52 protein-coding genes (1 of these 52 cut by a window edge) are annotated in these 57,671 nt (G+C 58.6%); 22 read left to right on the top strand and 30 right to left on the bottom strand.

The genetic code is table 11. The annotated features are described in order from the left end of the window. The first annotated feature begins 36 nt into the window (after positions 1-36). Positions 37-1,044 (top strand): PAC2 family protein, encoded by a 1,008-nt coding sequence (locus tag QWU44_RS01965; RefSeq protein WP_370914023.1) that lies wholly within the window; start codon positions 37-39, stop codon positions 1,042-1,044. 46 nt (positions 1,045-1,090) lie between these two features. Further along, positions 1,091-3,631: a DEAD/DEAH box helicase gene (locus QWU44_RS01960; RefSeq protein WP_370914295.1), complete on the top strand. Its 2,541-nt coding sequence runs from the start codon at positions 1,091-1,093 to the stop codon at positions 3,629-3,631. Here QWU44_RS01960 and QWU44_RS01955 read toward each other — a convergent pair. The 4 genes from QWU44_RS01955 to QWU44_RS01940 all read right to left on the bottom strand — a co-directional run bounded on the left by QWU44_RS01955 (position 3,628) and on the right by QWU44_RS01940 (position 8,030). Continuing rightward, a complete protein-coding gene (locus QWU44_RS01955; protein ID WP_370914022.1) occupies positions 3,628-6,039 on the bottom strand; it encodes an ATP-binding protein in 2,412 nt (803 codons plus the stop codon). The genes QWU44_RS01960 and QWU44_RS01955 overlap by 4 nt on opposite strands. A gap of 8 nt (positions 6,040-6,047) precedes the next feature. Then, positions 6,048-6,704: a response regulator gene (locus QWU44_RS01950; RefSeq protein ID WP_370914021.1), complete on the bottom strand. Its 657-nt coding sequence runs from the start codon at positions 6,702-6,704 to the stop codon at positions 6,048-6,050. Positions 6,705-6,908: 204 nt separating this feature from the next. After that, positions 6,909-7,433, bottom strand: a complete 525-nt coding sequence (locus QWU44_RS01945) for a carboxymuconolactone decarboxylase family protein (RefSeq protein WP_370914020.1) — start codon at positions 7,431-7,433, stop codon at positions 6,909-6,911. After that, positions 7,434-8,030 carry a peroxiredoxin gene (locus QWU44_RS01940; protein ID WP_370914019.1) on the bottom strand — a complete coding sequence of 199 codons (597 nt, stop codon included), beginning with the start codon at positions 8,028-8,030 and terminating at the stop codon, positions 7,434-7,436. A gap of 170 nt (positions 8,031-8,200) precedes the next feature. Here QWU44_RS01940 and QWU44_RS01935 point away from each other — a divergent pair, with 170 nt between their 5' ends. Further along, complete coding sequence (locus tag QWU44_RS01935) at positions 8,201-9,175, top strand: hydrogen peroxide-inducible genes activator (protein ID WP_370914018.1); 975 nt, start codon at positions 8,201-8,203, stop codon at positions 9,173-9,175. Positions 9,176-9,262: 87 nt separating this feature from the next. Beyond that, positions 9,263-13,183: an ATP-dependent RNA helicase HrpA gene (gene hrpA, locus QWU44_RS01930; RefSeq protein ID WP_370914017.1), complete on the top strand. Its 3,921-nt coding sequence runs from the start codon at positions 9,263-9,265 to the stop codon at positions 13,181-13,183. 27 nt (positions 13,184-13,210) lie between these two features. Here the strand turns inward: hrpA and nrdR are convergent, their stop codons facing one another. Continuing rightward, positions 13,211-13,666, bottom strand: coding sequence for a transcriptional regulator NrdR (gene nrdR / locus QWU44_RS01925; protein ID WP_370914016.1), 456 nt, complete (start codon positions 13,664-13,666; stop codon positions 13,211-13,213). A gap of 92 nt (positions 13,667-13,758) precedes the next feature. Beyond that, positions 13,759-13,968 carry a hypothetical protein gene (locus QWU44_RS01920; protein ID WP_370914015.1) on the bottom strand — a complete coding sequence of 70 codons (210 nt, stop codon included), beginning with the start codon at positions 13,966-13,968 and terminating at the stop codon, positions 13,759-13,761. A 546-nt stretch (positions 13,969-14,514) separates the two neighbouring features. On the opposite strand from QWU44_RS01920, the gene lexA reads away from it, so the two are divergent. The 3 genes from lexA to QWU44_RS01905 all read left to right on the top strand — a co-directional run bounded on the left by lexA (position 14,515) and on the right by QWU44_RS01905 (position 17,370). Beyond that, a complete protein-coding gene (gene lexA, locus QWU44_RS01915) occupies positions 14,515-15,186 on the top strand; it encodes a transcriptional repressor LexA (protein ID WP_370914014.1) in 672 nt (223 codons plus the stop codon). Between the two features lie 436 nt (positions 15,187-15,622). After that, on the top strand, positions 15,623-16,402 hold the full coding sequence (locus QWU44_RS01910; RefSeq protein ID WP_370914013.1) for a DeoR/GlpR family DNA-binding transcription regulator: 780 nt from the start codon (positions 15,623-15,625) through the stop codon (positions 16,400-16,402). Then, complete coding sequence (locus QWU44_RS01905) at positions 16,399-17,370, top strand: 1-phosphofructokinase family hexose kinase (RefSeq protein WP_370914012.1); 972 nt, start codon at positions 16,399-16,401, stop codon at positions 17,368-17,370. The genes QWU44_RS01910 and QWU44_RS01905 overlap by 4 nt, the downstream gene beginning before the upstream one ends. Positions 17,371-17,480: 110 nt before the next feature. Here the strand turns inward: QWU44_RS01905 and ptsP are convergent, their stop codons facing one another. Continuing rightward, a complete protein-coding gene (gene ptsP / locus QWU44_RS01900) occupies positions 17,481-19,190 on the bottom strand; it encodes a phosphoenolpyruvate--protein phosphotransferase (protein ID WP_370914011.1) in 1,710 nt (569 codons plus the stop codon). Between the two features lie 470 nt (positions 19,191-19,660). On the opposite strand from ptsP, the gene QWU44_RS01895 reads away from it, so the two are divergent. After that, positions 19,661-20,632, top strand: a complete 972-nt coding sequence (locus QWU44_RS01895) for a 1-phosphofructokinase family hexose kinase (protein ID WP_370914010.1) — start codon at positions 19,661-19,663, stop codon at positions 20,630-20,632. Between the two features lie 299 nt (positions 20,633-20,931). Continuing rightward, complete coding sequence (locus tag QWU44_RS01890) at positions 20,932-21,198, top strand: HPr family phosphocarrier protein (protein ID WP_370914009.1); 267 nt, start codon at positions 20,932-20,934, stop codon at positions 21,196-21,198. Between the two features lie 98 nt (positions 21,199-21,296). Here the strand turns inward: QWU44_RS01890 and QWU44_RS01885 are convergent, their stop codons facing one another. From QWU44_RS01885 to hflX, 3 genes are all read right to left on the bottom strand, one after another. Next, positions 21,297-22,574, bottom strand: coding sequence for a uracil-xanthine permease family protein (locus QWU44_RS01885; protein WP_370914008.1), 1,278 nt, complete (start codon positions 22,572-22,574; stop codon positions 21,297-21,299). 101 nt (positions 22,575-22,675) lie between these two features. Continuing rightward, on the bottom strand, positions 22,676-24,241 hold the full coding sequence (locus QWU44_RS01880; protein WP_370914007.1) for an amidase family protein: 1,566 nt from the start codon (positions 24,239-24,241) through the stop codon (positions 22,676-22,678). 153 nt (positions 24,242-24,394) lie between these two features. Further along, entirely contained in the window at positions 24,395-26,002 is a 1,608-nt protein-coding gene (gene hflX / locus QWU44_RS01875; RefSeq protein ID WP_370914294.1) for a GTPase HflX, read from the bottom strand. A gap of 136 nt (positions 26,003-26,138) precedes the next feature. Between hflX and QWU44_RS01870 the strand changes: the two genes are divergently transcribed. The 3 genes from QWU44_RS01870 (at position 26,139) to QWU44_RS01860 (ending at position 27,937) form a co-directional block, all read left to right on the top strand. Further along, positions 26,139-26,885: a hypothetical protein gene (locus QWU44_RS01870; RefSeq protein WP_370914006.1), complete on the top strand. Its 747-nt coding sequence runs from the start codon at positions 26,139-26,141 to the stop codon at positions 26,883-26,885. A gap of 80 nt (positions 26,886-26,965) precedes the next feature. Next, positions 26,966-27,511, top strand: a complete 546-nt coding sequence (locus tag QWU44_RS01865) for a hypothetical protein (protein ID WP_370914005.1) — start codon at positions 26,966-26,968, stop codon at positions 27,509-27,511. Between the two features lie 21 nt (positions 27,512-27,532). Then, positions 27,533-27,937: a hypothetical protein gene (locus QWU44_RS01860; protein WP_370914004.1), complete on the top strand. Its 405-nt coding sequence runs from the start codon at positions 27,533-27,535 to the stop codon at positions 27,935-27,937. A gap of 81 nt (positions 27,938-28,018) precedes the next feature. Here the strand turns inward: QWU44_RS01860 and dapF are convergent, their stop codons facing one another. Genes dapF through QWU44_RS01845 form a run of 3 tightly spaced genes read right to left on the bottom strand, consistent with a single transcriptional unit; the run spans position 28,019 to position 30,465 of the window. Continuing rightward, the gene (gene dapF, locus QWU44_RS01855; protein ID WP_370914003.1) at positions 28,019-28,915 is read right to left on the bottom strand and encodes a diaminopimelate epimerase; all 897 of its coding nucleotides are present in this window, start codon (positions 28,913-28,915) and stop codon (positions 28,019-28,021) included. A 3-nt stretch (positions 28,916-28,918) separates the two neighbouring features. Beyond that, positions 28,919-29,833 carry a tRNA (adenosine(37)-N6)-dimethylallyltransferase MiaA gene (gene miaA, locus QWU44_RS01850; protein ID WP_370914002.1) on the bottom strand — a complete coding sequence of 305 codons (915 nt, stop codon included), beginning with the start codon at positions 29,831-29,833 and terminating at the stop codon, positions 28,919-28,921. After that, entirely contained in the window at positions 29,830-30,465 is a 636-nt protein-coding gene (locus QWU44_RS01845) for a hypothetical protein (RefSeq protein ID WP_370914001.1), read from the bottom strand. Before QWU44_RS01845 ends, miaA begins: the two co-directional genes overlap by 4 nt. Positions 30,466-30,627: 162 nt before the next feature. Here QWU44_RS01845 and QWU44_RS01840 point away from each other — a divergent pair, with 162 nt between their 5' ends. Both QWU44_RS01840 and QWU44_RS01835 read left to right on the top strand, forming a co-directional pair. Further along, entirely contained in the window at positions 30,628-31,950 is a 1,323-nt protein-coding gene (locus tag QWU44_RS01840) for a DUF349 domain-containing protein (RefSeq protein ID WP_370914000.1), read from the top strand. A gap of 49 nt (positions 31,951-31,999) precedes the next feature. Next, entirely contained in the window at positions 32,000-33,142 is a 1,143-nt protein-coding gene (locus tag QWU44_RS01835; protein ID WP_370913999.1) for a GNAT family N-acetyltransferase, read from the top strand. A 3-nt stretch (positions 33,143-33,145) separates the two neighbouring features. On the opposite strand, the gene QWU44_RS01830 is transcribed toward QWU44_RS01835, so the two are convergent. Together QWU44_RS01830 and miaB are read right to left on the bottom strand one after the other, a co-directional pair. Then, positions 33,146-33,925, bottom strand: a complete 780-nt coding sequence (locus QWU44_RS01830) for a hypothetical protein (RefSeq protein ID WP_370913998.1) — start codon at positions 33,923-33,925, stop codon at positions 33,146-33,148. Positions 33,926-34,009: 84 nt separating this feature from the next. Further along, positions 34,010-35,557, bottom strand: a complete 1,548-nt coding sequence (gene miaB / locus QWU44_RS01825) for a tRNA (N6-isopentenyl adenosine(37)-C2)-methylthiotransferase MiaB (RefSeq protein ID WP_370913997.1) — start codon at positions 35,555-35,557, stop codon at positions 34,010-34,012. Positions 35,558-35,798: 241 nt separating this feature from the next. On the opposite strand from miaB, the gene gluA reads away from it, so the two are divergent. The 4 genes from gluA (at position 35,799) to QWU44_RS01805 (ending at position 39,181) form a co-directional block, all read left to right on the top strand. Then, a complete protein-coding gene (gluA, locus tag QWU44_RS01820; RefSeq protein ID WP_370914293.1) occupies positions 35,799-36,527 on the top strand; it encodes a glutamate ABC transporter ATP-binding protein GluA in 729 nt (242 codons plus the stop codon). A 78-nt stretch (positions 36,528-36,605) separates the two neighbouring features. Next, positions 36,606-37,493 carry a glutamate ABC transporter substrate-binding protein gene (locus QWU44_RS01815; RefSeq protein ID WP_370913996.1) on the top strand — a complete coding sequence of 296 codons (888 nt, stop codon included), beginning with the start codon at positions 36,606-36,608 and terminating at the stop codon, positions 37,491-37,493. Positions 37,494-37,552: 59 nt separating this feature from the next. Continuing rightward, positions 37,553-38,236 carry an amino acid ABC transporter permease gene (locus tag QWU44_RS01810; protein ID WP_370913995.1) on the top strand — a complete coding sequence of 228 codons (684 nt, stop codon included), beginning with the start codon at positions 37,553-37,555 and terminating at the stop codon, positions 38,234-38,236. Continuing rightward, positions 38,237-39,181, top strand: a complete 945-nt coding sequence (locus QWU44_RS01805) for an amino acid ABC transporter permease (protein ID WP_370913994.1) — start codon at positions 38,237-38,239, stop codon at positions 39,179-39,181. Between the two features lie 90 nt (positions 39,182-39,271). Here the strand turns inward: QWU44_RS01805 and QWU44_RS01800 are convergent, their stop codons facing one another. From QWU44_RS01800 to QWU44_RS01790, 3 genes are all read right to left on the bottom strand, one after another. Then, positions 39,272-39,862: a regulatory protein RecX gene (locus QWU44_RS01800; RefSeq protein ID WP_370914292.1), complete on the bottom strand. Its 591-nt coding sequence runs from the start codon at positions 39,860-39,862 to the stop codon at positions 39,272-39,274. A 105-nt stretch (positions 39,863-39,967) separates the two neighbouring features. Beyond that, positions 39,968-41,071, bottom strand: a complete 1,104-nt coding sequence (recA, locus tag QWU44_RS01795) for a recombinase RecA (protein WP_370913993.1) — start codon at positions 41,069-41,071, stop codon at positions 39,968-39,970. Positions 41,072-41,433: 362 nt separating this feature from the next. Further along, the gene (locus QWU44_RS01790) at positions 41,434-41,640 is read right to left on the bottom strand and encodes a DUF3046 domain-containing protein (protein WP_370913992.1); all 207 of its coding nucleotides are present in this window, start codon (positions 41,638-41,640) and stop codon (positions 41,434-41,436) included. Positions 41,641-41,746: 106 nt separating this feature from the next. On the opposite strand from QWU44_RS01790, the gene QWU44_RS01785 reads away from it, so the two are divergent. The 3 genes from QWU44_RS01785 to QWU44_RS01775 all read left to right on the top strand — a co-directional run bounded on the left by QWU44_RS01785 (position 41,747) and on the right by QWU44_RS01775 (position 43,843). After that, positions 41,747-42,343 (top strand): biotin transporter BioY, encoded by a 597-nt coding sequence (locus QWU44_RS01785; RefSeq protein ID WP_370913991.1) that lies wholly within the window; start codon positions 41,747-41,749, stop codon positions 42,341-42,343. A gap of 181 nt (positions 42,344-42,524) precedes the next feature. After that, positions 42,525-43,217, top strand: coding sequence for an energy-coupling factor ABC transporter ATP-binding protein (locus QWU44_RS01780; protein WP_370913990.1), 693 nt, complete (start codon positions 42,525-42,527; stop codon positions 43,215-43,217). Further along, a complete protein-coding gene (locus QWU44_RS01775; RefSeq protein ID WP_370913989.1) occupies positions 43,217-43,843 on the top strand; it encodes an energy-coupling factor transporter transmembrane protein EcfT in 627 nt (208 codons plus the stop codon). The genes QWU44_RS01780 and QWU44_RS01775 overlap by 1 nt, the downstream gene beginning before the upstream one ends. A 123-nt stretch (positions 43,844-43,966) precedes the next feature. On the opposite strand, the gene QWU44_RS01770 is transcribed toward QWU44_RS01775, so the two are convergent. The 4 genes from QWU44_RS01770 to pgsA form a co-directional block, all read right to left on the bottom strand. Further along, entirely contained in the window at positions 43,967-44,818 is an 852-nt protein-coding gene (locus tag QWU44_RS01770; RefSeq protein WP_370913988.1) for a PspA/IM30 family protein, read from the bottom strand. Positions 44,819-44,974: 156 nt separating this feature from the next. Further along, positions 44,975-45,301 carry a helix-turn-helix domain-containing protein gene (locus tag QWU44_RS01765; protein WP_370913987.1) on the bottom strand — a complete coding sequence of 109 codons (327 nt, stop codon included), beginning with the start codon at positions 45,299-45,301 and terminating at the stop codon, positions 44,975-44,977. A 102-nt stretch (positions 45,302-45,403) separates the two neighbouring features. Continuing rightward, positions 45,404-45,937 carry a CinA family protein gene (locus tag QWU44_RS01760; RefSeq protein WP_370913986.1) on the bottom strand — a complete coding sequence of 178 codons (534 nt, stop codon included), beginning with the start codon at positions 45,935-45,937 and terminating at the stop codon, positions 45,404-45,406. A 4-nt stretch (positions 45,938-45,941) separates the two neighbouring features. Further along, positions 45,942-46,508, bottom strand: coding sequence for a CDP-diacylglycerol--glycerol-3-phosphate 3-phosphatidyltransferase (gene pgsA, locus QWU44_RS01755; RefSeq protein ID WP_370913985.1), 567 nt, complete (start codon positions 46,506-46,508; stop codon positions 45,942-45,944). A gap of 80 nt (positions 46,509-46,588) precedes the next feature. On the opposite strand from pgsA, the gene QWU44_RS01750 reads away from it, so the two are divergent. Continuing rightward, entirely contained in the window at positions 46,589-46,882 is a 294-nt protein-coding gene (locus QWU44_RS01750) for a YciI family protein (RefSeq protein WP_370913984.1), read from the top strand. Positions 46,883-46,975: 93 nt separating this feature from the next. Here the strand turns inward: QWU44_RS01750 and QWU44_RS01745 are convergent, their stop codons facing one another. The 8 genes from QWU44_RS01745 to QWU44_RS01710 all read right to left on the bottom strand — a co-directional run. Continuing rightward, positions 46,976-48,037, bottom strand: a complete 1,062-nt coding sequence (locus QWU44_RS01745) for a TerC family protein (protein WP_370913983.1) — start codon at positions 48,035-48,037, stop codon at positions 46,976-46,978. A gap of 228 nt (positions 48,038-48,265) precedes the next feature. Then, positions 48,266-51,460 carry a DNA translocase FtsK gene (locus QWU44_RS01740; protein ID WP_370913982.1) on the bottom strand — a complete coding sequence of 1,065 codons (3,195 nt, stop codon included), beginning with the start codon at positions 51,458-51,460 and terminating at the stop codon, positions 48,266-48,268. A 96-nt stretch (positions 51,461-51,556) separates the two neighbouring features. Further along, positions 51,557-52,180 (bottom strand): TIGR03085 family metal-binding protein, encoded by a 624-nt coding sequence (locus QWU44_RS01735; RefSeq protein WP_370913981.1) that lies wholly within the window; start codon positions 52,178-52,180, stop codon positions 51,557-51,559. Between the two features lie 76 nt (positions 52,181-52,256). Continuing rightward, on the bottom strand, positions 52,257-54,383 hold the full coding sequence (locus QWU44_RS01730) for a ribonuclease J (protein WP_370913980.1): 2,127 nt from the start codon (positions 54,381-54,383) through the stop codon (positions 52,257-52,259). A gap of 2 nt (positions 54,384-54,385) precedes the next feature. Then, positions 54,386-55,291, bottom strand: coding sequence for a 4-hydroxy-tetrahydrodipicolinate synthase (gene dapA, locus QWU44_RS01725; RefSeq protein WP_370913979.1), 906 nt, complete (start codon positions 55,289-55,291; stop codon positions 54,386-54,388). Positions 55,292-55,382: 91 nt separating this feature from the next. Beyond that, positions 55,383-56,135: an FAD-dependent thymidylate synthase gene (gene thyX, locus QWU44_RS01720; RefSeq protein WP_370913978.1), complete on the bottom strand. Its 753-nt coding sequence runs from the start codon at positions 56,133-56,135 to the stop codon at positions 55,383-55,385. A gap of 45 nt (positions 56,136-56,180) precedes the next feature. Beyond that, the gene (gene dapB, locus QWU44_RS01715; RefSeq protein ID WP_370913977.1) at positions 56,181-56,945 is read right to left on the bottom strand and encodes a 4-hydroxy-tetrahydrodipicolinate reductase; all 765 of its coding nucleotides are present in this window, start codon (positions 56,943-56,945) and stop codon (positions 56,181-56,183) included. A gap of 282 nt (positions 56,946-57,227) precedes the next feature. Beyond that, positions 57,228-57,671: the final stretch of a polyribonucleotide nucleotidyltransferase gene (locus QWU44_RS01710; RefSeq protein ID WP_370913976.1), read on the bottom strand. Its footprint extends 1,797 nt past the window's final position; only the last 444 of its 2,241 coding nucleotides appear in the window; its start codon lies off the right edge, out of view; its stop codon occupies positions 57,228-57,230.

Genomic DNA, 57,671 nt, shown 5'->3' with positions numbered 1-57,671 from the left:
AGAATGAGCACACCGATGCACGAAGGAGGAACGCACATGCAGGACAGCAGTCGTCGCATGTATGAACTGGAGTATCCAGCACCCGAGATGAAACCCCATGACGGCACGACCCTGGTAGTCGCTCTTCAGGGCTACGCAGACGCAGGCCAAGCTGTGGACTCCTCCGCACATCATCTTCTGAGTTCCCTGGAGAACAGCCCCGTGGCCGCGTTCAACAATGACGAGTTGATCGACTATCGCTCACGTCGCCCGGCTGTGCGGATCTCCAATCATGAGGTAGTCGGGATGGACGAGCTCAGACTCGGGTTGTATGCAATGCGGGATTCATCGGGGCATCCGTTTCTGCTGTTGGCAGGACCGGAGCCGGACATGCGTTGGAATGCATTCACCGATGCCGTCATCGATCTCTCTGAACGTTTCAACGTCAGCAGGACACTCTGCCTCTATTCGGCGCCAATGGCGGTGCCGCACACCCGGCCATTGCTGGTGACCGCACACGGAAATTCGGAGGACATCACGCGGCGCCACTTCCGGGTCAACAGCAAGATGACGCTACCTGGTTCAGCATCCCTCCAACTCGAGTACGTCCTCGGGTCGAAGGGGCGATCAGTGGCCGGTTTCACAGCTCATGTCCCGCACTACATCGCGGCCTCAAATTATCCGGAGGCCACACTGAAACTCCTGCGTGCCGTAGAAGCGGCGGGATCACTTTCACTGCCGCTGGGAAGCCTCGAGCAGGATTCCGCGAGGATGATCACCCTGCTCCGGGACCAGGTTGATGATTCCGGAGAGATCGCAGGTATGGTCCAATCCCTGGAGCAGAGCTACGACGAGGAGCTGGAGACATACCGCGAAGATAATCCCGGTGTTCTACTTCCGGGGGAGACCGAAGCCGCAGACGCTGATGCACTAGCCGAGGAATTCGAGAGATATCTGGCGTCTGTCCACGACCCGGACGCTGCATCCGGCGAACATCCGGGGGATTCTCCTGTGGATCCCGGTAGTGACGGACCCCCGGAACAACCGGAGGACGGGTCCCGCTGATGCCGCGCGTGGCGCCACACACGGGCAGACCGTTACGCTGGTGGATGTGACCCTGACCCAGATTCTCCCCGACCTGTCCGATGTTCCTGAGTCCCTGGTTGATGACTGCATCTGGGATTCCTTCATCGGGTGGACCCGAGAGAAAGGCATCACCCCATATCCGGCGCAGGAGGAAGCCGCGCTGGGTGTTCTCGCCGAGAACAACGTCATCCTTGCCACCCCGACTGGATCGGGAAAGTCCCTCGTCGCCACCGCCGCGCACTTCATCGCTCTCGCCCGGGGACAGAGAACGTTCTACACCGCGCCGATCAAGGCATTGGTGAGTGAGAAGTTCTTCGCTCTGTGCGACATCTTCGGTCCCGAGTCCGTCGGAATGATGACGGGGGACGCAACCGTGAACGGCGGCGCACCGATCATCTGTGCGACGGCTGAAATCGTCGCGAATATCGCGCTCCGTGACGGAGCACAGGCTGACATTGATCAGGTGGTGATGGATGAGTTCCACTATTACTCGGAACCCGACCGCGGATGGGCCTGGCAGGTACCACTGCTTGAACTGCCGAATGCACAGTTTCTCCTGATGTCTGCGACGCTCGGCGACACGTCGTGGCTGCAGGAGGACCTCAGCCGACGCACGGGGCGGGACACCGAGCTTGTCTCGGGCAGTGAACGCCCTGTACCGCTGGATTTTTCTTACGTTTATTCACCAGTCCATGAGACCATCGAGACGCTCCTCAAGGAAAACAAGGCACCAGTGTACGTGGTGCACTTCACTCAGCGCGATGCCATCGAGAGAGCACAGGCACTCACCTCGATGTCTATCATCGACAAGGACACCAAGGAGCGGATCGTCACAGAGATCGGTGCCTTCCGGTTCACCACAACCTTCGGAAGGACGCTGTCAAAGCTCCTTCGCCGGGGTATTGGTGTACATCACGCCGGAATGTTGCCTAAGTACCGTCGGTTGGTGGAAAAACTCTCCCAGACCGGACTGCTCAAGGTGATCTGTGGTACCGACACCCTCGGGGTCGGCATCAACGTACCGATCCGCACCGTACTCATGACAGGTCTGTCGAAGTTCGACGGAACAAGCCAGCGGATCATCAAGTCACGGGAATTCCATCAGATCGCCGGACGCGCGGGGCGCGCCGGATACGACTCAGTCGGTCATGTGGTGGTTCAGGCACCGGAGCACGAGGTCGAGAACTACCGGCTCCGCCAGCGCGCCGGAACAGATCCCAAAAAGCTCAAGAAACTCCGAAAGAAGGCGGCTCGTCCCGGTGAAGTTAGCTGGACCGAGAAAACCTACGAACGACTCACTACCGCCGAGCCGGAATCCCTGAGTAGCCAATTCAGGGTATCAACTTCGATGATCCTCAACGTGATCGCCCGCCCCGGTGACGGCTTCGCACACATGCGACATCTCCTCCGCGACAACCATGACACCCGCAGAAAACAGAACAAAGACATCCTCACCGCCATCGAGTTGTTCCGGGGTCTCGTCTCTGCGGGCATTGTCGACCGTATCCCCGGCGGACCGGACTCCACGGGACGTCGATGGCATCTGACTCATGACCTGCAACGGGATTTTGCTCTCAATCAGCCCCTCGCCCCTTTCGCGTTGGCGGCACTCGACCTGCTGGATCCGGACTCAGACACCCATGTCCTTGACGTGATCAGCGTGTTTGAGTCCATTCTCGATGACCCCCGACAACTACTCATCGCCCAACAACGGGCCGCACGTGGCGAGGAGATCGCGGCGTTGAAGTCCGAGGGCGTCGATTACAGCGAGCGGATGTCCATCATCGAGGACATCACTTGGCCCAAACCGCTCGATGAGCTGTTGGAAAAGGGCTACGGTTCTTACGCAGAGGGGCATCCCTGGGTCCGGGAGTTCGAGCTCCGACCCAAATCGGTCGTGCGAGACATGATCGAACACGGAATGACCTTCTCAGATCTCATCGCCACCTACGGCCTCGCTCGTAGCGAGGGGGTGGTGCTCAGGTACCTGACCGACGCTTGGCGAACCCTGCGCCAGTCAGTACCTCCCGAGCACACGACGGAAGAACTTGAGGACATCATTGTCTGGTTAGGTGAGATGATCCGACAGGTCGATTCCTCTCTCGTCGATGAATGGGCACAGATGGCCGATCCGGATTCCCCGGTATCCCGGGAAACCCTGGAGCGCGAGCTGGCCTACGGTGTCGAAGACCCGACAGCGCTCACCGCCAACCGTCGGGCTTTCACGATCATGGTACGCAACGCCATGTTTCGGCTGGTGGAGCTCTTCGCATTCGAGAAAGAGGATCAGCTCATGGAATTTACGGAGTACCTCGACGCCCCTCCGGACTTCGGAGCTGGTATGGACGCGTACTTCGAGGAATACGCGGACATGGACACCGGCCCCGCAGCCCGGGGACCCGAATTCTTCCGGTTGGCCCAGGAGGGCCGACTGTGGAAGGTCCGACAGATACTCAAGGACCCCGAGGGAGACAACGCCTTCGCCTTTGTCGCATCCATTGACCTGGATGCCTCAGATGCCGCCGGCGAGGTCCGCTTCGCAGAGCTTGCTCTGGAGTATAATTAATCATCCGCCTGAATGTGGCGCGTGGTGGACTGGCCGTCGTGATCGAACGTAACGTAGTCAACCTCCCCGCGGATCTCCGAGACGATCGTCGCGAGGTTCTTCCGTCCCTCCGGCAGTAGCCGGACGGTGACCTGTCCATCGACTGCTGCATCGATGATCTCAGCAGCGGCCAAACGAACCCCGACAAGCGCGGCGGGTTCCGCATCCAGGGAATCTCCGGATACCCCCTGGACAGGAGATGCCCCAGATCTCTCATCGAGAAGCATAACCCGTACCCCCCTCAATCTGGCCTCCCAGACGGCCCGGTTCACCTGCGAACGATCAAGCAAGGGCGATCTGATCGCATCCCGGAGCCGTAGTTCTAGAAGATTCGCATCTCTCCGTCTGTCGGCCTCCGGGCGTGAGTCTTCCAGGACAATACGGACGAGATCCCGGACCCACCCGCAGCTCTCTCCGAGGTAGCTCGACCGGGTGGTATGAAGGGAGAGTCCCGCACTCCGTATCCGCGTCGCCTCGACCACGACCGGGAATCCTGCAGTAGCCCGTCGGACGAGCAACGGAACCAACGCCCCGGTGACGGTTGTCGCCGTGAATATGAGAATGCCCGTGTCTGCACCCTGGACCTCGGTACCGGCTAGTGCCAGGAGTCGGACGAGACCAGCGCAGACGAACGTCGTCGCCACAGCAACAACGGCTCGGCATCTGATCGCCAACAGCGGCAGCGAAACCTGTGTTGCGTAGACCCACCATCCGGCAGGCCACGCGTAAGTGGAGGTGGTGCCCGTGAACGCCCCCGCTACGACCATTATTATGACGGATAGAGCAACAATCACGGTGGCCTGCTCCCCCAGTTTCTCGGTGCTTCCGGAGGTCACCGCGAATACCGATGCGATCAGTGCGGCGATCCCGATCGCCCACGGGATGCCATGGGTGCATCTCTCATCAACGAGGGAAATACCGGTGAGTACCGTGATCGCGACCAAGGCAAACCACAGACTGTGGGTGATGTACATGCCGGTCAGTCGATACAGCGGAGGCAGAGCAGTCTCTTTCTGGTCGACGGCGTCCACTGGGACACAGCCTTGAGCATGCCTCCAACTGAGCGTGACCCGAGTACCCGAGCCACGCCTGGAGTGGACGTCAACGGTGCACCCGGGGGTGTCCGCGACACGCCTAATAATGGATACTCGGACACCTGCACGGTTCTCCGGAACGGAAGCAGGATCGAAACCGATACCGTCATCGATGAATTCGACCCGGAACCCGCTGAGTTCACCTTTTATTGTGTCAAAACTAATTATGCAGCGCCGGTCGTCGGTCTGCGCATGACGGATCGAATTCAATGCTGCTTCACCGACCGCACCACAGATGGCCGTGACCGCCCGACCGGGCAGTCCCCCACCTGAGGGGTATGAACTCTCAGTCACGATGATCTTACTGCCTGGAGCAGCTTCCATCACGACCTCACGCACCATCCGGACAGCATCGGCTACGGATATTCCGTTATCCGTCGCCGGAACCTCCGCTGGAGCGAGATGGGACAAGATGAGGTCCTTGTCCGGGGGGAGGCCTCCGGATGCCACCGCGCGCAGGAGTGTGAGAACCGTGTCGTGGACGTGGGCGAGAAATTGGGCTTCAGTCACGCGTAGTTCCCGCGACCGGAGCTCAGACAGGATCTCCCGGTGTGCACGACTGATCCGGGCATCCAGTCGCCGAGCAGCGCTGATCCCCATGGTGCAAGCGACGAAGAACGGCAGGGGCACGATCCAACCGTGTCCCACTGACAAGACCTGGAGGACCGGCGTGCTGACCTGGTTGTTGGCAATTGCTGCAACCGCAGTCATGACGAGTGCGAGCATGAGGCCCCAGGGCAGACCGAGGGCAGCCGCCACCATGATCGCCGGAATCCCGCAGTAGTCCCCCAGGTGCACCGGCTCAAGCCGTGAATAACCCTGAGAGAAAAACAGGGTTACATCAACCGTCAGCATCAGCAGATAGGCACCCCCACCGACCGCCATGGCGAGCCTATAGATGAAAGCCCGCGCAGAGAAACAGGCCACCAATTGGAGGAAGGCACAGCCCACCAGGATCACGTACGCCGCTGCAACGACGGGATCACCACCGATACCCCCACTGCCCATCGTGCTGCGCGACGTATATGAGGCCAACAGATGCAACAGCAGAGAAACACCGGTCACCAGAGCAGTTATTCGCAGTACCGACACCTCTGCATCCCAGTGTCGGGCGAGACTGGCGAGGAATTCCTCGGGAATCCAACTCCCACGGCGTGCGGGAGCGGATACGAAGAGTTCTTCCGGCAGCTCGGGAGAATCACCCTCCGAATGCGACGCTGACGGGGCGGTACTCCGAGGGGTCCACCTAGTACCGCCGGAAGATAAGGGTCGCATGGTTCACGTCAGTGGTCCAAGGGACCACGAATGTAGCCGTCCTGCTGAGCACGGTATAAAAGTTCGACCTTACTGCCCGCACGACGCCCTGCATCCACGTACTTCCGACGTATCCGGTTCAGGTGATCCTGGACCGTCGGGGGCTTGAGACCGATCGCGCGGGCCACGGAATCGGCTGTCATACCGCTGGCGTAGAGAACGAGGATTTCCCGCTGTCGATCAGTGAGGTCAATTGCCTCTGCGAGTGGATCGGATTCGATCAGCGACGCCCAGTCACTGGTGGCATAGGTGTCTCCGGCTGCGGCAGTTCTGATGGCCTCAACGAGCTCCACCGTGTCAACCGACTTCTGCACCATCCCGTTGACGTCGGCCAACAGTGCCCGACGCATATAGAAAGGACTCTCCATAGCAGAAAACACGAGGACCTTGAGTCCGCGTTCACGAAGCCGTACCACGTTCTTGTATGGGTCAGAGGAGTCTCCGAGCCGGAGATCCAGCAGGACAATATCAACAGACGGCGCCTCCGGTTGATCGAGGCACTCCAGGAGGGCATCAACATTCGGAAACCCCCCTATCAGGTTGCACTCCCCCGAGTCCATCAGAACTGTCCGGATTCCGACTAAGGCGACTTCGTGGTCATCAACTGCAGCGACATTGATCAACATAAATGACAGAGTAGTAGTTTTAATACAGAAATACTCCAGTGTTCCCGTCAAAACACCCCCGCACGGGTTCGCCCGATAATCGCATCGCACCGTCATCCAGAGAACACCCTCACCAGACACGGAAAATCCCCGCCTCCACCAGGAAAATCGGGTGAAATCGGGGATCTTCAACTACTGGGCGGCGGAAACCGTGAACCGGGTTCCCTAGCGAGCCGCCTCAATCTGCACAGCCTGGGCAACACCAGAAACGGTCGCGGCAATCTTGACCGCCTCAAATACCTGTTCCTTAGTCAGCCCCTCACCGCGAACGGTCCTGTCATGCGCCATGGTGCAGTCGGGGCAACCATTGATCGTCGAGACAGCGAGCGACCACAGCTCGAAATCAACCTTATCTACCCCGGGCTTGGCGATGATGTTCATACGCAGCCCCATCTTCACCTGTGTGTAATCATCACCAAGGAATTCCTTGGCACGGTAGGCCACATTATTCATCGCCATAATCGACGCGGCACCGAGAGCCGCTCCCACTGCCTCATCGGAAAGATGATTCGATGCTTCCTCGGAGATCTCGGAGAAGACGGTGTCGTTCCGTGTTGCCGCAGCGCAAGCTAGGAACGTACCCCAGAGCTGCTGCTCACTGAGCTCAGTGCTACGAGCCAGACTACTGAGATTGAGTTTGAGATCTTTCGCGTATTCGGGCAGACCGGATTTCAGGTTATCGATCGACATTTACTTCAGTTCCTCCTTCAGGACATCCATCTTGTCGATGGTCTTCGTGGGATCATTCTTCTGCCAGTTACAGGCGCAGACTTCTTCGGACTGCAGAGCATCGAGCACGCGGAGGATCTCATCGACGTTACGACCAACAGCATCCGGAGTTGCCGAGACAAACTGGATGATGCCGTCCGGGTCGACGATGAAAGTGGCGCGGTCCGCCACCCCCTCAGCATTCTCGACCCCGAGGGCACGCATGAGGTCGTGACGAATGTCGGCGAACATAGGGAATGGAACAGTCTTCAGCTCGGGATGCGTAGCACGCCAGTTGAAGTGGGAAAACTCATTGTCACCGGAACCGCCCAGAATCTGAGTGTCCCGATCCTGGAACTCCTCATCAAGTTTGCCAAAAGCCGCGATCTCTGTCGGGCAGACAAACGTAAAGTCCTTCGGATAGAAGAAGACGACCTTCCACTTACCCTCGAAAGACTCATGGGTGATGGTCTCAAAATAGTCTTCCGGCTGGTTGGCCTTCACATCGTGAAGATCACCACCTTTGAGCGCAGTGAGCGAAAACTCCGGGAATTTGTCGCCGATGGTTAGTAGTGCCATGTAAAGCCTCCTGGTGATGGTTCATTTGAAGATAGACGGGTATGTGACACGCCTTTCGTCCGCTCGACGGCCCCATCCTTCGGTACCACGACCGGATACCTTCGAGTATGCCCCTGTCGCACACGGACGTCAAAAGGTTTAACTAAAAATCCTGATATATAGTGATAGGTGTGAGCAATAAAGAGTACCGCCCAACGTTGGCCCAGTTACGCACATTCGTCACCATCGCCGAAAACCGCCACTTCGGCACGGCGGCGGCGAAATTATCCATCTCGCAGCCGAGCTTATCCCAGGCACTCGTCGCGCTCGAGACCGGACTCGGAGTGCAGTTGATCGAGCGTTCCACACGCAAGGTCATCGTCACACCGACAGGCGAGAAGCTACTGCCTTCTGCGAAAGAAACCCTGGACGCGGCCGAAACCTTCCTCGCCATGGCGCGGGGTGCCTGCGGAAGCCTCGCCGGGCCGCTGACACTCGGGATGATTCCCACCGTAGCCCCCTACATTCTCCCGAATCTTCTCCACCACGTCGCATCGGAACTACCTGACCTCCAACCGTGCATCATCGAGGACCAGACGAGACACCTGCTCGAGCAGCTACGGGACGGACAGATCGACTGCGCCGTTGTCGCGCTCCCCGTCACTGCGAGCGGACTCACCGCGACGCCTCTCTACGACGAGGAATTCGCGATCGTCGTCCCGTCCTCATCCCCGATGGCGGGGCGAGCTGACATAACTCTCTCTGAGTTAAAGAAACTCGATCTGCTCCTTCTCGATGACGGTCACTGTCTCCGAGATCAGATCATCAACCTCTGCCGGAATCGTGACCTCTCCCCCACTCCCACCGGCCCCGGCGCCGCTACCACACGAGCAGCAAGTCTGTCGACGGTGATGCAGTGCGTCGCCGGGGGACTCGGAAGCACACTTGTCCCAGTTAGCTCAGTTCCCTTCGAATGCAACCGCCCAGGCCTGTCGGTCGCCCGCTTCGGACCAGGGGTGGACGCCCACCGAACAATCGGTCTCGCTTACCGTTCCTCTTCCGCCAGACGAGACGAGTTCCATCAGCTCGGAGATATAGTCCGCTCGGCATACCGGGAAACCATCTCGGAATCTCCCTTCCCTTCTATGGTCCCTTCTGCGCTCTGAATTACGGACTCCAAAAGCGTCGACAGTCGCGCATTCGTAACCAACCACACTCCCACCGCATGCCCCGGTTAAGATGAACGGCTAGTGATGACAACGACTGATTCCAACTCCCACGCCACCCCTCCATCAAAAAAGGAGCTCCTCAGGCGCCTCGATGAGGTGACGATAGCCGACGAGCGTACGTTCCGCCGACGCCTTCATAAGGCCCGTTCCGTCAAAGCCCTCCTGGCCATCGCACGAGACATCGATACGGCACGCATCAGACTAGCGACCCGACGGGCCGTGATCCCGAAGATCACCTACCCCGAGCAACTACCCGTCACCGCACGCCGCGATGACATCGCCGCCGCGATCCGCGACAACCAGGTGGTGATCATCGCTGGCGAGACGGGTTCGGGAAAAACTACCCAGATCCCGAAAATCTGTCTGGATCTCGGGCGCGGCCGTCGCGGACTTATCGGACACACCCAACCACGTCGCTTGGCCGCACGAACCGTCGCCGAACGCATCGCCGACGAACTCGGTCAAACAGTAGGCGAGGCGATCGGCTATGCGATCCGTTTCGATGACAGAGTCTCAGCATCCACGTCAGTGAAACTCATGACCGACGGTATTCTCCTGGCGGAGATGCAACGCGATCGGTACCTCAACGCCTACGACACCATCATCATCGACGAGGCTCATGAGCGGAGCCTCAACATCGACTTCTTGATGGGATATCTCAAACAGCTTCTTCCCAAACGACCGGATCTCAAGATTATAGTGACCTCGGCGACCATCGCTCCAGAGGCCTTCGCCAAGCATTTCTGCGATGCCAAGGGCAATCCCGCCCCGATCATCGAGGTCTCCGGAAGGACGTTCCCCGTTGAGATCCGCTACCGCCCCCTTGAGTTCGAAGTCGAGGGGAAAGTCATCGATCAGGATCCCCTGGACGGTCTGGTGGAAGCCCTCGAAGAACTCATGGCCATCGGCCCAGGGGACATTCTCTGTTTCTTCGCTGGCGAAAGCGACATCCGCGATGCGATGGAAACTATCGAGGGACGGCGCTGGCGGGGGGTCGAGGTAACGCCTTTGTTCGGGCGCCTTTCCAACGCGGAGCAGCACCGAGCGTTCTCCAGCCATCGAGGTCGGCGTATCGTCCTCGCCACCAACATCGCAGAGACCTCCCTCACGGTACCGGGAATCCACTACGTGGTGGACACCGGGCTCGCCCGTATCTCCAGGTATTCAGCCCGCACCAAGGTCCAACGTCTCCCGATCGAACCCATCTCGCAAGCGTCGGCGAAACAACGTTCCGGGCGCTGCGGCCGCATCGCGGATGGCGTCGCCATCCGGTTGTACTCCGAGGAAGATTTCACATCACGCCCGGAATTCACCGACCCAGAGATTCTCCGGACAAATCTAGCCAGCGTCATCCTCCAAATGGCGGCACTCAGACTCGGAGACATCACTGAGTTCCCGTTTATCCAACCACCGGACAATCGGGCTGTTCGTGATGGTCTGCTTCTCCTACACGAACTTGGCGCACTCGCCGATGGCGAGGACAACGGTGCTCCGCAACTCACTCCGGTGGGTCGGCAGCTCGCACGTATCCCCGTCGATCCAAGAATGGCCCGTATGCTCGTCGAGGCAGAACGGCTCGGATGTCTCCACAACGTCCTCGTCATCGTCGCAGCCATGACCATCCAGGATGTCCGGGAACGTCCACTCGATCACCAGGCTCAGGCTGATCAGGCACACGCAAGGTTCAAGGATACCGGATCAGATTTTCTCGGTTATCTCAAACTGTGGGATTATCTCCATGAAACCCGCAACGAATTGACGGGGAACGCCTTCCGTAAACGGATGAAGAGCGAGTTCCTCCACTATGTCCGCATCCGGGAATGGTTTGATCTGGTCCGCCAACTCCGGACTATCTCAACACAATTCGGGTGGATCGCAAACACGGATGTCGCCACGAAGACGGATACCGAATCCATCCACACCGCACTTCTTTCAGGTCTCCTCTCCCACATCGGGATGCGGATCGGTGATTCCCGCGAGTTCCAGGGGGCACGAGGTACCAAATTCATGATCTTCCCAGGGTCTGCTCTGGCAAAGAAACCACCTCAGTTCGTCATGGCAGCAGAACTGGTCGAGACCTCAAGGTTGTGGGCCCGCGACGCTGCCCGCATCGAACCCGAGATGGTGGAACGCACAGCACCGCATCTGCTCAGGCACTCGTATTCCGAGCCCTTTTGGTCAGCGAAGCGGACCGCAGCGATGGTGCACCAGAAATCAACTCTCTACGGCGTGACGATCATCGCCGACCGTACAGTTACCTATCACCGGGTTGATCCGGGTGCAGCGAGAGACATGTTCATCCGGCATGCACTCATCGAAGGCGATTGGACGACGCACCACCGGTTCTTCCACGACAATCGTGCGATGCTCGACGACGCAGTGGAACTCGAGGATAAAGCGAGGCGCCGCGACATCGTAGTCGACGAAGACACGCTCTTCGGCTTCTATGATGCACGTATCCCGGACACCGTGACCACTGGGAGAACCTTTGACTCATGGTGGAAGAAGAAGCAGCGGGAAACCCCTGATTTCCTCGATTTCGACCCCGATGCTCTCATCAACGAAGAAGCTCACGATGTCAGTGAAGAAGCATTCCCGGATTTCTGGAGGCAGGGGAATATCAACTACGCCCTCACCTACCATTTCGAACCCGGCGCCTCGGATGACGGTGTCACCGTCCGTATTCCGGTACCGCTACTCGCCGGCGTCTCCGATGACGGCTTCGATTGGCTTGTTCCCGGTGTCCGACGCGAGCTCGTGACCGAACTCATCAGAACGCTCCCGAAAGCACTGCGCCGGACGGTTGTACCTGCCCCGGATTTCGCCGAACGCGCGATACCTCTTCTCGAGCCGTACAAAGGGAGTATCTACACGCAACTCGCGAATGCTCTCAGACAACTCGGAGGAACCGGTATCAATGACACCGATTTCCGTCCCCAGAAACTCCCAGAACATCTTCGTATCAGTTACGCTGCTGTCGACAAACGCGGAGACGTCATCGACAGAGATCGGGATCTCAAATCCCTCAAGCATCGTAACGCTGAACAGATCACCGCGTCCGTCAACCGAGTCAGTGAGGACATCCAGCGCGCTATCTCCAAGAGCTGGGACGAAGTCAGCATCGGAGAAGTCGCATCGGAGATCCAGACCAGAGTCGACGGCCAGGAGGTGACCGCATACCCGGCACTCGTCGCGGTCCCCGACGGGGTTGCGGTGCGTGTGATGCCGACGAGACAAGCAGCGGATTCCTCCATGCTTACCGCCACCCTCACTTTGCTAATGCGAGAGATCCGGGTCCCGACAAAACAGATGCTCAAGGGACTACCCCTCAGACAAAGAGTCGCGGTGGAGAACTATCCTCATGGAGGCGCCGACGGACTCATCAACGACGCCCGAATCGCGGCAATCAGGGACACTCTGATTGCCGCGGGGGGCCCAGTCCGTACCCCCTCAGCGTTCCGAGATCTCGTCGCCCGGATTGCACCCGAGATACCGCGTACGGTCCGTGAGATTGTTACAAGTCTGGCACCTGGTCTAGTTGATTATCACCGGGTCAAGGATGAATTGTCCGAATGGTCCGGTGACGCAATAGATGACATGCGTGCTCAGCTCGACTTCCTGCTCCCTCAGAATGCGGTTTCCATACATGGCATCCGTCATTTGCGGCACCTACCGCGTTATCTTCAGGCAATGGCGATCCGACTCGACGCCATGGGACACGACCCCGATCGGGATGCGGATAATCAGGATACCGTGGAGTCGGCAGTCGATTATCTCGAAGCGAAATTGAAGAAGCTCCCCCCAGGCCGAGCCAGAGCATCTGAGGCGAAAGAAGTCCGGTGGATGATCCAGGAACTCCGGGTGAGCTTGTTCGCACAGCGCCTGGGCACTCCGCACCCGATCAGTTTCCGACGTATCCAGAAAGCGGTTGATGCACTACGGTGATGAAACGTCCCATCGCCCCGGTCGATGTCAATGTTCTCGTGATCGGCGGCGCATCAACCTGATCTCTGATTCGAAATCTCCGGCAGACTCGAACGACTTGTAGACCGATGCAAACCGAAGATAAGCAACCTCATCCAGTTCCCGCAACGGTTTGAGGATAGCCAGTCCAATGGTGTTCGCAGGAACCTGTGAGCTGCCGTGCTGACGAACTGTCTCCTCAACCTGTTGGGCGAGACGTTTTAACGCGTCATCCGAAACGTCCCGTCCCTGACATGCGCGGCGAACACCTGTGATGACTTTCTCCCGGCTAAACGGCTCAGACACTCCATTCCGTTTTACAACCATCAAAACGGCCTTTTCGACGGTGGTGAAGCGCCCATGACAGTTACTACATTCCCGTCGGCGCCTCACTGCAGATCCTCCATCGATTGTGCGCGAGTCGATCACTCGGGAAGTGGACTGGTGGCAGAAGGGGCAGTGCACAGTGTCATCCTCATCAAACTCGGGGCTCCGGACCAGACCGGTGTTCTCCAGTCTAATGCCCGCACCGATGACCGGCGATCCGCCATCGAACCTCAACGCCCCGAAATGACGGTTGTCGTCGAGTGCGGCACTTGGACCGATGGCTCACCGCCATCAGGCACCGCGATGAGCAGACCGAAAAACAACGCACCACCGACGAGTGCTCCAGCAGCGTAAGTGCGAAGAGCGGCACCCCGTTCAACATCACGCCCCACGGCCCAGCCGCTGCCTGGTTCCACCCCCTCGTCATCCAACTCTCCCATTGGCCAGGATGTTCTAAAATCAGATCGATTTTTTCGAACACTGTAGCCAGACGAGGACCCCAACGAACGGCAACCCCCACTCCAGACCGAGACGGGAGCAGCAGAAGTACTGTGCGACGGAAAAGCATATTTACCTGCATGAATCATGTCATTCTTCACCTTCATTTTTAAACCTCCAGCACTGAAAACAACTGATTTTCGACATTGGAGCAATCGAACACCGACGTCGCCCACATGTTCTATGTCGACCCTATGTTCGATTTATAACATCTCGCCGTAACGTTGTCCAGAGCTTGAAGATGATTTTCGAACACCCGTGTTACAATCGTTCGAAATTATGTAGTGTGGGGTGCAGCATCCACGCTGCGATACCGAACAGTTCAACCATTCCCAGAGCCCCGGAAATGACCCGCCTTTCCGGCTGGTGCAACACGGGTGATCTCGGGGATCTTCCAGAGGTCGAAGCCCAAAGATCCCACACCCGATGGTCTGCCCAGCCACCACGGTGCGGAAAATCCATCCCGACAGAACAGACCAGGAGTCCCGATGCCCACAGTCAACAAACCAGATCCGTCCCAGCTCTCCCCCCGTCAGCGCCGGATCCTCGAAGTCATCCGGGATGCTGTGGTGCTCCGGGGATATCCACCGAGCATCAGGGAGATCGGTGACGCGGCTGGGCTGCAGTCCACGTCATCGGTGGCCTATCAGTTGAAAGAACTGGAGAAGAAGGGCTTTCTCCGGCGCGACCCCAACAAACCACGCGCCGTCGACGTGCGTCACATGCCTGGCCCGACGAAGCAACGGCGGAAGAAGATCGGGCATCCGGACAACGGCGAACAGGCGCAAACGAGTATGATTCCGGCACTGGGGGCTATCGCCGCAGGCAGTCCGATCCTCGCGGAACAGAATATCCAGGAGTACTACCCGCTCCCCACCGAATTCGTGGGTGGAGGCGAGCTCTTCATGCTTGAAGTAGTGGGTGAGTCCATGCGTGACGCGGCGATTCTTGATGGGGACTGGGTGATTATTCGCAGGCAACCCGTGGCGGAACAAGGCGAGATCGTCGCAGCAATGATTGACGGGGAGGCAACCGTCAAGGAGTTCCACCGCGACGCTTCCGGAGTCTGGCTACTCCCCCGAAACGACGCCTTTTCTCCGATCAACGGTGACGACGCGGAGATCATGGGTAAAGTGGTCTCCGTTATCCGCAAGCTCTGACCCGGAGAGCACTGTAAGACGCTGCATTCGATGCTCCCCCTCTCCCGACCGCTACACACGATCGGGGGGTTAGTGTCTGTTTCTCCGATCAGTAGCCTGCGTTCACAGGATTGACGCTTAAATCCCATAAATATGCCGTGAAATGCAACTACCTTGAGCATTCAGGTCGCCCTCTCGTCACGATGACACCTTCGAAGCCTGTGGATTTGTGGTTTTGATCTCCCGATAGCGCCCCTTTCCGTCCGGTTGTTTCGGTTTTATGGGACACTGGGGCAGTTAGGTAAACAAGCAGGCCGAAACACCGGCAGCAGACCATCACCCTCAGCGTCGTATCCGGGAAATCCAACAACCAGATGCATATTCACTCATCTGATGTTTCTGAAACCGGACTATCTCCCGATCGCGACTGGTTTCTGCCGTGCACCAAGGAGGATCCATGTACGCAGAAGAACGCCGTAGGCAGATCGCTTCGCTGACCGCGGTAGAAGGTCGTGTCAATGTCACGGAACTCGCGGACCGCTTCGACGTGACCGCAGAAACCATTCGCCGTGATCTTGCCGTACTCGATAACGAGGGAACCGTTCACAGGGTGCACGGCGGTGCGGTCGCAAGTCAGAATTTTCAGACGGCCGAACTGGCCGTCGATGTTCGAGCGAAGAGTGCTTCCTCGGCGAAATCCGCTATCGCCCGAGCCGCACTCGACTACCTTCCTGAACCCCAGGGGGGAATGTTCCTCGACGCAGGTACGACGCTGGCAGCTCTCGCCGATCTCATTTCCGGGCATCCCATGGCACCGCGCTGGTCGATCGTCACAAACTGCTTGCCCATTGCGTTGAAAATGGCCTCGGCGGGGCTCGACGAGGTCCAGTTACTCGGCGGTTCCGTTCGCTCAATCACTCAGGCGGTGGTCGGAGACACCGCGCTACGGACCCTCGCACTCATGAGAGCAGACGTAGCATTCATCGGGACAAACGCCCTCACCCTGGATCACGGCCTGTCCACGGCGGATAGTCAAGAAGCAGCGGTCAAGCGGTCAATGATCATCAACGCCCGAAAGGTTGTCGTTCTCTGCGACGCTACAAAAATGGGCTGCGACTACATGGTCAGCTTCGCCAGCACAGATGACATCGATGTCGTGATCACGGATTCAGCCGCCCCTCGTTCCTTCGTCGATGCCCTCCGCGACCGGAACATAGAGGTCGTGATCGCGGAATGATCTTGACGGTTACCCCAACCCCTGTACTCGAACGCTCGGGTAGCGTCGACAGCCCCATCACGGGTGGAGATCTGCTGAGCCTTCAGAGGGTGGACACCTATCCCGGCGGCTCAGGGGTGACCATTGCACATACCGCGTACCTCGCCGGTTCACCCGTCCACGCTATTTTTCCCGCTCCCGAGATCAGCCACTATCTTCGGATGATCAGTTTACTCGGGCTACCGCATGACTTTGTTCCAGTCGCGGGGCCTATCCAGACGAGATTCACAGTGAGGGATTCCAGTGGCCAAAGCACGCAGTTCCTCGATCCGGCAATGCCCTTAGACGCAATTCAACTCGCGGGCCTCCGAGACCTCACAGTTAGCCGTGCCGAAAAGGCGGACTGGGTTGTGCTGGCTGGTCCGCTTCCAGATGTCGCGCCGAACGGATGGTACGTAGACGTTATCCGCGCGCTCTCCCTGTACCATCCCGGCGTCCGGACCTCTGTCGCTACCTCCGGAAATCCACTTCGCGCAATCATCCGGCAACTATCCGCGATAACGCCCACCCTACTCTCACTCAATCCTGAAGACATCTCGAATCTACTTCCCGGACCAACATCAACCGATATCACCTCGCTACTCCAGAGCGGGGAGATTTCACATGTCATCGACGCAGTCAAACCCTTGCTTGATTCCGGGGTCTCCGAGGTACTGATCAGTTTCCCTCCAGACAGGGCGGTTTCGGTGAGTTCCACTTCAGGTTGGCTCGCAAGCGTGCCAACAGCAGTAGCCAGGCAGTGCTCCCACTTCCGCGAGAAGTTAGTCGCCGGCTATCTCATGGCGGAAACCACTGGTGCAGAGCCTGATCAATGCCTCTCCGTCGGATTAGCCTACGCTGTGGCAGTTGGTACAGACCCGGATTGTGGTCTCCCAACACCAGATATCGTCCGAACCAGAGACGTCACCTGCACTCCACTGGACATCTAAGTCCCCCCACCTGTTGCCATTCATTCTGTCTCCCCAGGAAAGCGCAAGAAGGGTCATCCCACTACCGGAAAGGTAGTGGGATGACCCTTCTCAGTGAAAAGAATCCGCGCCTACACCTCTGGTGCAGGAATGATGTCTCGTACAGCCTCACGCGCGGCAGTTGCCCCCTCCGCAGCAAGTGCAGCCTCAGCGGCACGGACACACGTCGCCAAATCAACCTCAGCGAGTTGCGCACCGACACCTGCAAGAGCAGTCGACGCAGCGGACAAAGAGTTGACACCGAGGCCCGTCAGGACGCAGGCGAGCATGGGGTCCGCAGCAGCTTCACCACAGACACCAACCGGTGTACCTGTCTTCTTCCCCTCATCACAGGTCATCTTGATCAGACGGAGTACAGCGGGTTGCCATGGGTCAGTGAGGTAGGCAAGTTGCGGTGACATCCGGTCAGCGGCCATCGCGTACTGGGTGAGATCGTTCGTACCAATGGACACAAAATCCAGGTGCGGCATGATCTTATCGGCCATCAGAGCTGCAGCGGGCACCTCAATCATCGCGCCAGCGGTAAGGCCACGCTCGGCACACAGACCCGCGAACCATTTCGCTTCCTTCGCAGTGGCAACCATCGGAGCCATCACCCAGGTCGGGGAACCTTCGCCTCGTCCGAGTTTGTCCGCCGCCAACGCGATAGCGTCGAGCTGGCGGATCAGCAACCCCTCGTTTGCCCGAGCGATCCGTAGACCACGAACACCTAGCGCCGGATTCATTTCATCAGCGAGTGTGGCGAAGGCGACAGGCTTATCCGATCCAGCATCAAGTGAACGAACGACAACCTTCGACTCGGGGAAGGCCTCGAGAACCTTAGTGTAGACAGCAGCTTGTTCCTCCACTGACGGCTCCGAGGTTGCGGAAAGGAAACACATCTCGGTACGGAAGAGGCCAATACCCTCGGCTTCGGTCTTGGCGGCCGTAGCGGCAGCCTTACCGTCCTGGACGTTAGCCAAGAGCTGTACCCGGTGCCCGTCACTGGTCTTCGCCGGGCCACGCCACAGCGCGACCTTCTCTGCGAGTGCCTTGGACTCAGCAACCTTGCGCTTCGCCGAATCAGGTTCAACCCCAACCGCAATGGTTCCCTCAACGCCGTCAACTAGCACCATTTCTCCCGCCCCGATCTTGTTCAGATCCGTTCCGACAGCAACGATACAAGGGACATTCAGCTGACGGGCGATGATCGCGGTATGGCTGGTGGGACCACCGAGTTCGGTGACGAGAGCTGTGAACATCGTTGTATCGAGCGCTGCGGTATCAGCAGGTGACAGATCATCAGCAAAGAGCACAACCTCCCCGTCAACCTCGGGCAGACCAGGCTCATCCTCACCTCGGATTTGTGCGATGGTCCTGTCCCTGATGTCCCGCAGATCAGTGACGCGCTCCGCCATGATTCCCCCCGCCGCCTCGAACATCGAAATGAACTTGGTCGTCGCGGCGACAACGGCATAGTCAGCCGGATGCCCGGCAGCCGTGTTCTTCTTCACGGCCTTACGCCATCCACGGTCGCGAACCAAGCCGGCAGTCGCGCTGAGGACTTCGCTGGCAGCTCCAACAGCGCGTTCGCCGCGATCAGCGAGACGGTCCGCAACTGCATCCGCTGCCGCAACGAAACGCTCATATTCGGCGTCACGCTGATCTTCGCTGACCTGGGCGCCCGCCTGCGGAAGCTTCGGGCGCGGCTTGATCCACACAGCCTTGGCGAACCGGATCCCCGGTACGACCGCCGTACCGTGCAGGACAAAGTCCTTCGTGTCTTCTGTCACATTTTCCATATTCTATCCCCTGTCCTCACTTTTACGTCAGTGCTTTCGAAGATACCACCCGGCACACAACAACGCTGTGAGTTCCCACATTTTCACAAATGCGAACGGGACAAATCGGGCAGAATACGACACCGGGAACGAAGGAAACACCACCGTATCCGTACTAATTTCGGGATTCCTGCCCGCATACCCCCGATATCACCAGAAGTGGAGCCGCGACGTCCTCGTCCACGGTGAGGACATCATGGATAGAACAGCCCGAACCCGTTAAAACAGTTACCCGGACCCCCTGCTACGGTTATTCCAACTTCAACAGAACGCTCCGAAATTCCCGGTCCGCACGGTACATCCCCGTTTATCACAACGGTCATGACTGAATCCCGTGAGTATCCGTTGAACAACCTGCTGCCGCATGATGACGCTTCGTCCTAACTGTCGGCCGCTTCGCGCGTCTACCGATCCAACATAAGGTCTCCCCGTTGATTCTCACCCTCACCCCGAATCCCAGCATCGATCTGAGTTTGAGTCTTCCGGCACCCCTGCAGCCCGGGGAAGTACAGCGACTGGCATCGGTGACCCAGGCGCCGGGGGGAAAAGGAATCAACGTTTCCCATGCCTGTCACTCAGCGGGCGTTCCCACCCTGGCTCTGTTTCCGGCACCGTCAGAGGGTACGTTTGTTCGTCTCATGGCACGCACACGAGTCCCGTATCGCATTATTCGCGGTGGATTCTCCGTTCGGACGAACACAACGATCACGGAACCCGATGGTACAACGACCAAACTCAATGGCCCGGGTAATCCATTATCTCCTTCGGCGGTCAAGGCAGTTGAAGAGGCGCTCATCATCGCCGCAGGTGCCGCAGACTGGGTCGTGCTCAGCGGTTCGCTACCGGCCGGAGCTCCACATGGCTGGTATCAGCACCTTCTCGGACTAGTCCGAGAGACCTTCCCTAAGGTTCCTGTCGCGGTTGACACCTCAGATCGTCCGCTACTGGAACTCGCGGACCGAATTCGTGACGGAGCACCAGCACCAACTCTCATCAAACCCAACGGACACGAACTCGGACAGATCACCGGTATCGACGGAACGAAGATAGAACGTTCGGCCACCGTCGGAGATTTTTCACCGGCAGTCGACGGAGCGCTGCAGGTTCTGGGATATGGAGTGGAGAGAGTTCTTGTGACGCTGGGAGCCGCCGGAGCAGTACTCGTGACCACAGAGGGGGCCTGGACGACGCCCTCGCCTACTGTGAAACCTGTTTCCACGGTAGGGGCCGGCGACTGCACGCTTGCGGGGTACCTGATGGCGGAATCGCGTGGCGCAACTCCGCCTGTGGCTCTCGCCGAAGCCGTAGCACTCGGAGCCGCAGCAGCGTCACTACCCGGTACCTCGATCCCAATTCCAGGAATGATTACCCCAGATCCGGGCCTCGTACGCGTATACCGCTGATTCAAGATCACAGATCTGCTGCCGGAGCACCCTAATGCCCGGTCTATGCGATTACCCCGCCAGCAATCCGGAAAACCGGCCTGACCTCACCGAAGAGGATGATGTCAATAGTGTCGTGGACAACGTGATGCACCCGATTGTGGCGATCATCGCTATCCAATGCGTATTGTTGTACCCGGTACCTCTCCGAATACAGGGTCAGATTTGTTTTCCGTCTCCCCGTGAACGGCAGGGGTTCACACACAGCTAAGGACCCACTTCGCCCGTGCCCCGTGCACGCGGTAAGAAAGGACTGCCACATGGCTTCCAAGACCGTTACCGTCGGATCCTCCGTCGGACTCCACGCCCGCCCTGCAACCATCGTCGCCGAAGCGGCCGCTGAGTTCGACGAGGATATTTTCCTCTCCCTCGAAGGCGAAGAAGACGAGGATCCGGCAGAAGCCGCATCCTCCATGATGATCATGGCCATGGGAGCGAACTCCGGAGACCGTGTCACCGTCACCTCGGAGAACGCGGAGGCCGTGGAAAAGATCGCGGCTCTGATCGAGAAGGACCTCGACGCCTGATCTGATTCAACCCCGGTGCCGAAGGCACCGTGAAATGACCCCGCACCTCACCGTGACGGGGTCATTTCACATGCTCGATGAAAAACAAAATCAGGATGTCAGACGAATTGTCCTTCGCCTATCCGCTGGTAGAGCCGCTTCAGAACCGGATATACGATGATAATTCCGGCTGAACCCCAGGCAATCCCCTGAAGCTCAAGTCCGAACACACTCAGGGTGAGATTACCGATACCAGCGATCATCGCCACTGCCGCAGCCATGAGATTGACGGGATTACTGAAATCGACCCGGTTATCCTGCCATATCCGAACCCCCAGCATTCCGATAAGACCATAGAGCACAATGGTGGCTCCACCCATGACGCCCCCGGGAACCGTGTTGATCAACGCACCGAACTTGGGGATGAACGCAAGTGCCACCGCAGTGAGGGCCGCCACCCAGTAGGCAGCCGTGGAGTACACCCTGGTGGCTGCCATAACTCCAATGTTCTCGGCGTAGGTGGTCGTACCAGAACCCCCGAAGCCACCCGCGAGTGTGGTGGCCAGACCATCTGCGATCAGCGCATCTCCCGCGAGATCATCCATATCCCGACCGGTCATCGCCGATACTGCTTTGACGTGACCGACATTCTCCGCGATCAATACGATCACCACGGGCAGCGTAACCAGTACCGCAGATAACTGGAATGAAGGGGCATGGAAAGTAGGGGTACCGATCCAATTAGCTGCCTGAACCGCTTCCGCAGCTCCGTCGCGGAGCTGCCCGGTGACCGCCGCGAACACCCAACCGACAATGACACCAATGAGAATTCCCAGTCGTGCCACCATTCCACGACCAGCTACCGAACAAAGGAGGATTACGACGAGAGTAACGCCTGCGACGCCGGGTTGCGTCGCAAAATCTGATGCTGCGACCGGCGCAAGATTCAACCCGATCAATGCGACAATGGCACCGGTAACCGCAGGTGGCATAACTGCATCGAGGACTCGTTTTCCCGCAACCTTAACGATGACTCCCGCACCAGCAAGCACGAGTCCCGCAACGATGATACTACCGAGTTGGACACCGATCCCCTCTCCTTGTGTGGCAATGAGGGGCGCGATGAAAGCGAATGAACTCCCCAGATAGCTGGGGAGTCGGTTGTGCGTGATCACAAGGAAAAGAATGGTTCCCAATCCAGAGAACAAAAGGGTCGTGTTGACTGGAAAACCGGTCAGGGCGGGAACGAGAAGTGTGGCACCAAACATGGCGATCACATGCTGCATGCCGATCCCGATGGTGCGCGGCCAACTCAGCCTCTCATCAGGGTTGACGACTGCGCCGGGGCTGATTTTTCTGCCGTCACCATGGACGGTCCATCCGATTATTTGACTCACAACGTGCCATTATCCGCCGCGACGACCCTTGCAAGCAATCTGCCCCACCCCCAGGCAACGTTAAGTGAGCTTTCAGGGTGGGGTAGATCTATCGACAGCCACTATCTGTCGAAGGGGCGGGCATTTTCGATCCTCCGTGCAGTTTCGATGACTGCTGCGGTGTCCGTGTCGACGGCATCGACTGTCACCGCATACTTTCCGAAGACATCAACAGCGAGGTTCTGTGTAACGGGAATAAGGGGAATCGTCACACGTGCAGCACCACCAGCCGTGACATCCGCTAATCCGACAGCTCTGCCGACGAGGGCCACAGCGCCCTGCGCAGCAACCTGGTCCCGCATCTTTCCGACGATCGTACGTGCACGCTCAAGAACCTCCGCTGATTCCCGAAAACTCATCGGCGGGTTCACCCCCTCATCCAGAAGGCTGTGTCCGTAGGGGGCGGACTCAGGATGTTGGCGATAATATTCGACGAGATCCTGCAGGTCAGTCAGCCGTCCTGACGGGTTATCGGCGAAATACGTCTCCATCGACGGGCCGACGCCTGCGACAAGTGCGTCGATGAATGGCAGATTTTTGAGTTCCTCGATACTCTGCTGCAGCTCAGGACTCGGTTCCAGGACAGAGATGCGGTTTCTCCCGAGGGCCTCGATGAGGACAGGATCAAGGCCCATGTCAATCACCCTAATCTCGGCTTCAGAGCGCCGCTGCGGTTCAATTCCACAGGCCGCCCGAAACCCGATAGAAAGATCGGAGACACTTCTACCGAAGACCCCGGGAGAGTCGACACGGTCATCGATGGGAACGATTCCCCTGATATCACATTCTCCATGCCCCGCTTTTGCTCCGTAGACCCCGGCAACCACCGCCGGTGAAATCACCGAGCCTTGGGTCTCCGTACCGAATGTCAGATCAGCATAATCGAGTGCGATCGCTGTTGCCGACCCTGTGGAACTTCCGGACGGGTCCCGGTTAAGCGGGTCTCGGGCATCCAGTGCCTGACCACCTACGGCGCTGAATCCGTTGGGCCCATCCGGGGTGAGGAAATTAGCAAATTCACTGAGGTTTGTGCGGCCCACGACAATGGCACCCGCATTCTTCAGTCCACCGACCAGCTCTGAATCACGTTCCGCCACAGCAGAGTGAAGTGCCCGTGAACCGGAGTCATTGGGAAGTCCTTCAACCGCAATATTTCCCTTGACCAGAACAATCGCACCCCGTAACGGAGACTCGGCACTGGGACCAACGCCCTTGGCATCGAGATCGGCCGCTACCTCAATCGCACCGGGATCAAGATCAAGCACCGCTCGATAGTAACTGTTGCTCTTCTTTATCTGGGCGACATAGTAAGCGAGCGCCTCAGTATTGGTAATACCAAGGTTTCGGCGGGACTGCGCCCGGCCCATGAGATCCCGTCCTTCGAAAGCCCTGGCAATCTCATTGCGCCTAATGTCGCTCAACTCCGAGAGAATCGTGTCAAAGGGCGCATAGTCGACCTCACTCTGACCAGCATAGGTGTTCGTCTCCTCATCCAGAGCGAAATCACCGTCCACTCGACGCTGAAGGGATCCGTCGCCCCGACTGAGGACGTTATAGGTGATGACGCCACTCACGATAATGACACTGATCGCTATGACCGCGGCAACGACTCTGGTAATCGTAAGCATTATCCAGCTCATTTCTGGGGATGTTTTGGCTTTCTTTCCGGAACGGGGAACCGCTTGACGCTGAAGCCAGAGAGGTCTCCGCAACCAACTACGTTTCTACCCGCTACCTCGGGATACTGTTCGCTGGTCGACTGTCCCGTGATCTTCCGGCAACTACATCACCGCTGTGGTGGTGTCATCAGGAGCGGTAAACTCCGCCAGCTCGGCTGCCACAGACTGCGGCAACCGTACATCCACAAGAGTTCCCGATTCCCCATAGGTCTCCGAAAGAACGGTGCCCTGTTCGTGCAGGCGCGCGACAACGTCCCCTCGGCTGAATGGAATACTGAGTTTGACGTGCGCATCAAGTGAATTGAGGAAAGCCTCCACCCTTTGCTCTAATTCAGGAATCCCTTCGCCGGTCAGGGCGGAAACAAAAACAACATCATCGAGAGCATGCCGAAGTTCCGCAATCACCAGGGGATCCGCAGCATCGATCTTGTTTACGACGATCAGCTCCGGAGGCGCCGGAACATCAAGTTCACGGATGATCTCGGTTATGACATTGTTTACGGCCTCGATCTGCTTGAGCGGGAACGGATCAGCTCCATCGACGACGTGCAGGACGAGATCGGCCTCAACGACTTCCTCGAGTGTCGAGCGGAATGCTTCGACCAACTGGGTGGGCAAATGTCGAACGAATCCAACGGTATCCGTAAACACCACACCACGCCCGTCCGCGAGTTCCGCCCGTCGGGTTGTGGGATCAAGGGTGGCGAAGAGAGCATCCTCGACCAGAACACCTGCACCGGTCATCGCGTTGATCAACGAAGATTTACCAGCATTGGTGTATCCGGCGATGGCTATCTGGGGGATCGTGGAATTGCGCCGCTTCGCGCGTTTCACGTCCCGGGATGTCTTCATTCCAGAGAGTTCCCGGCGTAATTTGGCCATGTCCTGGCGCAGCCTACGCCGATCCGTCTCGATCTTGGTCTCACCCGGACCACGCAGCCCGACCCCTCCGTTGGATCCTGCCCGGCCACCCGCCTGCCGAGAAAGCGCCGAACCCCAGCCTCGGACCCTGGTTATCAGATATTCCATCTGCGCCAGGGAAACCTGTGCCTTACCCTCCTTCGACTTCGCGTGCTGAGCGAAGATATCGAGGATGAGCATTGTGCGGTCGATCACTTTCACGTCGAGAGCTTTCTCGAGGGCTATGAGCTGACCCGATGAGAGTTCACCATCGCACACCACGGTGTCAGCACCCGTGGCGGTTACGATCTCCTTGAGCTCTCGTACTTTTCCTGACCCGATGAATGTTCCGGCGTCAGGACGGTCGCGTTTCTGATAGACCGTGTCGACTACCTCTGAGCCAGCAGTCTCGGCGAGTGCTTTGAGTTCCGCCATCGTGGCCTCGATCTCGGAGGTTGTCCCCTCCGTCCAGACTCCGACGAGGATGACCCGTTCCAGCCGGAGCTTCCGGTACTCGACGTCATAGCCGTCCGATTGCTCGGTGGTGTGGATATTCGCTCCACGCGTGAGATTCCTGAGACTCGTACGCGCCTCAAGATCCAATTCACCGGTTGTCGGCTGCTGGGCGTCGGAACCCGGATCAACGCTCGATGCACCATGACGAACGGACTCTAGGTCTGTCTCCACAGAGGGCCGAGCAGCGGGATCAACTCCACCGTCGTCGGGGGCATAGCCGCCGAGATGGTCCTTGAATGCGGCAGCGAGCAGGTCATCATTATTTCGTTCATTCATTATCGTCCATTGTTGCATAAAGCTACCGGGCACGGGGTCTCCCCAGCCTGATCCCCGAGGCTGGACACAGCCCCTGAGCCATTCCGATGCCCGTCTGAAGCCAGACAGGTGCCCGAGCGGACTTCTGAGACCACCACCACCTAGAATCAGTGGCATGAGTGAAGATCTCGCAAGTATTGGACTGGGGTACGAGCGCTGGCAGGATGCCGTCGAGGCTGCGATAGCCTCTGGCCAATTGTCGGTGACCGGAGAGGTCCGTGGTGGACAGTTGATCCAGTTCACGGACCCGTCTGGTGCCTGCATCAACATTCTCGCTGTCGAGCCGTTCGCGACCTGGGCGGGGTTCCAGTCCACCACGGATGCCCTCGGACACGTGAACATGCTCACTGATGTTCTCGCCTTCTGCGATGTCGTCACCGGAGACGGCGAGCGGGTAGCATCAGTGACCGCAAATCTCGCACAGGGGCCGCTACTCGTCGACGAGAATGCACAGCAGTGGCAGCAGCTTGCGATCACCGCACTCGGGGTCGACACCACCGTCTACGGTTCAGTCGAGGATTTCAAGGCGGAGCAGGGAGGCGAGGTTGGCATCCTGGTCAGCCACGGTGCCGCGATCGTTCTCTCCGGCGACGGTTCCCGCGCACCGGATGCTGCGGCAACCCTCATCGCAGAAATCCGCTCAGCTCATTACCGAACCACCGCGCTCTCCGGGCAACGGTTCATTCACTGCGACATCGAAGCCCCTTTTCCGATGGACCTATGTCTACCCGAAGCTCCGGAGCTTCCTGGCCCGGGTTCCATCGTCGCGGGCACCGTCATGTTGACCGCGTCGGTGAAGATGCCCTCTGGTTGTGGTTCCGGTGGCGGGGGCTGTGGTTGTGGTTCCGGTGGCTGCGGCTAGGTCTGATCAATCAGTACACACGACCCAGACGGTTTGACCTTCACCGTAGGATTCCCCGAGCAATGAGGATGTGAGCGACCATGGACGACAACGCACTCCCGGAAAGGAGTGGTAGAGCCATCCCTGTTCCGGTGTGGGCGCTCGCCGTGATCGGACTAATCTGTGTCTTGCTTGCCGTTGTAATGAAACTCGAGGGGATCATCCTCGGCTTTCTCATCATATCGATGTCCTATTTCGTGCTCCGCCACCGTCCGGATGGCGCAGAGGCTGAGTCACTGGCCACCTCGATCAAGTTGTCGGCCGAGGACATCACTGATGTCATCGATGAGTTCGAGAGGTTCCTCCACGGAACTGATGCGGACTCCGTCGCTGATCGAACCCACAAGCGTCCCGCGCTGGCGGACCCGGACTGCAGTGAACCTGACATCGAACGGTTCTATTTCGAGTACGCCACCGCACGCCGATTCGTGTCCAGGCTCGACAAACGCCTGACTGCAGACCTCAGTGTCCCTCAGCTCGAGACCCTGCTCGGAGTCACCGACCGGAGAGCACTCGATCTACGCAAGGCGTGGGTACACGCCAAACGCGCGGCCCTCCGGCTGGGCACAGACTACGGTTCTTCGTGAAACCACCTCTAGGATGTTCCCATGACGCATCCCGAAGATTTCCACCCGAGTTCCGGGAACGAGCCCGCACGCGGTTCAATCCCCACGGCACTCGCTGACATCCCCGACGGCAACGGCGTCGCCATCTTCGCTCTCTGCATCACCGGCATTCTCGGAGTGGGTTTTCCGCTCATGCAGGAATTACCCCAGATCCAGTGGATCTTGTTCGGTGTCTCGACTGTCATCGGTTTGCTCGCTGTACGCAGGGCACGTCAGATACCTCAAGGACAGCAAGGCCGACGACTTCTGATGTCCATCGCAGCGGTCGTGATCTCACTCTTCATGCTCGCCTTCACGGTGTGGCTGGAGTTTCACGTCATCCGCGGCGGCAACCCGATTCCGGGGCTGGAACCATTCGTCGCAGTTCCAGGTCAGAGCAAACCCTGAACTTAATTTTTCGCCCCGCCATAGGGAGAGATTCAACCACCATGCGATGATCCCGTCGGGAATTGGTAGGAGCTGTCCCGATCAGTAATCCTGCGCAGACCCGAGCGCATTCGGTTCGAAGGTACCTTCGGCGACAATCCGGGAAGGGCCGGTCAGCGTTGAACCATCCTCGCGGACCTCAACCCTGATCTCGCCACCGGGAACCACCACGATCACGTCACCGGTGACTTGACCCGCATCCGCCAGAGCCGCGACGGCGGCGGCCACCGTGCCGGTGCCACAGGACAAGGTTTCCCCCGCTCCTCGTTCATGAACCCGCATATAAATTTTTCCGTCGCTGAGTTCGGTGAGGATCTCCACATTCGCGCCTTCCGGGAAAAAATCTCCGTCGAGGGATACCGGTTGTGCCACAGGGAGTTCCGCCAGCGTCTCCCGATCAAGGCCCGGAAGGACACAGGCCAGATGGGGATTGCCCATGTCGACGCCGATTCCACCGAACCGTTGTCCCGCAATATCGCAGGTGCTCACCCCAGTAACCTCCGGTACCCCCATCTCGACGGTAATTTCCGCCACCGTGCCGTCGTATCGAACGATCCGGACGGCTTTGCTCCCGGCGCGGGTGCCGACCCGAAACGTATCTTCTGCGACGGCTCCGTTGAAGCGGAGCCAGTGGGCGAACACCCTTACTCCGTTACCGCACATCTCAGCTACGGTTCCATCGGCGTTGCGATAGTCCATGAACCAGTCATCGTCCTGGATACCCTCGGACAGTGACTGCAGCACACCCGCGGCAGTCAGAGTCCCCGCGCGGGCGACGCGTAGGACACCGTCAGCGCCGATCCCACGACGGCGGTCACAGAGGGCACGAATCAGCTCGGGTGTGAGATCCACCCTAACGTCTGGGTCCGGCAGAATGATGAAGTCATTACCCGTACCGTGGCCCTTGGCGAAGGAGTATCTGTGTCGATGTTTCGTCATAGATCATGAGTCTAGTGATTGAAGTGCCTGATCCAGGGTGTCCCCCGCTGCATCCAACCAGACGGTCCTTGGATCCCGGTGGAACCAGCTCCGCTGGCGTCGGACGTAGCGACGAGTTCCGGTGATCGTACGTTCGACCATTTCCACGGCGTTCAGTTCCCCGCGCCAGTGGGCGAAGACCTGGGCGTATCCGATCGCTCGGCCGGCCGTGGACTCCGCTACGAGACCGTGCTCCCGCAGAGACTCGACCTCATCGACAAGCCCCCTGTCAAACATCTCGTGTGTTCGCTGCTCGATGCGTGGATTCAACCATTCCGGGTCGGTAGCGAGCCCGAGTATCCGGGTTCCCCAGCGGGGTGGAGCATCAATGGGGGGCTGAGAGGCGGAGAAGGGGCGCCCGGTCAATTCCACGACTTCCAGTGCACGTACCGTCCGTCTGGGGTCGTTGTTCTCGATCACCTCCGCAGCAGCGGGATCAATCTCGGCGAGCTCAGCGTGGAGTGCAGCCACACCGATTTCTTCCAGACGGCGCTGATACCGCGCCCGTATCGTGGGGTCGGTCGGTGGGAACGACCAGTCATCAACCAGCGCCTGGACGTAGAGCATCGAACCACCGACGAGCACCGGGGTCCGCCCCCGCGAGAGGATGTCCCGAACATCCGCGACCGCCTCACGTTGATAGCGCGCGACACTGGCATTCTCGGTGACGTCGAGAACGTCGATCTGATGATGGACGACGCCTTCCCGTTCCGTCATCGGTAACTTGGCGGTACCGATGTCCATGCCCCGGTATAGCTGCATGGAATCCACGTTCACCACCTCACCATCAAGGGCATGGGCGAGTGCGAGACCGAGCGCCGACTTCCCGGATGCGGTGGGGCCGACCACAGCTACGGGTGTATTTCGTGGACCTTTCATGCGGGCACCTCCCATTCAGCGACGTAGCGACCGACACCCAGTGTCGTGTCCGCAGCGAAGAGTTTTGCCCGAAGGGGCCGGATTTCAGCGAGTTCCATCCAGAGTCCAGGTTCGATGATTCCCCTTGTCCGGAGTCTGTCCGCATTTTCCGGAGCGGGTACCTTTCCCTGTAGTACCGCCCGGCACCAGGTGTCTGCCACCTCGGCGCCATCCACCAGCGCAAGAGGAGCTCGGGCAGTCAACCCGGCTGAGCCGTCGATGGCGATGATCGTGAGCACCCCGGGCGACGGAGTGCCCAGCTCCCCTCGGACATCGACAACGCGGTCCTGTGCATCTGGGCCTAGAAGGAAACGCTGGACCAGTTCCGGAAGATGGTTTCCTTCTCCAACCCGGATCTCGGGGGCTCCCCACGCGGCGAAAGATCCCCGGTGCCGGGTCCGCCACCGGTCATCTCGCGATCCGACGAGATGGATACGGGGTTCAGTGTACCGAGACAGAATACCCGTAATCTCTCCCCTCAGATTCGCACCGGCGGCATCTGCTCCGCCCGCTATCACGAGTGCGGGACTAGCCGGAACGATCACGAGAACGCAGCTCCGGTCTCTCAGAATGGGGGTGGTTGCTGTGCTCACAGAATCAGAGTAAACCACGTACTTCCCAAAGCAAGTGCCCCTGATGCTTCACGCTCTCGTCATACGAGCTGTATTCTCGATGAGAGATACCCCCCTTGAGTATTCCCCTACCTTTCACGGCTGCCGTGTCGCGCGGCGATGATTCCCATAAGGACGTTGACCATGAGCACGAACTCCACTCCCAAGCCCGGCCCTCGACCGGGACCCCGGCCCGGAACGACACCGGCCACGCGTCCGAAGGCACCTGTCACACCACTCATCTCTCGTACGGATCCACGCAAGTGGGGTCGGGTGGATGAAACCGGCAACGTCTATGTCACCACCAGCACAGGTGAGCGCCTAGTCGGTTCCTGGCAGGCCGGTACCCCGGAGGAGGGACTGGCACACTACGGGATCCGGTTTGATGATCTCGCGACCGAGGTTGAGCTACTCGAGACCCGTCTGAAGGCTCACCCGGACGAAGCCCAGAATATCCGTGGCACCGCCATCCAGCTCCGGGATTCGCTCCCCACTGCTGCTGTCGTCGGGGATCTCGATACCCTCGAACAGCGGCTCATCAAGATCATCGACGAATCGGAGGTCGCTGACGAGAAGGCGAGGGCTGCCAAGGAGGAACGACGCGCGCAGGCGATAGCACGCAAAGAAGCGCTGGCGACGGAGGCCGAGGAGATCGGTGAAAACTCCACTGACTGGAAACCTGCCGGAGACCGGCTTCATGAAATCCTCACCGAATGGAAGTCGATCCGAGGCATCGACCGCAAGACAGATGATGCACTGTGGAAACGTTATTCCCGTGCACGGGACGCGTTCAATCGCCGTCGAGGATCTCACTTCGCCGAACTTGATCGTGGTCGGGCAGCCGCCCGACGTGCGAAGGAAGCGCTCGTGGAACGTGCGGAGATACTCAAGGATTCGACGGACTGGAACGAGACTGCACGCGCATTCCGTGATCTGATGAGTGAGTGGAAGGCTGCAGGCCGCGCACCCCGTGAAGTCGACGACAAACTGTGGGCACGGTTCAAGGGGGCCCAGGATCACTTCTTCGAAGCCCGGAATGCACTCAACGAGGAACGGGACCGGGAATTCGCGGAGAACGCCAGACTGAAGGATGAGCTTCTCGCAACTTATGATCCCCAAATCAATCCGGAGAAGGATCTCCAGGGTGCACGTGGGAAACTGCGCGAGCTCCAGGAGAAGTGGGAGGAGATCGGTTTCGTCCCCAGGACACGGTTGAAGGAGTTCGAGGAAAAGATCGCCCGGCTTGAACGACGCGTTTCGGATGCTGCGGACAACCAGTGGCGGAGGACCGACCCTGCTGCACAGGCCAGGGCAGCTCAATTCGCTGCGAAGGTCGAGGACTTCACTGCTCAGGCCGACGCTGCGGAGGCCCAGGGCAACACCGGTAAAGCCGAGAAGCTTCGTGCCCAGGCGGCACAGTGGTCTGAATGGGCGGAGGCCGCGAAGGCAGCCGTGGAGGAACGCTAGAGTCCACTCTCTCCCGGGGCACATGGACGGAAGATTAGACTCTCCTTCCATGCGCTCCGCCCTTTTCACCACGCCATGTATTGGTACGCCCCCGGACAATGCCTCCGATGCTGTCCGGCACTTGACCATGATGCTCGGTCTCCACGGTCAACAAGTCACAGGAACGACAGACGCCTCGGTATCAGTGGCTTCAGTTCTCAACGCCTTGTCCGATGGGCCGGATATACGTGTACTGGGTCTGATGATCGTCGATGACCAAGATCCCGATACCTCCGAAATCCTCAGTGCAGCTCCATTATCTCAACTCGGATACCCGCTGATCTCAGTCACCGGTGACGGTTCCGCACCAATGACTCTCGGGTGGGCCACGGTTTCCGTTCCGCTCCGGGAGAATCGGGATACATGTAGTGCCGAAATCACCCTCGACGTCTCATTCCTTCCGTTCCCGGGAGAATCGCTGACCGAAACCGGTGGGGGTATCGTCGACATGCTGGTGCGGGAGGTAGAAGACATATCCCGGACACTCGGACGCACAGTGATCCAGTTGAGACAACTCACGTATCCTCCAGGATCGTTCCCGGACCCTCTCGATCTCTCGTTCCGCAACCACGGGTTCACCCCTGTCCTCGTTGAAGAGCAGAGCCGGGTGACAATTCCCGCGCAGATCTCCGTTCCGGAGCCTCCGCCCGGATACACCGTGGAATCTGCCTGGGGGTTGATGCCCGACGGTGCTGACGCGCAGCTCATGAACGGACTCTGCCGTTTACTCACGGTCTTCTCCGCGGATGTCCCGACGGGAGAACTGGTCTCGCAGCCACAGGACTGGGACAGTGCACGTCTCGCCCGTGCTGATGCCGACACACGCGCCACGGGACGCGAGGTTCTCTGGGCGGTCGTACGAAACACGTCGGGAATACCCGTGGCCGCATCGGCCTTGTCCAGACATCCGGAAGATACTGCTGGTGCCGCAGCGCAGATCCTCACCGTTGTGGATCCCGCGTATCGGAGAAGGGGATTCGCCAGGATCGTGAAGAGCATGCTCGCCCGCACTGCCCGAGATACCGGGATAAACCGGATCCACACATCAACCGTTGAAACCGTGGCCCCGATCCGGATACTCAATGCAGAGTGGAATGCGGAGACACTCGCACGGAGCGTCTACTGGCAGAAGCATCTGACCGAGGGCGGGTGAACTTCAGACAGTTCCTTCGACGGATCCCTCCGGTCGTTTCCGACCCTCCTGGCGTGCGCGATCCCGATTAGCACGGCGTCGTTTCGCAGCACGGGACCGCCGATCATCCGAGTAGACATCGTGACTGTCGCGCTCAACCGCGGCGGCGAGAAGTTCCTGCTGGACCTTATGCACCGTATTCTCCTGGGGTGTTTCCCGGCGGGCTTCAGCAAGAGCAATCTGGAAGTTGGAGCGCCGGAGCACGATCCGGGTCAATGCCAACGCCACCAGTGTAACGCTGACTGCACCGAGAACCAGACCATACGAAGGACCGACTCCGGGTTCCGTCGGAGGTCGCGACTGGCGCATCCAGATAGCGAACAGCGAATAAAACATGCATGTACCAGAGAAGAACCAGGCGAGGTAAGCGATCAACGCGGAACGGGTAATTATCGTGGCGCCGGTAAGCAGAAGTACACCAACAACACCCGTCCACACGTAGATCCGCTCCGGCCATGTCGTGACGAAGTTCTTTGCCGTATCCGAGAAGAACAACACATCCAACCCAAGCACTTGACCGGAGTGCGGAAGAAAGAGCGACATGAGAAAAGCGACCATCCCCACCCCCAGCAGAACCTGCTGTGTTCCGAGATCGAGAATCCGTGCAGCACGGCGTTCTGCACCAGGCAGATCGTCCATGTAGGGCGCCAGCTTCTCTTGACGCAGCCGCCGACGCCGGTCTTCCGTCGATTCCCCCCCTTGATCGTTCGAGGAACTCTCCGGGGAACTGTTTCTGTCGCTCACGACGTCGGATACTCCTTCACAAAACATTTTTTATCGGGGTACGGACACGTCCGACTATGCCATCCGCGGAGCCTACTGAGGGGCTCAGCAACCGCAACCGGTTTCAACGGGGGTGGATTTCACCGGGGGACGTCCGAATGCAGGGAGCCCGAGGCCGACGCCGGTCGGCCGTGTGGTCGGGGTTCTGCCCGCCTCAGACATGTCTCCGGCAATCGTCCGCCGGTGCGTCAGTACCCCCGCATCAGCGATCAGATAGTGCGGCGCAGATCCGGTGACCCTTGCCGTGACCACGTCACCGGGTCGAATCACCCTGTCGATCGCATCAGGGCTTTCCGGGTCGGAGACCGGGTTGAGATGGACAAGTCTGCCGTCCCGTGCACGCCCTGAGATCCGTTTGGTGTGACTGTTCTTCCGGCCTCCGTCTGCCTGAATCAACAGTTCAACCTGCGTCCCCACGAGTGCAGCGTTCTCTTCTCCGCAGATACGTTCCTGAAGTTCCATGAGACGCTCGAACCGCTCCTGGACGACTTCTTTCGGAATCTGATCCGCGTATTCCGCTGCAGGCGTCCCCGGACGTGGGCTGTACTGGAAGGTGAAGGCCGAGCTGAACCTGCTGGCCTCCACGACATCGAGGGTAGCTTGGAAATCCTCCTCGGTTTCCCCTGGAAAACCGACGATGATATCCGTCGTGATAGCCGCGTGGGGGATCTTTGAGCGGACCTCCTCCAGTATCCCCAGGAACTTCTTCGACCGGTAGCTCCGGCGCATGGCTTTGAGGATTCGATCGGAACCCGATTGGAGAGGCATGTGCAGTTGCGGGCAGATATTCGGCGTCTCCGCCATTGCGTCGATCACATCGGAGGTGAACTCCGCTGGATGTGGGGAGGTGAACCGGACCCTCTCCAGGCCTTCGATATCACCGCAGGCCCGCAGCAGTTTGGAGAACGCCGACCGATCCCGGTCAAGCCCCGGATCGGCGAAATGAACCCCGTATGCGTTGACATTCTGGCCGAGAAGTGTCACCTCCAGGACTCCCTGATCCACCAGTGCCTGAACTTCAGCCAGGATATCCCCCGGACGGCGATCTGCTTCCTTGCCACGGAGCGAAGGAACAATACAGAAAGTACAGGTGTTGTTGCAGCCGACCGAAACACTAACCCATCCCGCGTAGGCGGACTCCCGTTTTGCCGGGAGCACCGAGGGGAACTGTTCGAGAGCGTCAACGATTTCGACGGCCGCTTCCCGGTTGTGCGCAGCACGGTTCAACAGAGCCGGAAGCGAACCGATGTTGTGGGTGCCGAAGACGACATCAACCCAGGGCGCCTTCTGCACCACGACTTCTTTGTCCTTCTGGGCCAGACAGCCTCCGACCGCGATCTGCATTCCGGGTCGGGTGCGCTTCACGGCCCGCAGTGCACCGAGGCTGCCGTAGAGACGCTGGTCCGCATTTTCCCTGACGGCACATGTATTGAACACGACGAGGTCCGGCTCAGCGCCGGTGTTCGCCCGTTCATACCCTGCCTCCTCAAGGAGACCGGCAAGCCGTTCGGAATCATGGACGTTCATCTGGCAACCGAAAGTACGGACTTCGTAGGTGCGTGCGGGCTGGGATGTCGGGTTCTGCTTCAACACAGTGCGCCATTGTAGCCCCAAATACCCCCACCAGCCGAGCTTCCCCGGCCACTCATCCACCAACGACCCGATACCGCTGGTGAAGACCCCGCAGACGTCGCCAACTACCCGTACCCACCACCCCCGCAAGCTGCAACAGAAAAGAAACACACAGGTCGGACAATGTCACGCACCCCCAGACCCCAAGATGTGTCATGAGTTACATTATGATTCGACTATGGCGAACAACACTACTGACACCATGATCCGTATGCGGAACGTGGAGAAGTACTTCGACGACTTTCATGCTCTGAAGAACATCAACCTCGAAGTCCCGAAGGGCCAGGTCGTCGTCGTACTCGGCCCCTCAGGGTCGGGAAAATCGACTCTGTGCCGGACCATCAACCGCCTCGAGACCATTGATTCCGGTGAAATATACATCGACGGCGAGATCCTCCCCGAGGAAGGAAAAGACCTCGCTCGACTCCGGGCCGATGTCGGTATGTGTTTCCAGTCATTCAATCTGTTTCCTCACCTGACCATCAAACGGAACGTGACACTGGCACCGATGAAGGTGCGGGGGATGAAACGGGACGAAGCAGACGCCGAGGCGATGCGGCTACTCGAGAGAGTCGGCATCTCCGAACAAGCTGACAAGTATCCGGCCCAGCTTTCCGGAGGACAGCAGCAACGTGTCGCCATCGCCCGGGCACTCGCCATGAACCCGAAGATCATGCTCTTTGATGAGCCCACATCAGCCCTTGATCCTGAAATGGTGAATGAGGTTCTCGATGTGATGACCGACCTCGCAGAGGGAGGAATGACCATGGTCTGCGTGACCCATGAAATGGGTTTCGCACGAAAAGCCGCCGATCGCGTTCTGTTCATGGACGCCGGTGCGATCATCGAGGACACAGATCCCGCTACCTTCTTCGACAGCCCCAAGTCAGATCGGGCCCGAGACTTCCTCGGAAAGATCCTCGGTCACTGATCATCCTGATCCCCCAAAAAACTCCACCACTACCCCGGCAGATCACGATCCGCCCCGACACAACATAGAAGGACAGCCATGAACTCATTCATCAGAAAGACCCTCGCACTCACTGCAGCAGGCGCAACTGCTCTCGCACTCATTGCCTGCGGCGACAGTAGTGACTCCTCGAGCGCGGGACTCCTTGGCTCCATTGAGTCAGGCAAAGTCAACGTCGGCACCAAGTTCGATCAGCCCGGCCTCGGTCTCCGGAACCCGGACGGTTCCTTCTCCGGCCTGGATGTCGACGTCGCCACATACGTCGTGAACCACATCGCCGAGGAAAACAACTGGGACACCCCGAAAATCACCTGGAGAGAAACCCCATCTGCACAGCGCGAAACCATGATCAAGAATGGTGAAGTCGATCTGATCGCCGCCACGTACTCGATCAACGCCTCCCGAGCAGAAGCCGTCAATTTCGCCGGCCCCTATCTCATCACGCACCAGGCACTCCTGGTACGCAAAGACGATGACAAGATCTCATCCCTCGAAGACCTGGACAAGGGCGGGAAACTCTGCTCTGTTTCCGGTTCCACCCCGGCGCAGAAAGTTAAGGACGCGCTCACAGGTGTCCAGTTACAGGAGTACGATACCTACGCTTCCTGCGTCGAAGCGTTGAGCCAAGGGAAGGTTGACGCCGTCACGACAGACGCAACCATCCTCTACGGTTACGCCGCCCAGTACGACAATCAGTTCCGCGTCATCGAAATGGTCAAGCCAGATGGCAAACCTTTCACCGATGAGTACTACGGCATCGGCGTGAAGAAGGGCGATGAAGCCTCAACCGAAGCCGTGAACACGGCCCTGAAAGAGATGTACTCTTCCGGCGAGTTCACGAAACTACTGAAGAAGAATCTCGGAGATGACGCTTCCGTCGTCGAGGAGGGAACTCCCGGCGATCTTTCCTTCCTGACCGCCAAGTAGGTAACCCGGGGCAAGCGGCCTCTGTTCCTTCACGACACCGACAAGGAGCCTCCACATTCATGAGCGCCATGTGGAATGACCTGGCACCAAGCCTGTGGCCTGCTTTTTGGGTCACTGTCCAGCTAACGGTCTTCTCAGCCATCGGCAGTTTTCTGCTCGGCACCTTTCTCACCGCACTGCGGGTGGCTCCGGTGTCAATCATGCGTCGGCTCTCGGTGCTGTACATCAACACCGTACGGAACACACCGTTGACCCTAATCATTCTTTTCTGCTCAATCGGATTGTACGGAAATCTCGGTCTCACACTTGCACCTGACAACTCACATTTCATCGAGTCGAACAACTTCCGGCTAGCGGTTCTCGGATTCGTGCTCTATACCTCGGCATTCGTCGCCGAGTCACTTCGATCGGGGATCAACACCGTGCACTTCGGCCAGGCGGAGGCAGCCCGGTCCCTGGGACTGACTTTCCCGCAGATCTTCGGATCGGTGATCTTCCCGCAGGCACTACGCGCAGCAATCGTCCCGTTGGGAAACACACTGATCGCCCTGACCAAGAACACCACGGTCGCATCCGTCATCGGGGTCGCCGAGGCGTCACTGCTGATGAAAACAACCATCGAAAATCATGCCGCACATGGCTTTCTGATCTTCGGGATCTTCGCCTTGGGCTTCATCGTTCTCACACTTCCCATGGGGCTACTGGTCAGCCACTACTCGATGAAATTGGCGGTGAGACACTAAATGAGCAGCAGTGTACGTGCAACAGTTCTCTATGACGCACCGGGGCCAAAGGGACGATGGTTAAACCGTATCCTGACGACCGTCACGATCATCAGTGCACTGATCATCAGCATCTGGGCCCTTCGGATTCTCCATGACAACGGGCAGTTCGAGGCAGAGAAATGGACGCCGTTCCTGAAATCAACGACCTGGAGTACCTACCTGATTCCGGGACTGTGGGGAACTCTCAAATCAGCGTTCTGCTCAATCATCCTCGCTCTCATCCTGGGAACGGCTCTCGGACTCGGTCGTCTTTCTCCGAGTCGACCGCTCTCCTTGTTCTGCGGTATCATCGTGGAATTCTTCCGGGCAATTCCAGTGCTCATCCTGATGATCTTCGCCTACCAGATGTTCGCGGTATACAACGTCGTTCCTTCATCACAGCTCGCATTTTCCTCTGTCGTCTTCGGGCTCACCATGTACAACGGCTCCGTGATCGCCGAGATCCTTCGTTCCGGTATCAGGTCACTGCCACGGGGGCAGATGGAAGCAGCCCGGGCCCTCGGGATGTCTCACCGGAAGACAACCTGGTCGGTCCTATTGCCGCAGTCCGTGGCAGCGATGTTGCCTGCGCTGATCTCACAGATGGTCATCGCGCTCAAGGACGCCGCGCTGGGTTACCAGATCGGATACATTGAGATCGTTCGTTCCGGGTTACAGTCAGCTTCCGCATATCGGAACTATCTTCCCGCGCTCATCCTCGTTGCAGTGATCATGATCACGATCAACTACGCGCTCACGCTCCTGGCTGAGCGGATCGAGCGTCAACTCCGTGCCGGGCGTGCCCGAAAACTCATCGTCGCGAAAGTACCCGAACACCCCGATCAAGGTGTCGAAACGAAGGACCGGGCCGTGGTCGACTGGCATGACCCGCTGCACCGTGATCTTCGTTCCCAGGGAGAGTGATCCTACTTTTCCTGGCCTCAAACCCGGCGGAAGACCCCGCCAGAGGCGGCGGCACCATGAGAGAACGTTCCTAGAGGCTTCTGGGTGTTTTCACCGGAGCTCCGAGATCCGTTCATCAAGCGCTGTATCGGCAACTTCCATCGACATCTCATGAGGAAAACCCCGCCTGGCAAGTACGCCCAGTATGCGTCGGAGAGCCTTATCCCGGGCTCTGCGATCTTCCGGGATGCGCGGCACCGTAGTACGGGCTTTCTTACGGGCGAGTCTCATGGCCATCTCCTGTTCGTCAGCCTCCGCGATTTGACCGAGCGCCTCGACCCTTATCCCTGCATCTACGCCTTTATCACGGAGTTCGTTTTCGAGAAGCGCACGTGATTTTCCTCGACGATGATGCCGTTGCCGCACCCATTCGGTCGCAAAATTCCGGTCATCAATGAGGCCCGTCCGCTGGAGGTCATCCAATACATCCGATACAAGCCCCGGAGAGAAATCGAGTTGCTGGAGACGCTCTGTCAGTTCATGTCTAGATCTCGAACGATGATCGAGCAGAAGGAGGGCACGGTGACGAATCTGTGCCCGAGCTTTCTCATCTTCGGAATCAATGGCCCCGGGACAGTCCGCGCCGACTGCTGCCACCAACTCCCGGAGACAGTCGAGTGTGTACGGTTGGTTACCTCTCATCGTCTCACCGGTACGTACCACCACTACCGTTCCTCCTCAATTTCCCATCCCGAGACACAAATCTAAGAAAGCTCGCTATCCGGAAACAGATCATCCTCACGCTTTCTATTCAGCGTCGGAGTCATCAAAATCCACATTTGGGATGACATCAACCGGATCATCGCTCAACGAATCATCATCCGTATGACCCGCCACCCCCAATTTTGCGAAGATCTTGTGCTCGATTTCATCCGAAATATCTGGGTTATCTTTCAGGTAAAGACGTACCTTCTCCTTGCCCTGCCCGAGTTGATCACCGTTGTAGGTAAACCAAGAGCCCGACTTCTTGACGATGCCGTTCTCAACACCAAGATCAATGATCGATGACTCCCTGGAGATACCCTCACCGTAGATGATGTCAAATTCCGCGAGCTTGAAAGGCGGTGCCACCTTATTCTTGGCGACTTTGAGCCGAGTACGGTTTCCGATTGCATCCTGACCGTCCTTGAGGGTCTGAATCCGGCGAACATCACAGCGAACGGAAGCATAAAATTTCAAGGCCTTTCCACCCGTCGTGGTTTCAGGCGATCCAAACATCACACCGATTTTCTCACGCAACTGATTGATGAAGATAGCCGTTGTTCCGGAATTGTGCAGCGCACCGGTCATCTTCCGGAGAGCCTGACTCATGAGTCGAGCCTGCAACCCAACATGGGAGTCCCCCATTTCTCCCTCAATCTCGGCTTTCGGAGTCAACGCCGCGACAGAATCAATGACAATGATGTCGATAGCTCCGGATCTGACGAGCATATCAGCGATCTCCAGCGCCTGTTCCCCGGTATCCGGCTGGCTAACCAGAAGATTGTCCGTGTCCACCCCGAGCTTGCGCGCATATTCCGGATCGAGTGCGTGCTCCGCGTCGATGAAAGCAGCGATCCCGCCCTCCTTCTGCGCCTGCGCCACAGCGTGCAGGGCAACGGTGGTCTTACCAGAAGACTCGGGACCGTAGATCTCGATAATTCGTCCCCGAGGGAAACCACCTACCCCCAGTGCGATATCGATGGCGGTGTTCCCGGAAGAGATGGCCTTCACCGGTGGACGGTTATCGTCCCCTAGCCGCATCACCGCCCCTTTACCGAAGTCTTTCTCGATTCTGGACATGGCGACGTCAAGGGCCTTCCGGCGCTCATCGCCAGTAGATGCCGCGTTGGTCTTCTTCTTCGTTGCCATTGCGATGGGAACCTCGTGCTCTGTCTCGGTGTTATGGGAAAAGTTCGAATGCCCGGGATTTTCGGACCGTGTGCAGACCGTCGCTACCCGACCGGCCAAAACCCTGACACCTATCGGACCGGAGAACCGTCGGGGCGGATCCAGCGGACCCTGAATTCACCTCGAACGGGGGCGACATGATGTTTGCTACCCCGGCAACCGAAGCTCTGATGAGATGGTGCGGACCTGCATCGTCGGACCGTCCCTCCGGGACGTCAGCCAACACATTAATCCACGAGCGCAACAGTGCCCGATCTTACACGCACAAGTGTTCGACATCAATGTGCTCCCTGCCCCTTCACCAAGCGAACGGGACAGGTTGATCACTCATCGGGACCCAACCTACGATTCTCTGGAATCTCGAAGTCACGGCAGATCTCCCACCAGACATCCCTAGGGTCAACACCGGCATCGATCAGCTCAACAGGAGTTTTCCCGAGTCGCGAGAGAACATGTGTGCGTAGAAGCCAACGTCCGTGGGCATGCCCAAATTCCGAGTCGATGAGTCGGTCGAACTGGTGCAGACGCATATCCGACATACTACAGTCGCCTCACGCTTCATCGATCGGGACGGTCGTATTGTTCCCCTGCATGAACACTGTTCAACTGCAGCACCACCGGGTAGTGTCAGCACCCATGAATGACAAAACAATCTTCAATGTGCGCGATCTCGCTTATTCAGCGGTGTTCGCGGCCCTCATTATCGTCCTCGGGTACATCTCTATTCCCGTCGGTTCCGCCGGTGTCCCCATCGTTCTGCAGAATGCAGCCTGTATCGTCGTCGGACTGATCCTCGGCCCACGGCGCGGTTTTCTCGCCCTGGTGATCGTCTTCCTCCTGGGTATCGTCGGACTACCTGTCCTCTCCCAGGGAAAGAGTGTCCTCACTGCCCTCAGCGGCCCGACCGTGGGATACCTGCTCGGCTATCTCCTCGCCCCGTTGATCGCGGGCTTCCTCAGTGCCCGCGCACCTCGTAACCGAGGCGCGATGGCCCTCAACTTCGCACTGGCCTTCCTCGCAGCGCTGCTGGTCCAGTACTTGTTCGGCATTCTAGGCTTGATGTGGCGTGCCGACATGACCCTTGTTTCTGCACTCAAGGTTCAGATCCCCTTCATTCCCGGTGCCGTGGTCAAACTTATTCTCGGTGTTGCGATCGCGGTCGGGGTTCACACAGCGCTACCGGATCTACGCAAGTTCGGTCCACGGAAGACCGGGCACGCGGCAACTGCATAGGGGTTTCGGATAACCCTGTTTCCCTGCGTCGCAGCCCCGACGTAGGGAAACCTGCACGCACCGGACTGATATCCTTCGAAACTCTGCATGATTCGGCCGCGCATGAGAGTACCCAAATAGATAGCTCAATACATCCATTCCCGGGGCTGCGGGGTTCTTTTTCTGGAAGGTGCCCTAACACATGCCCCGGATCGTATTTGAAGAGGTCTCTGCCAGCTTCGCAGGAAAAACAGTGCTGGAGCCTTTATCTCTGGAACTCACTGAGTCAAGGATCGGGATCATCGGAGCTAATGGCGGCGGTAAATCTACGCTGATCCGGATGATCAATGGACTGGGTGAACCGACATCGGGAAAAGTCACTGTCGACGGGGTCAATCCGGCAACCCACGGACGTGACGTCCGACGCCGAGTCGGGTTCGTTTTCTCCGATGCCGAGAACCAGATCATCATGCCGACAGTACGCGAAGACATCGCTTTCTCCCTCCGCAGAATGAAGGTGTCCCGAGAAGAACGTGACGCCCGAGTGGCAGCGATGATGGCACGGTTCGGGCTCACGGAACTAGCGGATTCCTCCCCTCACGTCCTCTCGGGCGGCGAGAAACAACTCCTCGCGCTCGCTGCGGTCCTGATAATCGAGCCTGCAGTGATTATCGCGGATGAACCGACTACCCTCCTGGACCTCCGTAACCGGCTACGCATCCGCCGCGAATTTGACTCACTTGATCAGCAGCTCATCGTCGTCACGCATGACCTGGATTTTCTCACGGGTTTCGACAGGGTGCTCTGTATAGATGATCACCGGATCGTCGCAGATGGAGATCCCCACCAGGTAATACACGACTACCGAAACCAGATGCTGCGGGAGGAGAACTGATGGCCGGACCAGGTTTCACAGCGATCCCGATGGGAGTTTACGTTCCCGGTAACACCTTCATCCACCGGTTCAGCCCATCATGGAAGTTCGCAGCGCTGATCAGCTACATTGTCGGTTCCACCCTGTTCATAAAGACTGTTTCCGGTGCAGTCATCTGTGTCATCGCAGTATCGATACTCGTCGCTGCTGCACGAATTCCGGTGCGGGTCGCGTGGGGCCAGATCTGGCCTGCACTGCCCTTGCTCGGGTTCTTCGCCGCTTTCCAATGGTGGCAACAAGATTTCCACTCGGCAGCCCTTGTTTTTCTGTTGATTACCTCATCAATCATGGCCGCGACACTCCTCACCCTGACCACCCGGGTTTCTGCGATGATGGATGCACTTCAAGAGAGCCTCCGCCCGCTCGAAAGGCTCGGAATCCCAGCCGGGAAGATAAGCTTGGCGATGTCGCTCACCATCAGGCTCATACCATTACAGTTGGCAACGGTTCGTGAAGTTTTGGATGCCAGGAAAGCACGGGGCGCCACGGTGTCGGTGACCGCTTTCGGGACGCCCGTCATCATCAGGTCTATTCGGCGAGCTCAACAGATCTCGGACGCACTCCTCGCACGCGGCGTCGATGACTGATGCTTCTCCTCACCCGCAGACAACGGTTGCCCCCACTTTCAGAATGAGTTCAGGATGAAAAGGGATGCGGCAGCGGTGTAGTCACCGGCCGCACCCCTTTCTCCCGAAACCGAGGTGGAACTACTACTTGTCCCTGTTTTCCTCGCGTAGCTGCCGCATCTTTTCTTCAACAGCGGAAGTTGTCACATTCGGGCTGGAAGACTCTCCTCCGCTGTTCTCGAGCTGCCGCTCCGGGCTACCCGTGCCGAGCTTTTCAGCGGCCATCTGGGCACGAATCTGCTCGAGACGACTGTGCCCGGCAAGCTGCACTCCAGCCTGTTCAACCTCAGCCATACGGTTCTCCACGGAGTTCTCGGCGAGTTCAGCCTGGCCCAGGGCATTGGCGTAGCGGCGTTCAATCTTCTCTCTAACCTGATCGAGATTAGGGGTACTGCCGGACGCAGTCATGGAGTTCATCGAACGCAGTGACTCGGAGACCTTCTCCTGCATCTTCGCCTGCTCCAACTGGCTAAGGAGCTTCGTGCGTTCTCCAACCTTTTGTTGCAGCATCATTGCGTTACGTTCAACTGCCTTCTTAGCCTGGGCTGCCTGCTGGAGAGCCTGATCGTGAAGCTGTTTGGTATCTTCAACCGACTGTTCCGCGGTAACCAGTTGAGCAGAGAAAGCTTCTGCTGCATTGGTGTATTCAGTAGCTTTCGCCATGTCGCCATCGGCTGCTGCACGGTCAGCAAGCTCAAGTGCTTGACGGGTGTTCGCCTGAAGTTTCTCGATGTCTGCGAGACGACGATTGAGCTGCATTTCAAGCTGGCGCTGATTACCGATGATCGTCGCCGCCTGCTGCGAGAGAGCCTGGTGCTGACGCTGCGCATCCTCAATGGCCTGCTGAATCTGAACCTTGGGGTCAGCATGTTCCTCAATTTTGGAGTCGAACAGCGCGATAACGTACTTCCAAGCCTTGACAAAGGGGTTAGCCATAGTAAGAATCGAGCCTTCCGTTCATTAACTCAAAAACCCACGGCGGCGTAAGCGGTGGGCGTGATGCGGTGCGGGCGTAAAACCTACCCGGGTATTGTACGGACGTCGCCCCAGCCGAAAAGGACCGGAACTATTACCAATCTAACGGTTACGACACTACACCGCAGCCAGATCAGCTTCAGCGGTGTGCACCGCCATTGAGCCCGCCGCCTCGATCAGAACATCTGAGACACTCGTCCCGAGTGCATGGCAGACTGCGGCAAGGAGCTCCGAAGAGACTTCTTTGCGGCCGCGTTCCAGCTCGGAGAGGTATCCCGGCGACACTCGAGATGTCTCCGCGAGTTCCCGGAGCGTTATCCCCCGGTCCGCACGGAATGCACGGAGTGCGGAGCCGAGTGCCTCACGCAGGAGAGGTTCTCTCGGTTCATCAGTACGCGCCGGTACCCGGACCGGCTGATCGAGAAGAGCAGTGTAAGTAGCCATCACTGGGTCTAACGTATGAGCTGTCGGGTTTGTTCCCTGAAAGCGGAAAACTCCGTTCAGAAAATCGGGAGTTCACCCACTACGTCGTGACGTGACCCCACGCTATGCGCCCGTTTCGGTTCTAGCGAACTCCTGAAGCATCTGCCGCAGTGCCACCATAACTGCGGCATGACGAATCTCATTCCTGTTCCCCCTGAGAAGCTCGTCGCCATCCGGCAACGAGTTAGCCCTGTACGCGTGGGTTTCCCCCGATGGTGTCGAGAAACCGATCCACACCTCCCCGACTGGCTTCCCATCCTGTGGATCGGGTCCCGCGACCCCCGTGAGCGAGACACCCCAGTCCGCTCCACAAACCCGCTTCACTCCGAGTGCCATCGCCTGTGCACACTCCGGGGAAATAACTCCGTGTGTGTCCACGATATCCCGATCCACGCCCGCGAGAGTGATCTTCAATTCTGTTGCATAGGTAACCAGACCACCGCGGAGAACCTTTGATGCTCCTGGAACACCCGCCAGCACGGCAGTAGCCAGCCCCGCAGTCAAAGACTCGCAGAACGCTACGGTGTCTCCCCGTCCCCGGAGTACGGCAACAACTCGTTCAGGCAGAACCTCGTCGATCGGAAAAGTGCTCTGCACAGGATCACCGACGCCGGGAAGTAAGAATGTACTGGACCCCGGTCGCCACGGTAACCAGAACAGCAACCAGCATCACGAGAACAACCAAAGGATGCAGGAAACCGGGGAGTGGAAGAAGATACAGTGCAACAGCGACCGACTGAAGTACAGTCTTGAGTTTTCCGCCCCGGGAAGCCGGAACGACACGTCCCGCCCTGAGCTGCCCCATTCGCCAGAGGGTGATACCGAGTTCTCTCACCACGATGAGAACGGTCACCCACCACCACAGCGCGCCCGTCAGGTTGAGACTGATCAGCGCCGCGATCATCAATGCCTTATCGGCGATAGGGTCGGCGATTTTACCGAAGTTAGTTACGAGACCACGGGCACGTGCGATGTCACCGTCAAGTTTGTCCGTGATCATCAAGGCGATGAAGAGCACGAAGGAAGCCCACATCCAGCCCGCATGCTCACTACCACTCCGGAGCACCAACCACACGAACAACGGGATTGCGATGATCCGCAGAGAGGTGAGAACATTGGGCAAATTGAGGTTAGACGGCGACTCCGCTGCTCCGCTGGTTTTCTTCATGGCACCACTCACACTCCCCTACAGTACTCACATTGTCGGACCACGCCGTCAGGAGGTGTCCAGGGCTATAATCGGTGGACATGAACACCTTCGTCGTCGAGTACGCTTATCCGGCAGATTCTTCTCTCATCACCGAAGTTCGGCCACGTCACCGTGAGTTTCTCGCAGAACTCAAGGAAAAAGGGCAGTTGATCGGTTCGGGTCCGTACACCGATGGTGACGGCGGTGCCTTGATTGTGATCCGGCTACCCGAACCCTCGACACTTGATGACGCACGCGAACTCATGGATCGGGATCCCTTCCACACCGAAGGCGCGCTCACCGCGCGGTTCTTCCATTCCTGGAACCCGGTTCTCAATGTCTTCGGAGGGTGAGATATCCCCGGGCCACTATAGAAAACAATGATGCCCTCCCGGTACCGACCAAGTACCGGGAGGGCATCATTGTTTTTCTACCCCCGGACACTTCTAGGAGACGTGGGTACCGGGTTCCTCCGGAATATCCTTCGCTTTGTTCCACTTTGGCGGAACGGCACCCTGCACCGCGTCCCGCTTCGTCTTGATCACCGAGGCTACGGTCGTAAGGAATAGGGTCACCACGATGAACACCAGGGAGAACGCGGTAGAAACATCAGGGACATGAATCGGGTGCCCGCCGTTGATGAAGGGGAGACTGTTCTCATGCATCGCGTGGAGTGTGAGCTTAACACCGATAAAACCGAGAATTGCCCCGAGTCCGTAAGGGAGATAGACAAGCCGATCCAGCAGTCCATCCAATAAGAAGTACATCTGGCGTAACCCCATCAAAGCGAAGGCGTTCGCGGTGAACACGATGTACGGTTCCCTGGTCAGCCCGAAGATAGCGGGAATCGAATCAAACGCGAACATGAGGTCTATAAATCCGATACACACGAGGCAGATCATCAACGGAGTGACCATCTTCCGGCCATCAATGCGGGTGAACAGTTTGTCCCTGTCGAAGGCACTCGACACCGGGACAGCCGTTCGAACCGTCCGGACTACGAGCATGTCATCAACCTGGGTCTCCTCGACCCCTCGAACCTCGTCAACAATGAGTTTGATCGCCGTATAGAGCAAAAACGCCCCGAAAATATAGAAGACCCAGCTCGCCGCATTGATCGCCGCAGCGCCGAGTCCGATGAAGATGCCCCGGAAAAGCAACGCCAGTGCGATGCCAATGAGCAGTACCTTCTGCTGGTAAGCCCGTGGCACCTTGAAGGACCCTATTATCAGGGCGAAAATGAAGAGATTATCCACGCTCAGTGACAATTCTGTGATGTAACCGGCGAAGAACTCAATACCGTGCTGGTGGCTCCCCTCCGAGCCTCCCCAGGTAAACCATAGGAATACACCGAACAGACATGCGAGCAGGACATAGAAGACCATCCACCCCGCAGCCTCCTTCATGGTCGGCTCGTGCGGGCTACGCACGTGACTCAGGAAATCGAAGGCGATGAAACCGAGTAGAACAATAACGGTGATGACCCAGGTGAAGGTGTTTACTTCCATTTGAAAAAGACCTCCGGTCTCAGAATATGACGTGAAAACCGGAGGTCTCCCCCGCTACCCGGCTGGATAGCCGACACGGCCGGGAAATCGTGCCGGGCACCGGTTGTACGGTACGACGACCGATTTCCGTGTTGACGACCGGTGCCGATAGGTGGGGTACTCCCCTCCATGACCGGAACCACTCTACAGCGACCGTACCGACCGGCGCCAACGATGCGCTATACCCGGTCAGAAGATTCCACCCGCGGGGTTCGCGTTGACGACGGTAGAGCCGCCACCGCCATCTTCATTCGGGCTTTCACCGAAATCATCGTCTTTCGGAGCCTCCTCGGGGTCTCCTCCCTTGATCATCCAGATGATCGTGTCCAGTTCCTCGGGTTTGACCAGCACCTCGCGGGCCTTGGACCCCTCAGAAGGACCGACAACCCCTCTGGTCTCCATCAGATCCATGAGTCGACCGGCCTTCGCGAAGCCGATGCGGAGCTTCCGCTGCAGCATTGATGTGGAACCGAACTGGCTGGTCACAACAAGTTCGACGGCTTGGAGCAGATCGTCGAGATCGTCTCCGATATCATCGTCGATATTTCTCTTGGACTCCGAGGCCTTATCCTCAGTCACTCCTTCCGTGTAATCAGGCTCAGCTTGTGCCTTCGCGGCATCAACAACTGCCTGAACCTCTTCATCGGTCACGAATGCACCCTGGATACGCTGTGGTTTTCCGGCACCCTGCGGGATAAAGAGCGCATCACCCATACCAATGAGTTTCTCGGCTCCGGCCTGGTCGAGAATCACGCGAGAGTCCGTGAGTGAAGAGGTAGCGAAAGCCAGGCGAGAGGGAACATTCGTCTTGATCAGACCCGTGACCACGTCTACTGACGGACGCTGGGTGGCCAGAACCAGATGGATGCCGGCAGCACGTGCCTTCTGGGTGATCCGGACGATGGAATCCTCGATTTCCTTCGGAGCAGTCATCATCAGGTCCGCGAGCTCATCGACAACACAGACAATGTAGGGATAGGGACGGTACTCCCGCTGAGACCCCTGGGGGGCGGTTATATCTCCTGAAAGTACCTTGCGGTTGAAATCCTTGATGTGGCGGACGCGAGCAGACTTCATGTCCATGTAACGTTGCTCCATCTCCTCCACGAGCCACTGCAACGCCGCCGCAGCCTTTTTGGGTTGTGTGATGATCGGCGTGATCAGATGCGGAATTCCCTCATAGGGAGTGAGCTCCACCATCTTCGGATCGACCAAGATCAGACGCACCTGCTCAGGCGTGGCACGGGTGAGCAGGGAGACCAGCAACGAATTCACGAATGCCGATTTACCCGAACCTGTGGCACCCGCAACCAGAAGGTGCGGCATCTTCTGCATGGAGTGGGAGACAAACTCCCCTTCAATGTCCTTTCCCAGGCCGATGAGCATCGGATCATGGTTTCCCACGGTCGCGGGAGCATTAAGCACATCTCCGAGACGAACCATCTCCCGGTCGCTGTTCGGGACCTCAATACCGACGAGTGACTTGCCGGGGATCGGAGTGAGCAGGCGTACATTGTCCGTTGCGGCGGCATAGGCGAGATTCGACTGCAAGTTCGTGATCTTCGATACCTTGACACCGGGGCCCAACTCGACCTCATAGCGGGTAACCGTCGGTCCCCGGGAAAACCCGACAACGGAGGCATCGACGTTGAATTCGTTGAACACCGCGGTAATTGCCTCGATCATCCGATCATTGGCTTCGGAGCGGGTCTTTGGCCGGTGACCGGGAATGAGCATGTCGGCACTCGGGACAACATAGCTGTCGGTTCCCGAGAATCTGGTTGGCTCAGTGTTCTGTTGGGTGGTGTCAGCCTGGGCCGGGCGAGTCCCCGGCCGCTCACTGACCGGGACCGAAGCGGGAACGGCTGCGGCATCGACCCCGGATCTGGCGACGATCGCCTGCCGTACCGCTTCCCTGGACGCCGCTACCGCATCTTCAACCCCTCGTGTAACGGCAGCGGCCGCCGCTCCCGCGTTTCCGGTACCTGTAGCAGCCTGGGTCACCGCACCTGCAACCGTTCCAACCGCCGTATCCACCACGTCACCAACAGGTATCTTGCTGCCTGATCCGGAGATCGTGGCTTCCCGGGATTTCCGAGCTGGCTGGGATAAATCCGGGACAACGGGAAGTTCACTGGTATCCGACACCGAAGGTGGCTGTTTTCTCCGGGATCGCTGAGCTTTCTCTGCGGCTCCCCCGGAAAACAGTGTGTGCACTTCGGCACCGTCATCCTCGTCATCATCATCGGTAAGCGGGTACGCCTCCATTGGGCTCGTATGCCTACGGTTGACCGAACTGCGATGGGTGGGGCGATAAGTCTCCTCGTAGCCGGAGAAGTCGGCGACGTCATCAGCGTCCTCGTCGTTAACGTCCGACTCGGTGCTCCTGGAGTGAGGGCCGAACCCGAAGAAGGATGCGATTCCCCCTAGGAAAGACGGTTGTGTGCTTTCGCTATCTGCGGCAACTTCGTTATCCGAAGCACGGTATTCCCGGCCTCGACTCAGGTGCATGACGAGCTCACGGACCGTTATGTCCGTTACTTTCAGTGCACCGTAGACGATGACGAGTAACAACAGAGGAACCGCTATGTAGGGGGTGAATCCCCTGGCGACGACATCTCCCACGAGGACGCCAATGATCCCACCCGCACTGTGTCGCCCAGGGATGTCCCTCGGTAACCCGGCGAAGATGTGGATGAGTCCGAGCATCGAGACGATGATAAGTACCAGTCCCGCAGTGATTCGCGGGGACCCGGAGGACGTCCCTCCACTGGCACGCCCACCGCCGATCATGAGGAAGAACGCGATGGTGACGAGTGCGATCGGAAGAACGAGAGCTCCCGCGCCGATCAGCCAGCGTACTCCCCCGTCAATAGCACGTCCCACGGGACCTGAGATGTTGAACCACACAGCTCCTCCGAGAATCACCGCCAGCGCGATGAGCACTAGGCCGGCACCGTCGTGACTACCAACAGGCGATTCCTCAACGTCATGACCTTCAGGATCATCCGCTTCACCGGAGCCACCACGGCGGGTATCCTCAGCAGCCCGAGTCGTCTCTGCGGAGCCCCCCTCGGAGGACTTGCGCCGCGGTATTCCCTTACGCAACTGAGCTTCCTCCGTACGCTCTTCCGTCAATGGGGTGTCAGAACTCCGCGAACCTACAGAGCGGGCGGTATTTCCGAGACCTCGCGCCACAGACCCGAAGAAACCGCGAACACCACCACTGATCGGGCCGAAGGCACTTCCAGTGCGTTCCCCGGTCGTTGCGGACGCACGCTGTGCTGAACGGGTCTGCACCGCCTGAGTACTCCGTTGACTACGCGAGTTTCCGGGACGATTCTTGTCTCGGCGTGCTGATCCGGGACGACTCTTAGCTGGCATGACTGCCAGGATAGACGCATCAGACACTTCAGTCACAGAAGCAACGTCTCATCCTCCACCGAAACCGCTTTCACCTCGGGATGCGCCAGAACAAAATCAGATGCGGGTGAAGCAGATTCGCTCTCGCTCTCCCCTCACCGTGACGTCAGCTTGTCGTCCGAAGCAGAAGACCAAAATCTCACCAACCGGTCCCGCGACACGGACAACGTCTGAGCCACTACCTGCGATACCACGATGCCCGGCAGCCACGATGGGAGACGCACCTTCAGGATCAAGTATCACGGGGGCAACTGATTTCCGCAGAAGCCGGGCAGCGCCCCTACGGAGGAGGACCAGCATCTGCTGTTCATCCTCCAGCGAAAACGACCTAGGTTTCCATCCCGGTCGAGCTCGCCGGACGTCCTCATGGTGTATGAAGTGTTCCACAGTGTTGACCTGCGCGTCGATGAGCCTCAGCGGGCTGAATCGGGGCGGCCCCGAAGCCCATTTGCGGACGATCTCCGAGTAGTCGCGGGCACCGATCTTCTCACTGACAGATCTCAGATGTCCACCGAATCCAGGGACAAACAACCCCGGAAGAGCATCGGGGCGAGTCTCCCGGAGCAGCAGGTGAACTGCCATGTCCCGTGTCGTCCACCCAGTACAGAGCGTGGGTGCCTCGGGACCGAGCTCGAGCAGGAGCGCGCCGAGTTCGGCACGTTCGGTGGCGGCAAAAGTCATGGCCCCAGCCTAGTCGGCGCCACCCAAGGGGCGGCGCCGACAGGCCGGGGCCAGAACACTCGATGAGATGAACTACTCAGCGGGTCTCGCGTGACCGGAGAACTGCTTCATCCGGGACCGGGTTGTGACTGTCTGAGTTCATCGGCACAACGGTCGGGATGATCATCGGCTTACGACGCCACTTCTGCTCCACGAAACGGGATACCTTCCGTCGTAACTGGCGGACCATGCGGTAGGGATCGTTCTCCCCTTCACCCGCAAGCTGACGCATCGTATTGTCGACCAGCTCCGTGATCTCAGGCATCATCGCCTTAGCATCCTCGGAGAAACCCTTGGCTTGTACCGTGGGACGCTCAAGCGGGCGACCGGTGCGGTTGTCGATGACGACGGTGATCGAGATGAGACCACCTTCGCCCATCTCGGTACGGTCAGCGAGCACCTCATCGTCGATGTCACCCATCGTGACACCGTCAACATAAAGGTTACCGATCGGAATCTGGCCAACAACCTGTGCCTTCCCGTCGATCAGGTCAACAACCACGCCATTCTGCGCGAGCATGACTCGATCGCGATCGACACCGGTGGACACGGCCAATTCCTTATTCGCCCGGAGGTGGCGCCACTCGCCGTGGACGGGCATGGCGTTCTTCGGGCGGACGGCGTTGTAGAGGAACAGTAGTTCACCCGCATAGCCGTGCCCCGAGGTGTGGACCTTCGCATCCTTGCCGGTGATCACGGTGGCACCAATCTGCGCGAGCATGTTGATGACCCCGAACACCGCTTCTTCGTTTCCAGGAACCAGGGAGGATGACAGGATGATCAGATCTCCGTCGCGAACAGTCACCTGACGATGTTCACGCCGCGCCATACGAGACAGTGCCGCCATCGGTTCACCCTGGGTACCGGTTGTGATGAGCATGACCTTGTGCGGAGCCATTCTACCGGCGTCATCCATGCTGACGAAGGTGCCCTTCGGGGCTTTAAGATAACCGAGTTTCTCGGCGATCTCCATGTTGCGGATCATCGAACGGCCATTGAACGCGACCTTCCGCCCGGTGGCGACGGCCGCGTCGACAGCAGCCTGGACACGATAGACATTGGAGGCGAAGGACGCGAGGATAACCCGCTGCTTTGCCTCACCGATGAGGCGCCTCAGAGTGGGGGCGATGTCGGCCTCAGAGCCGGACATTCCAGGCGTCGTCGCGTTCGTTGAGTCGCAGAGGAACAGATCCACGCCCTCATCGCCGTACCGGGAAATCGCCGGAAGATCCGTCGGCCGACCGTCTGTCGGTGTCTGGTCGAGCTTGATGTCGCCGGTGAGCAGCACAGTCCCAGCCTTCGTCTTCAACACGATACCGAGGCAGTCCGGGATGGAGTGGTTCACGGCGAAGAAACGGACGTTGAAAGGACCGTAATCCTTCTCCGATGCCTGGTCGACCTCGATCAGTTTCGGGCGTAGTCGGTGTTCACGACACTTCGCTGCGATGAGCGCGAGGGTGAACTTCGATCCGACGATCGGCAAGTCCGGGCACATCTTCAGAAGCCAGGGGATGGCACCGATGTGGTCCTCATGACCATGCGTAATCACCAGAGCATCGATGCGGTCGAGTTTGTCCTCAAGGTACGAGAAGTCGGGGAGAATCAGGTCTACGCCCGGCTCTCCAGACGACGGGAAGAGCACACCGCAATCAACGATGAGAATCCGGTTGTTGTACTCGAAGACCGTCATGTTCCGACCGATCTCCGAAATACCGCCGAGCGCGATCACACGCAGCCCATTTTTCGGTGCTTTCGGTGGCTCCGGCAGACGACGTGTCAGATCGGCGCCCTGCATCGACTTGACGACGTTACGGCCGCGTTCGCCGCTACCTGAGTTGGTTCCTCCACGGTTGGCTCCGCTACCCCGACTCCCCTGTGAACGCTCATTGCCGCCACGGTTACCGCCACCGGAGTTGCTGCCACCACGACCTCGACGGTTGTTACCACCCGAATTCCGGTCGTTACTGGTGTTGCGACTCTCCCTACGGTTTCCCCGCTCATCATTCGAGGAGTTCTTCTCCTCGGATTTCTTCGTGCCCCGGTTGTCGGTTCCGGCATCACCGTCGGCTACGGGATTGGGTTGCTCGGGGGCCATAAATTCGGGGGCTTCCGGCGGACCCGCCTTGCGGATCACCTTCCGGGAGCGGTTACGGGTGTCAGACATATTTATAGGACTCCAGCCTGTTCTAGATCGGTGCGGAGATCCTCAAGCTGTGCATGATCCACGGGGATCTGCGGCAGCCGGGGTTCTCCGACGTCGAGACCCTGCAGTCGCAGGGCCCCCTTTGAGAAGCTGACTCCACCCAGACGTGCCTGGGCGCGAAACAGCGGGGAAAGTTGTGTGTTGATTGCCCGCGCACGAACGAGGTCACCGTTGGCAAAGCTCGTGTGTAGCTCACGCAATTGTCGCGCGGCCACATGTCCGATCACCGAGATAAAACCGGTGGCTCCCAGCGACAGCCATGGGAGGTTGAGCGGATCATCTCCCGAGTACCAGGCGAGGCCAGTCTCGGCGATCAGAGGTGTGGCGGCGGCAAGGTCACCCTTGGCATCCTTGACGGCCACAATCGTGCGGTGTTCAGCCAGACGTTGAATGGTATCAGATTCAATCGGTATTATCGAGCGGGGCGGAATATCGTACAGGCACACCGGCAAATCAGTAGCATCGGCTACCGCCATAAAATGGCGGTAGATACCTTCCTGGGTTGGCTTCGAATAATACGGTGTGACCACGAGCAAGGAGTCGGCTCCAGCGTCAGCGGACGCTTGCGCGAGGGCGACGGAGGCTGCGGTGTCATAGCTACCTGCGCCGGCAATGATCTTCGCCCGGTCGCCCACCTCCGCCTTGACTTCACGCAGCAGGGCAAGTTTCTCCGCAACGGTCGTCGTGGGTGACTCACCGGTGGTCCCCGCAAGAACCAGAGCGTCACACCCTTCATCGACAAGATGTGCAGCGAGTTCGCAGCCTGCTGCGGTGTCAAGGTCACCGTTTCCGTCGAACGGGGTGACCATGGCGACGGCGACGGTTCCGAAATAGTCGGTTCCGGTGGTGACTGTCATACCTGTGCTCATGTCACACGAGGTTACCCGGTCAGTGCACCATGGCGGACATTGCGGGTATCCGTCGCGCGTGTCGCAGATGACCGAAGAAGAACGTAGCAGGTCAGAAGTCTGTCACGTAAGGACTGACCGCCATCTCGGATCCATCGGACAATCTCGTTATGTCGAAATCCCCGAATACCGTCGGTGCCAGGCCTCTGAGCAGGCGCAGGCATTCAACAGCGAGGGTCCGGATCTCGACATCAGCGTGTTCAGTGGCCCGCATACCGATGAAGTGCCGCCATGCCCGGTAGTTACCGGTGACGACGATTCGGGACTCGGTCGCGTTGGGAAGCACCGCACGGGCCGCCTGCCGCGCCTGTTTGCGCCGCAACAGGGCGTTAGGCTCATCCGCGAGCTTCTCCTCAAGGCCAGCAAGTAGTTCGTTAAACGTAAAACGAGCGTCATCAATCCCCTGCATGAACAATCTAGTGAGTTCCTCGTCCTCCGCGATCAAAAATGGAACGACAACCTCGCTTTCCTCGAAATGCACGAACCGTTGAGAAAGCTGCGAGAAGGAGAAATGCCGATGTCGGACCAACTCGTGCGTGGCGGAACGGGAGATTCCCCGCACATACAGCGTCGCACTGGCGTGCTCGAACAGTGCGGTGTGTCCCACCTCCATGATGTGGCGGAGATACGCCGCATTCGCTGCGGTACGCGGGTTCGGTTTGTCGAAGGTTTCGTAACAGGCACGCCCGGCGAACTCAGCCAAGGCCTCACCATCGCAGGCGTCGCTCTCCCAGTCGATGTCCGTTGGTGGTGTGAAGGTGGTGTGGGCGATGACCTGCACCTTCAGGTTGACGGATCTGGCCACGGATCAGTTCTCCTCGGTTGGTTCGATGGGCGGATCGGGGCGGGTTCAGAGACCGAGGTAGTTTTCGAGTCCGACGGTCAGTCCGGGGAACTCATGGATACGTCGTACGCCGACGAGAACACCTGGAACGAAACTCGTACGGTCGTAGGAGTCCTGGCGGATGGTCAACGTCTGCCCCTGGGAGCCAAAGATGACCTCCTCATGGGCAACCATTCCCGTCATGCGCACGGCATGAACCCTGACGCCATCGACATCCGTACCACGCGCGCCATCCAGTGACTGCTCCGTTGCATCGGGCTGCTCCACCATGCCGGCCTCACGGCGGGCTGCAGCAATCCCCTCCGCCGTGTGGATCGCGGTTCCGGACGGCGCATCCAACTTGTTAGGGTGGTGGAATTCAACCACCTCCGCGGACTCGAAGAACTTTGCGGCCTGTTTAGCGAACTGCATAGTCAATACAGCGGAAATCGCGAAGTTCGGGGCAATGAGGACACCCACACCGTCATGCTGTGACTCACTGATCCAGGCACTCACCTGATCGAGACGCTCAGGGGTGAACCCCGTGGTTCCGACGACACACGAGATACCGCGTGAAATACAGAACCTGATGTTCTCCATGACGGCCGAGGGCGCGGTGAAGTCGACGATCACCTGGGTACCGGACTCAACGAGGCGCTCCAGATCATCGCCACGATCAATCTCGGCGACGAGTTCGAGATCCGTTGTATCCCGAATCGCCGCGACCACGGCCTGTCCGACTCGGCCCCCCGCGCCGATAACGCCGACCTTGCTGTACCCATTGTCTGTCATTGGTATTCCTCCAGTGTCCATCGATCTCCGTGACGTGTCCCGGCGCACCCGGAAACACCGTCGCCGCAATGTTCCTGTACCAGTCTAGGCACCTCACGGCAGGCGCTCAGCCCGGGGTGGGTATCCGCTCACCGATAAAACTCCGGGCACGCCACAAAGGTCTCCCGCGATATCGGATGTCAGAGATGAGAATAGATAACCGCCGTCCCCGGTGCTCGGTTCCTGCGGAACCCTTCACCGGGGACGGCGGTTATCGTACGGCGTCTGAGCCGGTGCAGTGGATTACTCCGCAGCATCCTCGTCAACGGGGGCGAGGGAGATCTTTCCGCGGTTGTCAATGTCCAGGATCTCCACCTGAATCTTGTCACCGACGTTCACGACGTCCTCGACACGCTCGATACGCTTCTTGCCACCCAGCTTGGAGATGTGAACCAGGCCGTCGCGGCCCGGCAGCAGGGAGACAAATGCACCGAAATTGGTGGTCTTGACGACGGTTCCGAGGAACCGCTCCCCGACCTTCGGCATCTGCGGGTTGGCGATAGAGTTGATCTTCTCGATCGCGGCGTCTGCGGCCTCCCCGGAGAACGCCGACACGTAGATGGTGCCGTCATCCTCGATGGAAATGTTGGCGCCGGTGTCCTCCGTGATGGAGTTGATCATCTTACCCTTCGGGCCGATGACCTCACCGATCTTGGACTGCGGAACGGTGACGGTGACGATACGCGG

It is taken from the genome of Corynebacterium sp. CCM 9203 (genome assembly GCF_041357675.1).
Taxonomy (GTDB): Bacteria; Actinomycetota; Actinomycetes; order Mycobacteriales; family Mycobacteriaceae; genus Corynebacterium.
Note: the sequence above shows the minus strand (reverse complement) of the source record. Positions and strands in the feature narration are given on the sequence as shown.

Bases quoted from the DNA above. Each gene is read 5' to 3' on its own strand.
- QWU44_RS01740 (WP_370913982.1), bottom strand. From the start codon at position 51,460: ATGCCAGCTAAGAGTCGTCCCGGATCAGCACGCCGAGACAAGAATCGT.
- QWU44_RS01945 (WP_370914020.1), bottom strand. From the start codon at position 7,433: ATGTCGATCGATAACCTGAAATCCGGTCTGCCCGAATACGCGAAAGAT.
- QWU44_RS01815 (WP_370913996.1), top strand. From the start codon at position 36,606: ATGAACTCATTCATCAGAAAGACCCTCGCACTCACTGCAGCAGGCGCA.
- QWU44_RS01965 (WP_370914023.1), top strand. From the start codon at position 37: ATGCAGGACAGCAGTCGTCGCATGTATGAACTGGAGTATCCAGCACCC.
- dapB (WP_370913977.1), bottom strand. From the start codon at position 56,945: ATGACAGACAATGGGTACAGCAAGGTCGGCGTTATCGGCGCGGGGGGC.
- QWU44_RS01800 (WP_370914292.1), bottom strand. From the start codon at position 39,862: ATGAGAGGTAACCAACCGTACACACTCGACTGTCTCCGGGAGTTGGTG.
- miaA (WP_370914002.1), bottom strand. From the start codon at position 29,833: ATGAAAGGTCCACGAAATACACCCGTAGCTGTGGTCGGCCCCACCGCA.
- QWU44_RS01735 (WP_370913981.1), bottom strand. From the start codon at position 52,180: ATGACTTTTGCCGCCACCGAACGTGCCGAACTCGGCGCGCTCCTGCTC.
- QWU44_RS01890 (WP_370914009.1), top strand. From the start codon at position 20,932: ATGGCTTCCAAGACCGTTACCGTCGGATCCTCCGTCGGACTCCACGCC.
- hrpA (WP_370914017.1), top strand. From the start codon at position 9,263: ATGACAACGACTGATTCCAACTCCCACGCCACCCCTCCATCAAAAAAG.
- pgsA (WP_370913985.1), bottom strand. From the start codon at position 46,508: ATGAAGAAAACCAGCGGAGCAGCGGAGTCGCCGTCTAACCTCAATTTG.
- QWU44_RS01730 (WP_370913980.1), bottom strand. From the start codon at position 54,383: ATGTCTGACACCCGTAACCGCTCCCGGAAGGTGATCCGCAAGGCGGGT.
- QWU44_RS01940 (WP_370914019.1), bottom strand. From the start codon at position 8,030: ATGGCACTACTAACCATCGGCGACAAATTCCCGGAGTTTTCGCTCACT.
- QWU44_RS01765 (WP_370913987.1), bottom strand. From the start codon at position 45,301: ATGGCTACTTACACTGCTCTTCTCGATCAGCCGGTCCGGGTACCGGCG.
- hflX (WP_370914294.1), bottom strand. From the start codon at position 26,002: ATGCAACAATGGACGATAATGAATGAACGAAATAATGATGACCTGCTC.
- QWU44_RS01775 (WP_370913989.1), top strand. From the start codon at position 43,217: ATGGCCGGACCAGGTTTCACAGCGATCCCGATGGGAGTTTACGTTCCC.
- QWU44_RS01785 (WP_370913991.1), top strand. From the start codon at position 41,747: ATGAATGACAAAACAATCTTCAATGTGCGCGATCTCGCTTATTCAGCG.
- QWU44_RS01955 (WP_370914022.1), bottom strand. From the start codon at position 6,039: ATGCGACCCTTATCTTCCGGCGGTACTAGGTGGACCCCTCGGAGTACC.
- dapF (WP_370914003.1), bottom strand. From the start codon at position 28,915: ATGACGAAACATCGACACAGATACTCCTTCGCCAAGGGCCACGGTACG.
- QWU44_RS01790 (WP_370913992.1), bottom strand. From the start codon at position 41,640: ATGCGTCTGCACCAGTTCGACCGACTCATCGACTCGGAATTTGGGCAT.
- QWU44_RS01805 (WP_370913994.1), top strand. From the start codon at position 38,237: ATGAGCAGCAGTGTACGTGCAACAGTTCTCTATGACGCACCGGGGCCA.
- dapA (WP_370913979.1), bottom strand. From the start codon at position 55,291: ATGAGCACAGGTATGACAGTCACCACCGGAACCGACTATTTCGGAACC.
- QWU44_RS01950 (WP_370914021.1), bottom strand. From the start codon at position 6,704: ATGTTGATCAATGTCGCTGCAGTTGATGACCACGAAGTCGCCTTAGTC.
- QWU44_RS01865 (WP_370914005.1), top strand. From the start codon at position 26,966: ATGGACGACAACGCACTCCCGGAAAGGAGTGGTAGAGCCATCCCTGTT.
- QWU44_RS01840 (WP_370914000.1), top strand. From the start codon at position 30,628: ATGAGCACGAACTCCACTCCCAAGCCCGGCCCTCGACCGGGACCCCGG.
- QWU44_RS01920 (WP_370914015.1), bottom strand. From the start codon at position 13,968: ATGGGAGAGTTGGATGACGAGGGGGTGGAACCAGGCAGCGGCTGGGCC.
- QWU44_RS01910 (WP_370914013.1), top strand. From the start codon at position 15,623: ATGTACGCAGAAGAACGCCGTAGGCAGATCGCTTCGCTGACCGCGGTA.
- QWU44_RS01860 (WP_370914004.1), top strand. From the start codon at position 27,533: ATGACGCATCCCGAAGATTTCCACCCGAGTTCCGGGAACGAGCCCGCA.
- QWU44_RS01770 (WP_370913988.1), bottom strand. From the start codon at position 44,818: ATGGCTAACCCCTTTGTCAAGGCTTGGAAGTACGTTATCGCGCTGTTC.
- QWU44_RS01905 (WP_370914012.1), top strand. From the start codon at position 16,399: ATGATCTTGACGGTTACCCCAACCCCTGTACTCGAACGCTCGGGTAGC.
- lexA (WP_370914014.1), top strand. From the start codon at position 14,515: ATGCCCACAGTCAACAAACCAGATCCGTCCCAGCTCTCCCCCCGTCAG.
- QWU44_RS01810 (WP_370913995.1), top strand. From the start codon at position 37,553: ATGAGCGCCATGTGGAATGACCTGGCACCAAGCCTGTGGCCTGCTTTT.
- QWU44_RS01870 (WP_370914006.1), top strand. From the start codon at position 26,139: ATGAGTGAAGATCTCGCAAGTATTGGACTGGGGTACGAGCGCTGGCAG.
- ptsP (WP_370914011.1), bottom strand. From the start codon at position 19,190: ATGGAAAATGTGACAGAAGACACGAAGGACTTTGTCCTGCACGGTACG.
- QWU44_RS01780 (WP_370913990.1), top strand. From the start codon at position 42,525: ATGCCCCGGATCGTATTTGAAGAGGTCTCTGCCAGCTTCGCAGGAAAA.
- gluA (WP_370914293.1), top strand. From the start codon at position 35,799: ATGATCCGTATGCGGAACGTGGAGAAGTACTTCGACGACTTTCATGCT.
- recA (WP_370913993.1), bottom strand. From the start codon at position 41,071: ATGGCAACGAAGAAGAAGACCAACGCGGCATCTACTGGCGATGAGCGC.
- QWU44_RS01750 (WP_370913984.1), top strand. From the start codon at position 46,589: ATGAACACCTTCGTCGTCGAGTACGCTTATCCGGCAGATTCTTCTCTC.
- QWU44_RS01835 (WP_370913999.1), top strand. From the start codon at position 32,000: ATGCGCTCCGCCCTTTTCACCACGCCATGTATTGGTACGCCCCCGGAC.
- QWU44_RS01880 (WP_370914007.1), bottom strand. From the start codon at position 24,241: ATGCTTACGATTACCAGAGTCGTTGCCGCGGTCATAGCGATCAGTGTC.
- QWU44_RS01745 (WP_370913983.1), bottom strand. From the start codon at position 48,037: ATGGAAGTAAACACCTTCACCTGGGTCATCACCGTTATTGTTCTACTC.